The sequence below is a fragment of the Pseudobacillus sp. FSL P4-0506 genome (assembly GCF_038003025.1).
Taxonomy (GTDB): domain Bacteria; phylum Bacillota; class Bacilli; order Bacillales; family Domibacillaceae; genus Pseudobacillus.
In genome coordinates this window covers 2207399-2263754 of record NZ_JBBOOI010000001.1, presented here as the reverse complement: position 1 = coordinate 2263754, position 56356 = coordinate 2207399, and the positions used below count along the sequence as shown (strand labels likewise).

63 protein-coding genes, 1 pseudogene and 2 riboswitches (2 of these 66 cut by a window edge) are annotated in these 56356 nt (G+C 39.3%); of the genes and pseudogenes, 21 read left to right on the top strand and 43 right to left on the bottom strand.

Annotated elements, in window-relative coordinates; genetic code table 11:
- From MKZ02_RS11245 to MKZ02_RS11170, 16 genes are all read right to left on the bottom strand, one after another.
- On the bottom strand, positions 1-237 hold the beginning of the coding sequence (locus MKZ02_RS11245) for an aromatic-ring-hydroxylating dioxygenase subunit beta (protein WP_120032309.1). 273 nt of this gene lie to the left of the window's left edge; 237 of the gene's 510 nt are visible here — the first part of the coding sequence; its start codon is at positions 235-237; its stop codon lies off the left edge, out of view.
- A gap of 64 nt (positions 238-301) precedes the next feature.
- Positions 302-1606, bottom strand: a complete 1305-nt coding sequence (locus tag MKZ02_RS11240) for an aromatic ring-hydroxylating oxygenase subunit alpha (RefSeq protein ID WP_340853601.1) — start codon at positions 1604-1606, stop codon at positions 302-304.
- A gap of 116 nt (positions 1607-1722) precedes the next feature.
- Complete coding sequence (gene nadX / locus MKZ02_RS11235) at positions 1723-2505, bottom strand: aspartate dehydrogenase (RefSeq protein WP_120032313.1); 783 nt, start codon at positions 2503-2505, stop codon at positions 1723-1725.
- A 15-nt stretch (positions 2506-2520) separates the two neighbouring features.
- The gene (locus tag MKZ02_RS11230) at positions 2521-3966 is read right to left on the bottom strand and encodes an aldehyde dehydrogenase family protein (protein ID WP_340853599.1); all 1446 of its coding nucleotides are present in this window, start codon (positions 3964-3966) and stop codon (positions 2521-2523) included.
- Between the two features lie 12 nt (positions 3967-3978).
- Positions 3979-5703 (bottom strand): thiamine pyrophosphate-binding protein, encoded by a 1725-nt coding sequence (locus MKZ02_RS11225; RefSeq protein ID WP_340853597.1) that lies wholly within the window; start codon positions 5701-5703, stop codon positions 3979-3981.
- A gap of 25 nt (positions 5704-5728) precedes the next feature.
- Positions 5729-6520: an SDR family oxidoreductase gene (locus MKZ02_RS11220; RefSeq protein WP_340853595.1), complete on the bottom strand. Its 792-nt coding sequence runs from the start codon at positions 6518-6520 to the stop codon at positions 5729-5731.
- A gap of 25 nt (positions 6521-6545) precedes the next feature.
- Positions 6546-7460, bottom strand: coding sequence for a VOC family protein (locus MKZ02_RS11215; protein ID WP_340853593.1), 915 nt, complete (start codon positions 7458-7460; stop codon positions 6546-6548).
- A gap of 138 nt (positions 7461-7598) precedes the next feature.
- Positions 7599-8135 carry a cupin domain-containing protein gene (locus MKZ02_RS11210; RefSeq protein ID WP_120032319.1) on the bottom strand — a complete coding sequence of 179 codons (537 nt, stop codon included), beginning with the start codon at positions 8133-8135 and terminating at the stop codon, positions 7599-7601.
- Positions 8136-8396: 261 nt separating this feature from the next.
- Entirely contained in the window at positions 8397-9677 is a 1281-nt protein-coding gene (locus tag MKZ02_RS11205; RefSeq protein ID WP_340853590.1) for an MFS transporter, read from the bottom strand.
- Between the two features lie 278 nt (positions 9678-9955).
- On the bottom strand, positions 9956-10744 hold the full coding sequence (locus tag MKZ02_RS11200; RefSeq protein ID WP_120032322.1) for an IclR family transcriptional regulator: 789 nt from the start codon (positions 10742-10744) through the stop codon (positions 9956-9958).
- Between the two features lie 116 nt (positions 10745-10860).
- Positions 10861-11682, bottom strand: coding sequence for an alpha/beta fold hydrolase (locus MKZ02_RS11195; protein WP_340853587.1), 822 nt, complete (start codon positions 11680-11682; stop codon positions 10861-10863).
- 398 nt (positions 11683-12080) lie between these two features.
- Complete coding sequence (locus MKZ02_RS11190; protein WP_120032326.1) at positions 12081-12533, bottom strand: GNAT family N-acetyltransferase; 453 nt, start codon at positions 12531-12533, stop codon at positions 12081-12083.
- A gap of 124 nt (positions 12534-12657) precedes the next feature.
- Complete coding sequence (locus MKZ02_RS11185; protein ID WP_340853584.1) at positions 12658-13260, bottom strand: DedA family protein; 603 nt, start codon at positions 13258-13260, stop codon at positions 12658-12660.
- Between the two features lie 292 nt (positions 13261-13552).
- Positions 13553-13888, bottom strand: coding sequence for an ArsR/SmtB family transcription factor (locus MKZ02_RS11180; RefSeq protein ID WP_120032330.1), 336 nt, complete (start codon positions 13886-13888; stop codon positions 13553-13555).
- 1 nt (position 13889) lies between these two features.
- A complete protein-coding gene (locus tag MKZ02_RS11175; RefSeq protein ID WP_340853582.1) occupies positions 13890-14315 on the bottom strand; it encodes an SRPBCC family protein in 426 nt (141 codons plus the stop codon).
- A 256-nt stretch (positions 14316-14571) separates the two neighbouring features.
- Positions 14572-14784 (bottom strand): cysteine-rich CWC family protein, encoded by a 213-nt coding sequence (locus MKZ02_RS11170; RefSeq protein ID WP_340853580.1) that lies wholly within the window; start codon positions 14782-14784, stop codon positions 14572-14574.
- 520 nt (positions 14785-15304) lie between these two features.
- On the opposite strand from MKZ02_RS11170, the gene MKZ02_RS11165 reads away from it, so the two are divergent.
- Positions 15305-15466 (top strand): hypothetical protein, encoded by a 162-nt coding sequence (locus MKZ02_RS11165; protein ID WP_182916965.1) that lies wholly within the window; start codon positions 15305-15307, stop codon positions 15464-15466.
- A 404-nt stretch (positions 15467-15870) separates the two neighbouring features.
- On the opposite strand, the gene MKZ02_RS11160 is transcribed toward MKZ02_RS11165, so the two are convergent.
- Positions 15871-16998 carry an S-layer homology domain-containing protein gene (locus tag MKZ02_RS11160; RefSeq protein ID WP_340853577.1) on the bottom strand — a complete coding sequence of 376 codons (1128 nt, stop codon included), beginning with the start codon at positions 16996-16998 and terminating at the stop codon, positions 15871-15873.
- 618 nt (positions 16999-17616) lie between these two features.
- On the opposite strand from MKZ02_RS11160, the gene MKZ02_RS11155 reads away from it, so the two are divergent.
- Positions 17617-18189: a DUF6434 domain-containing protein gene (locus MKZ02_RS11155; protein ID WP_340853575.1), complete on the top strand. Its 573-nt coding sequence runs from the start codon at positions 17617-17619 to the stop codon at positions 18187-18189.
- 119 nt (positions 18190-18308) lie between these two features.
- Here the strand turns inward: MKZ02_RS11155 and MKZ02_RS11150 are convergent, their stop codons facing one another.
- The 3 genes from MKZ02_RS11150 to MKZ02_RS11140 form a co-directional block, all read right to left on the bottom strand.
- The gene (locus tag MKZ02_RS11150) at positions 18309-18620 is read right to left on the bottom strand and encodes a hypothetical protein (RefSeq protein WP_340853573.1); all 312 of its coding nucleotides are present in this window, start codon (positions 18618-18620) and stop codon (positions 18309-18311) included.
- Between the two features lie 49 nt (positions 18621-18669).
- A riboswitch (cyclic di-GMP riboswitch) is annotated at positions 18670-18753 on the bottom strand.
- A 284-nt stretch (positions 18754-19037) separates the two neighbouring features.
- Positions 19038-19586 (bottom strand): DUF402 domain-containing protein, encoded by a 549-nt coding sequence (locus MKZ02_RS11145; protein ID WP_340853571.1) that lies wholly within the window; start codon positions 19584-19586, stop codon positions 19038-19040.
- A gap of 687 nt (positions 19587-20273) precedes the next feature.
- Positions 20274-20411: a hypothetical protein gene (locus MKZ02_RS11140; RefSeq protein ID WP_340853569.1), complete on the bottom strand. Its 138-nt coding sequence runs from the start codon at positions 20409-20411 to the stop codon at positions 20274-20276.
- A gap of 433 nt (positions 20412-20844) precedes the next feature.
- Here MKZ02_RS11140 and MKZ02_RS11135 point away from each other — a divergent pair, with 433 nt between their 5' ends.
- The 3 genes from MKZ02_RS11135 (at position 20845) to MKZ02_RS11125 (ending at position 22782) form a co-directional block, all read left to right on the top strand.
- Positions 20845-21090 (top strand): DUF2164 domain-containing protein, encoded by a 246-nt coding sequence (locus MKZ02_RS11135; RefSeq protein WP_340853566.1) that lies wholly within the window; start codon positions 20845-20847, stop codon positions 21088-21090.
- A gap of 193 nt (positions 21091-21283) precedes the next feature.
- On the top strand, positions 21284-21568 hold the full coding sequence (locus MKZ02_RS11130) for a hypothetical protein (RefSeq protein WP_120032346.1): 285 nt from the start codon (positions 21284-21286) through the stop codon (positions 21566-21568).
- A 356-nt stretch (positions 21569-21924) separates the two neighbouring features.
- Positions 21925-22782 carry a pentapeptide repeat-containing protein gene (locus tag MKZ02_RS11125; protein ID WP_259455571.1) on the top strand — a complete coding sequence of 286 codons (858 nt, stop codon included), beginning with the start codon at positions 21925-21927 and terminating at the stop codon, positions 22780-22782.
- Between the two features lie 72 nt (positions 22783-22854).
- Here MKZ02_RS11125 and MKZ02_RS11120 read toward each other — a convergent pair whose 3' ends face one another.
- The 9 genes from MKZ02_RS11120 to MKZ02_RS11080 form a co-directional block, all read right to left on the bottom strand.
- A complete protein-coding gene (locus tag MKZ02_RS11120; RefSeq protein ID WP_340853564.1) occupies positions 22855-23595 on the bottom strand; it encodes an IS3 family transposase in 741 nt (246 codons plus the stop codon).
- Positions 23596-23738: 143 nt separating this feature from the next.
- Positions 23739-24359, bottom strand: a complete 621-nt coding sequence (locus MKZ02_RS11115) for an SAM-dependent methyltransferase (RefSeq protein WP_120032351.1) — start codon at positions 24357-24359, stop codon at positions 23739-23741.
- Positions 24360-24695: 336 nt separating this feature from the next.
- Entirely contained in the window at positions 24696-25976 is a 1281-nt protein-coding gene (locus tag MKZ02_RS11110) for a TRAP transporter large permease (RefSeq protein WP_340853562.1), read from the bottom strand.
- Between the two features lie 18 nt (positions 25977-25994).
- Positions 25995-26567: a TRAP transporter small permease gene (locus MKZ02_RS11105; protein ID WP_340853561.1), complete on the bottom strand. Its 573-nt coding sequence runs from the start codon at positions 26565-26567 to the stop codon at positions 25995-25997.
- Between the two features lie 12 nt (positions 26568-26579).
- Positions 26580-27575 carry a TRAP transporter substrate-binding protein gene (locus MKZ02_RS11100; protein WP_340853559.1) on the bottom strand — a complete coding sequence of 332 codons (996 nt, stop codon included), beginning with the start codon at positions 27573-27575 and terminating at the stop codon, positions 26580-26582.
- Between the two features lie 351 nt (positions 27576-27926).
- On the bottom strand, positions 27927-28997 hold the full coding sequence (locus MKZ02_RS11095; protein ID WP_340853558.1) for an Ldh family oxidoreductase: 1071 nt from the start codon (positions 28995-28997) through the stop codon (positions 27927-27929).
- A gap of 536 nt (positions 28998-29533) precedes the next feature.
- On the bottom strand, positions 29534-30007 hold the full coding sequence (coaD, locus tag MKZ02_RS11090) for a pantetheine-phosphate adenylyltransferase (protein ID WP_120032359.1): 474 nt from the start codon (positions 30005-30007) through the stop codon (positions 29534-29536).
- Positions 30008-30213: 206 nt separating this feature from the next.
- Entirely contained in the window at positions 30214-30561 is a 348-nt protein-coding gene (locus MKZ02_RS11085) for a hypothetical protein (RefSeq protein ID WP_340853557.1), read from the bottom strand.
- Between the two features lie 65 nt (positions 30562-30626).
- Positions 30627-31016, bottom strand: coding sequence for a hypothetical protein (locus MKZ02_RS11080; protein WP_340853556.1), 390 nt, complete (start codon positions 31014-31016; stop codon positions 30627-30629).
- A gap of 168 nt (positions 31017-31184) precedes the next feature.
- Between MKZ02_RS11080 and MKZ02_RS11075 the strand changes: the two genes are divergently transcribed.
- The 3 genes from MKZ02_RS11075 to MKZ02_RS11065 all read left to right on the top strand — a co-directional run bounded on the left by MKZ02_RS11075 (position 31185) and on the right by MKZ02_RS11065 (position 33407).
- Positions 31185-32042 carry a manganese catalase family protein gene (locus MKZ02_RS11075; RefSeq protein ID WP_340853555.1) on the top strand — a complete coding sequence of 286 codons (858 nt, stop codon included), beginning with the start codon at positions 31185-31187 and terminating at the stop codon, positions 32040-32042.
- Positions 32043-32432: 390 nt separating this feature from the next.
- A riboswitch (cyclic di-GMP riboswitch) is annotated at positions 32433-32520 on the top strand.
- 75 nt (positions 32521-32595) lie between these two features.
- The gene (locus tag MKZ02_RS11070; RefSeq protein ID WP_340853553.1) at positions 32596-32949 is read left to right on the top strand and encodes a response regulator; all 354 of its coding nucleotides are present in this window, start codon (positions 32596-32598) and stop codon (positions 32947-32949) included.
- Positions 32950-33221: 272 nt separating this feature from the next.
- Positions 33222-33407 carry an aspartyl-phosphate phosphatase Spo0E family protein gene (locus tag MKZ02_RS11065; RefSeq protein WP_120032367.1) on the top strand — a complete coding sequence of 62 codons (186 nt, stop codon included), beginning with the start codon at positions 33222-33224 and terminating at the stop codon, positions 33405-33407.
- A gap of 452 nt (positions 33408-33859) precedes the next feature.
- Here MKZ02_RS11065 and MKZ02_RS11060 read toward each other — a convergent pair whose 3' ends face one another.
- From MKZ02_RS11060 to MKZ02_RS11045, 4 genes are all read right to left on the bottom strand, one after another.
- The gene (locus MKZ02_RS11060) at positions 33860-34615 is read right to left on the bottom strand and encodes an amino acid ABC transporter ATP-binding protein (RefSeq protein WP_340853552.1); all 756 of its coding nucleotides are present in this window, start codon (positions 34613-34615) and stop codon (positions 33860-33862) included.
- A gap of 39 nt (positions 34616-34654) precedes the next feature.
- Positions 34655-35311, bottom strand: coding sequence for an amino acid ABC transporter permease (locus MKZ02_RS11055; RefSeq protein ID WP_120037803.1), 657 nt, complete (start codon positions 35309-35311; stop codon positions 34655-34657).
- A 62-nt stretch (positions 35312-35373) separates the two neighbouring features.
- Positions 35374-36528, bottom strand: a complete 1155-nt coding sequence (locus tag MKZ02_RS11050) for a saccharopine dehydrogenase family protein (RefSeq protein WP_340853551.1) — start codon at positions 36526-36528, stop codon at positions 35374-35376.
- Between the two features lie 83 nt (positions 36529-36611).
- Positions 36612-37415 (bottom strand): transporter substrate-binding domain-containing protein, encoded by an 804-nt coding sequence (locus MKZ02_RS11045; protein ID WP_120032371.1) that lies wholly within the window; start codon positions 37413-37415, stop codon positions 36612-36614.
- Between the two features lie 242 nt (positions 37416-37657).
- Between MKZ02_RS11045 and MKZ02_RS11040 the strand changes: the two genes are divergently transcribed.
- A complete protein-coding gene (locus tag MKZ02_RS11040) occupies positions 37658-38332 on the top strand; it encodes a GntR family transcriptional regulator (protein WP_120032373.1) in 675 nt (224 codons plus the stop codon).
- Between the two features lie 389 nt (positions 38333-38721).
- On the opposite strand, the gene MKZ02_RS11035 is transcribed toward MKZ02_RS11040, so the two are convergent.
- Positions 38722-39000 carry a hypothetical protein gene (locus MKZ02_RS11035; protein WP_120032376.1) on the bottom strand — a complete coding sequence of 93 codons (279 nt, stop codon included), beginning with the start codon at positions 38998-39000 and terminating at the stop codon, positions 38722-38724.
- 138 nt (positions 39001-39138) lie between these two features.
- On the opposite strand from MKZ02_RS11035, the gene MKZ02_RS11030 reads away from it, so the two are divergent.
- From MKZ02_RS11030 to MKZ02_RS11005, 6 genes are all read left to right on the top strand, one after another.
- A complete protein-coding gene (locus MKZ02_RS11030; protein WP_340853550.1) occupies positions 39139-40053 on the top strand; it encodes a DMT family transporter in 915 nt (304 codons plus the stop codon).
- A gap of 103 nt (positions 40054-40156) precedes the next feature.
- On the top strand, positions 40157-40459 hold the full coding sequence (locus MKZ02_RS11025) for a DUF2642 domain-containing protein (protein WP_120032378.1): 303 nt from the start codon (positions 40157-40159) through the stop codon (positions 40457-40459).
- A gap of 177 nt (positions 40460-40636) precedes the next feature.
- Positions 40637-40855: a hypothetical protein gene (locus MKZ02_RS11020; RefSeq protein ID WP_340853549.1), complete on the top strand. Its 219-nt coding sequence runs from the start codon at positions 40637-40639 to the stop codon at positions 40853-40855.
- Positions 40856-41011: 156 nt separating this feature from the next.
- Positions 41012-41149, top strand: coding sequence for a hypothetical protein (locus MKZ02_RS11015; protein WP_182916967.1), 138 nt, complete (start codon positions 41012-41014; stop codon positions 41147-41149).
- A gap of 503 nt (positions 41150-41652) precedes the next feature.
- Positions 41653-41775 carry a YjcZ family sporulation protein gene (locus tag MKZ02_RS11010; RefSeq protein WP_120032385.1) on the top strand — a complete coding sequence of 41 codons (123 nt, stop codon included), beginning with the start codon at positions 41653-41655 and terminating at the stop codon, positions 41773-41775.
- A gap of 434 nt (positions 41776-42209) precedes the next feature.
- The gene (locus MKZ02_RS11005; protein ID WP_120032388.1) at positions 42210-42383 is read left to right on the top strand and encodes an asparagine synthase; all 174 of its coding nucleotides are present in this window, start codon (positions 42210-42212) and stop codon (positions 42381-42383) included.
- 118 nt (positions 42384-42501) lie between these two features.
- Here MKZ02_RS11005 and MKZ02_RS11000 read toward each other — a convergent pair whose 3' ends face one another.
- Positions 42502-42726, bottom strand: coding sequence for a hypothetical protein (locus MKZ02_RS11000; RefSeq protein WP_120032390.1), 225 nt, complete (start codon positions 42724-42726; stop codon positions 42502-42504).
- Between the two features lie 248 nt (positions 42727-42974).
- Here MKZ02_RS11000 and MKZ02_RS10995 point away from each other — a divergent pair, with 248 nt between their 5' ends.
- On the top strand, positions 42975-43151 hold the full coding sequence (locus MKZ02_RS10995) for an aspartyl-phosphate phosphatase Spo0E family protein (RefSeq protein ID WP_120032392.1): 177 nt from the start codon (positions 42975-42977) through the stop codon (positions 43149-43151).
- A gap of 111 nt (positions 43152-43262) precedes the next feature.
- Positions 43263-43469: a cold-shock protein gene (locus MKZ02_RS10990; protein ID WP_120032394.1), complete on the top strand. Its 207-nt coding sequence runs from the start codon at positions 43263-43265 to the stop codon at positions 43467-43469.
- Here MKZ02_RS10990 and MKZ02_RS10985 read toward each other — a convergent pair.
- From MKZ02_RS10985 to MKZ02_RS10975, 3 genes are all read right to left on the bottom strand, one after another.
- Positions 43423-43614, bottom strand: a complete 192-nt coding sequence (locus MKZ02_RS10985; protein ID WP_340856475.1) for a hypothetical protein — start codon at positions 43612-43614, stop codon at positions 43423-43425. The genes MKZ02_RS10990 and MKZ02_RS10985 overlap by 47 nt on opposite strands.
- Before the next feature lie 8 nt (positions 43615-43622).
- Positions 43623-44300, bottom strand: coding sequence for a DUF421 domain-containing protein (locus MKZ02_RS10980; protein ID WP_340853546.1), 678 nt, complete (start codon positions 44298-44300; stop codon positions 43623-43625).
- A gap of 239 nt (positions 44301-44539) precedes the next feature.
- A complete protein-coding gene (locus MKZ02_RS10975; protein WP_340853545.1) occupies positions 44540-45418 on the bottom strand; it encodes a patatin-like phospholipase family protein in 879 nt (292 codons plus the stop codon).
- 332 nt (positions 45419-45750) lie between these two features.
- On the opposite strand from MKZ02_RS10975, the gene MKZ02_RS10970 reads away from it, so the two are divergent.
- Both MKZ02_RS10970 and MKZ02_RS10965 read left to right on the top strand, forming a co-directional pair.
- Positions 45751-46308 (top strand): GNAT family N-acetyltransferase, encoded by a 558-nt coding sequence (locus MKZ02_RS10970; RefSeq protein ID WP_120032400.1) that lies wholly within the window; start codon positions 45751-45753, stop codon positions 46306-46308.
- Between the two features lie 158 nt (positions 46309-46466).
- Positions 46467-47843, top strand: a complete 1377-nt coding sequence (locus MKZ02_RS10965) for an MATE family efflux transporter (protein ID WP_340853543.1) — start codon at positions 46467-46469, stop codon at positions 47841-47843.
- Between the two features lie 334 nt (positions 47844-48177).
- Here the strand turns inward: MKZ02_RS10965 and MKZ02_RS10960 are convergent, their stop codons facing one another.
- Together MKZ02_RS10960 and MKZ02_RS10955 are read right to left on the bottom strand one after the other, a co-directional pair.
- Positions 48178-49581 (bottom strand): M28 family peptidase, encoded by a 1404-nt coding sequence (locus tag MKZ02_RS10960; RefSeq protein ID WP_340853541.1) that lies wholly within the window; start codon positions 49579-49581, stop codon positions 48178-48180.
- Positions 49582-50037: 456 nt separating this feature from the next.
- Positions 50038-50649 carry a LysE family translocator gene (locus MKZ02_RS10955; RefSeq protein ID WP_340853540.1) on the bottom strand — a complete coding sequence of 204 codons (612 nt, stop codon included), beginning with the start codon at positions 50647-50649 and terminating at the stop codon, positions 50038-50040.
- Positions 50650-50758: 109 nt separating this feature from the next.
- Here MKZ02_RS10955 and MKZ02_RS10950 point away from each other — a divergent pair.
- Positions 50759-51333, top strand: a pseudogene (locus MKZ02_RS10950) (XRE family transcriptional regulator).
- A gap of 252 nt (positions 51334-51585) precedes the next feature.
- Here MKZ02_RS10950 and MKZ02_RS10945 read toward each other — a convergent pair.
- Positions 51586-52377, bottom strand: a complete 792-nt coding sequence (locus MKZ02_RS10945) for an SDR family oxidoreductase (RefSeq protein WP_340853538.1) — start codon at positions 52375-52377, stop codon at positions 51586-51588.
- Between the two features lie 110 nt (positions 52378-52487).
- On the bottom strand, positions 52488-53204 hold the full coding sequence (locus MKZ02_RS10940; protein WP_340853537.1) for a CAP domain-containing protein: 717 nt from the start codon (positions 53202-53204) through the stop codon (positions 52488-52490).
- Between the two features lie 460 nt (positions 53205-53664).
- Here MKZ02_RS10940 and MKZ02_RS10935 point away from each other — a divergent pair, with 460 nt between their 5' ends.
- Positions 53665-54969 carry a GGDEF domain-containing protein gene (locus tag MKZ02_RS10935; RefSeq protein ID WP_340853536.1) on the top strand — a complete coding sequence of 435 codons (1305 nt, stop codon included), beginning with the start codon at positions 53665-53667 and terminating at the stop codon, positions 54967-54969.
- 447 nt (positions 54970-55416) lie between these two features.
- Here MKZ02_RS10935 and MKZ02_RS10930 read toward each other — a convergent pair whose 3' ends face one another.
- Positions 55417-56356, bottom strand: the 3' portion of a protein-coding gene (locus tag MKZ02_RS10930; protein ID WP_120032416.1) for a lmo1851 family serine protease. 536 nt of this gene lie beyond the right edge of the window; only the last 940 of its 1476 coding nucleotides appear in the window; its start codon lies off the right edge, out of view — the gene reads right to left on this strand; the stop codon is at positions 55417-55419.

Here is a 56356-nt window from a genome sequence, read left to right as displayed (position 1 = left end):
TTTTAGACGATCTACACGAATTTTCAATAATTCAATATCATCATTAAAAGCAAACATATCCATTGAATAATCCGGCCGCTCAATGCCTTCTTTATTGACACGAACCGGCATTTGGTATAACAAATCAGGGTGCATCAAGTTAAACCAGCCGTCAAAATCAATGTCATCAAGCAATTTTGCTTCCCGATACAGCCATTGCTCAAATTCGTAGTTTGCTGCCATCCTTTCTAAATTCATTGCGTGTTCCCCCCATACTTACTTGATTGTCACTCAGAAAACGAGTCTCATAGTTTTAGTCACCTTAATTACTCATTAAATCCAGCCAGTAGCGATAAAAATTTCGTTGATTGGCCTCAGAAAATTTATCATCGTAAACAACTCCAGGCCCTGCAAACTCAGTAATCGGATCGCGATGCATACCCATTGTGTAATTATAAGTAAGCTCTTTCAACATCGGCATTGGCCCAGATGCAGCTGCGGTGATATCAGTAAAGACCTCTGTATCATCCTGTTCAAAGATCCCAGAAGGACTGAACGTGAGAACAAATGATTCTCTGGAACGTCTTTTCCAATCTTCGGGAGCATTTTTTTCAACTAAAAACCATGTAATGACTTCCATTTTGTCCACATCAATCGGGCGCCAAAGACGAACAGACGTGTTAGAGATCAGCTGTCCTTTCACTTTTGTATGAGAAATTAAAAACGAGAGGTTAGGGAAAATGTTACCGATCATATTTTTAAGGTTAGACATGATATCAAACTGTTCTTCAGACAAATTTGATTGATACTCTTCTTTTAGTTCTTCCGGAAAGGCAAAATCCGGATTTGGAGTACCTAAATTTAAGCCATGTCCATTTTCCGTATAAATTTGATAGCCTTTTCTTGAGTAGGTAGCAGTAGGTACCATCCCTAATTTAGCAATCGATCCGTGAGTAACCATTGTATGATAGGAATCACCAACGAAGTTATCTGCACCAATTTTCCAGTTAGAGTGCACGATAAACCTTTGTGGGGCCCCTAGTACCTCCATTTCTGCTCGGCCGACTAAAATATCAAGATACCATTTGAAGTCACCTAAAAATTCTGATAAAGATTCCGCTTCTTCATTCCAAGTACCAAATAAAAGACCTTTGTACGATTCAATCCGAATCTTGTTCAACCCCATTTTGGATTTATCGAGACGGCCTCCATAAATATCCTTTTGCAGCGGAGCACCAATCAGATCGCCATTGTTTTTGAAATTAAACCCATGATAAGGACAAGTAAATGAAGCTTTATTCCCTTTATCTGCCCGGCAAAGCTTCATGCCACGGTGAGTACACATGTTATAGAATCCTCTGATTGTGTCATCAGATCCTCTAGTAATGATCACTGAATATCCAGCTAGATCTCGTGTCATAAAATCATTTTTATTCGGTATCTCAGACTCGTGACCAATAAACAACCATGTTTTTAAAAATACTTGTTTATGCTCAAGCTCATAAACCGACGGATCCCCCAATACATAAACAGGAATGCTGCCTTCCTCGGGACGTACGGTCTCATTTAAATAATCAATCGTTTCTTGTTGAGTCATCTCTTCTAAACTCTTTTTTGTTTTGATCATCTGCAAATTCCCCCTCGTTTCTGAATTGATGCGGACTCATTTAGGCAGGAGAATTTACCAAAACATCTTTCGGGTTTCCCCTGCATGTATCTTTAAATACTGAAGTCTTTCAGTTATTAGCCCACTTGAATAAGCGCATCTTTACTTTTCAAAACGGCTAATACACTTAACGCTGCCAAATAGCTCGTTTTCGGATTATTGGGCATCGGATCATTTTCTACTTGAAGCGTCAATTTTCCAAAGGACCCCATCGCTTCTATTTGATGATTGTTTTTCTTTGCCGCCGGGTCAGAAATAATTTTCACACCGGTTTTATCCGAACCTAGCCCTGCCAGAGACAAAATAATAGAAACATTTATGTTTTTGGGAAATAACTCAATAGCTTCTGCGGCCGATCCATCAAATAACAACTGCTCTTTATCTAAAGGGGCGCCTGGCAAGGCATGTGGGGGCTTTCTGGTAATGATAGAAACAGATTGCAACTCCCCAATCGATTTCGCTGCCTTCAACACATCTAGTCCGCCGATGGCTCCTGATGGCAGATGAATCCTCGTCCCTTTTTCTTGGCAAATCTGTTCTAATTCTTTGTAAAAAGTCAGACTTGCCAAAGCTCCAACGCTACTTAGTACTAAATCTTTTCCGCTTTTCAGAATAGCTGCTGCATAATCTTTCACTACTTGAACGTTAGCCGCTTCGATAACTACATCTGCATCCGACCGCAGAAGGGATTCCATATCAGCAAAAGATTCTGTTTTAAATTCAGAAGCCAGGCTCTTGGCTGATTGTTCATTCCGTGTATAAAGACCAACGATTCTCGTCCCAGGAAGGGTTTCTTCAATATTAATACTTTGAAGAAGAAATGTACCGATATTTCCCCCGCCAATTAATGCTAATTTCATCTCGCATCCCCTCTCTTAATTGGCTAAACCGTATGAATCTGCAAAGAGCTCTAATCCGCAATGTCTCGTTTCACGAGATAATCCACTTTCTTTTAAACCAGGAAAATCCAAATGAAGATCTTGGAAAACGGTATGATTATTATGAAATACCGCTCCAGCTTCTAATTGGTCAGCTATTTCGATCGCCAGTGATTCGTTCTCTGTCCAAACAGATGCTCTTAAACCGAATTCGCTATCATTTGCCAATTGAATAACTTCTTCTATATTCGAAAATGTGAGCACAGGGATAACAGGGCCAAACTGCTCTGCCTGAACGATCTCGCTTGTTTGATCAACTCCAGTCACAATGGAAGGTAAAATAAAGTATCCCTGGTCCCAGGTTTCCGGATCGAGCTGCTGGCCCGCTGTAATAACTTTCGCTCCTGAATTTTGAGCTCGTTCGATGAGCCCTTTCACGTAATCGTATTGAGACTTATTATTGAGAGGGCCCATATCCACATCAGGCTGAATCCCGTTACCTACTCTGATTCTTTGAAACTCTTTCTTTAGCTTTTCAATTAATTCTTCATATCTTGACTCATGAACATATACTCGTTTAATAGCGGAACACACTTGACCAGCTGCCCGAAGAATGCCAAAGCGAAGGCGTGTGATGGCTGCTTCATTTAATTCTGCATCAGGGAGAATGATTGCTGCATCATTGCCGCCGAGCTCCATATAAAGTTTTTTTACTGTTCCCGAGGCAGCGCGCATAATATTTTTTCCAGTTTCTGTGCTGCCAACGAAAGCCACTGTTCGCACGCGAGGATCCGTACAAATAGCGTCACCTATGACACTGCCGGAACCAGTGACTATGTTAACGACTCCTGCCGGGAAATGAGAAGCTACTACGTTTAAGAACGTCATAATTGTTAACGGACAATTTGTCGCTGGCTTTACTACGACAGTATTGCCTGTCAGAATGGCCGGAATGACCCGTTTAAATGTCAAAATCATCGGAGAATTCCAAGGAGAAATCACGGCTGTTACTCCTCTTGATCGCTTGCGGATTAGCACTTTTTGACTTCCTGGCCATGATAAAGGCTTCCACCAGTTAAGCAATTCATCCGCCGCTTCATTCATAATATCTACACAGCGAAGCAAATCTTTTTTTGCTTCTATTAATGCCTTGCCATTCTCACGTACGAATAAAGTAACATTTTCTTCAACTATATGTTCCAGTTCTTTCGCTGCTTCATGCATGCGCTTTGCCCGGTCTTCTACTTCACTTTTTGACCAGCTCTTGTATGCTCTTTCTGCTGTTTCAATCGCTTCATCTACTTGTGTTTGGGAACATAAAGCAACTTCGCCTATAACCTCGTTTAGATTAGCTGGATTAATAACATCCGCTGTCTTTTCGGCTTGAATCCATTCTCCGCCAATTAAATATTTACCTGAAACAAATGGATATGTTGAAATCATTATCATCCCTCCTTATAATTTTTTAGGTTTGAATGCTTCTGCTGCACCGGGAGGCCCACCAAATGGTTTCGCCATCGGTCCTACCGCTTCCATATCTACAACGATCATCGTTGGTTTTTGTCTATTCATTGCTTTTTTCAAAGCAACTTCAAATTCATCACCGGAACCAATTCGGGAGGCATCAAATCCCATCGATTGCGCCAACTGTACAAAATCAGGACTTAATAGATCAACAGCAACTTGACGCCCGTAAGCAGCCTCCTGGATATTCCGGAGTACTCCGTACCCAGCATCATCAAACAAAATGACAATAATCGGGAGATTTTCTTGGGCGGCGGTTACCATTTCACCTACATTTACCATGAACCCGCCGTCACCTGCCATTAAGACAACCGGACGATCTTTACAGCCCATTTGTGCCCCAATCGCTGTTGGCAGTCCCTGGCCAATTCCGCCACCGGATGCATGAATGGATGTCCTCGGTTCATAAATTTCAAATAAGCGGCTCCCCCATACATTTGCTTGTACAGTGACATCTCGAACTAAAATTGTGTCACGCGGAAGCACCTTGCGCATTCCATCCAAAAATTGTTCATAAGGACCAAGTGTTGCTCTCAACTGAGCGCGAAGTTCATTACGCACTAACTCTACCTCAGCCAAATAAGCTGAATCAGGAACGATTGCGGCTTGAGATAAATCGTCAATAACCTTTTTCAAAATTAGTTTGGCATCTCCTACAAGTCCATAGGAAGCCTCATAGTTGCGGTTCATTGCCTGCCAGTCAGCATCAATAGATATATGTTCTTTTGGAACGGAAATTTTCCAATTGGATGTTTCGTTCCCACGGAATCTGACACCGACGCTAATGACTAAGTCTGACTCTTCTATTAGCTTTTTTGTTAGCGGATTTGCAGCAAAATGTCCGATACATTGAGGGTGATCCTCAGGAATGCTGCCTTTTCCGGACTGGCTCGTCACCACAGCCGCCCCCATCATTTCTGCTAACTTTTGCACTTCCTTGGAAGCACCGGAGTTAATAACGCCTCCTCCTGCCCAAATCACTGGCCGGCGAGATTGACTGATTTTTGCCAACACCTCTTCGGGAAAATATGGAATTTTATTATTTTCTGGAGTTAATATTCTAACTTCTTCAATAGAATGATTAGGTATAATCGCAGATTGAAAATCAATGGGGATTTCAAGTGTTACTGGTCCTGATGGAGCAGCCAAAGCCTCGTAAATCGCTTGTCTGGCAATAGCAGACGCTTGCTCTGGCTTTCTTAACCGGAGCGCTTTTTTGGAGACCCCTTCCATCATGGACAGCTGATCTTTACATTCATGAATATAGCCTCTGCCTGTGCCTAAATAAGGGGAGGCAACTTCACCTGTTAAATGAAGAACAGGCACGCCAGCAGCCCATGCTTCAATTAAAGAGCCCGCTGCATTTCCAGCTCCTGTTCCCGTGCTAGTAATGACAACGCCTAATTTGCCAGTTGCTCTCGCATATCCATCTGCCATATTCGCGGCTCCGCTTTCCCCGCGCGAACAAACCAGGCGAATGCTTCCTTCACGAAGAATGGCATCATATATTGGCATATTATGAATGCTGACAATCCCGAATGCTGTATCCACACCTGCACGAACAAGTTCCTGCACTACGGCATCTGCCGCAGTAAATTCCGGCTGATCTTGCTGATATTCTGCCGTCTCTATTCCCAATTGCTCTCGTTGGCTCATAATCGACTCCTGCCTTTACCTTTAATTAAAGCGCTTTCCCGAGCGCTCCCGCCGTTTCAATTGTTGATCCCGATACATAACTTGCCTGTCTCGAAGCCAAAAATAAAATGACACTTGCTACTTCTTCTGCTTCTCCTACGCGTCCCAATGGAATATTTCGTTTTTTGGCTAAGTCAGCATAATAATCTTCTGCTTTCATATCAGGAGCATTCAGTTTTCTTCTTCTCTCCCACTGATCTGTGCGGATTAGCCCTAAGCTTACGGAATTGACTAAAATGTTGTCCGAAGCAAGTTCTTGCGACAAAGTCTTGCTTAAGTTTAACAATCCAGCCCTCGTTGCTGCTGTCGCAATCATATGTTTTTCCGGCTCCTTCGCTAACGTTGCATTAATATTTATAATCCTTCCTCCCCCTCGCTTGACGAGGTATGGATGAACCGCCCGAACTGCATAAATAATAGCGAAATATTTTAATTGAATTTGCTGCTGCCACTGCTCATCGGTAATGTCGAAGAAGTGACCCATAACACTTTGCCCCGCTGCATTTACGAGAATATCAATGCCTCTAAAATAAGCAGCTGTATTATCAATAAACCCAGTAACCTCTTCTTTATCTGTCACATCACATGTTGCAGCATAAATCGAATCTGATGGACCGTATTTTAAGAGATGATTATACGCTTTTTCTTTCCTCTCCTGATTCCTTCCGCAGATTGCTACTTTAGCTCCTTCCTGAAGGAACATTTCTGCCGTTTTTAAACCGACACCAGATGTCCCTCCCATAATGACAGCGACTTTTCCATTCAAACCCAAATCCATGATACTCCCCCTTTCACTATCCTATTTACCGGAGTGACTTTGCATTTACCCATCCTTGGTCTGGCTCTCCACCCATGGCTGCCCGGGCTTCCGGTTTCGGTGGACCGGCAATCCCCCATTGGTCCATTAAATGAGGAACACGTTTCCACACTCGTGCCTTCCACTCATTTTCATCTTCAATCGTTTCTAAATAACAGGTATACTCCATAACAAACTTCGCTGGGTCCTGGAAATAACAGAAAATGTTGTCACCCGGTCCGTGGCGTCCTGGCCCCCACAATTCTTGGTAGCCCGCTTTTCTTACGTTGCTGATTCCTCTCATCACTTCATCTACGCTATCTACTTCATAGGCAATATGATTCACAGAAGCATGCTTATCTTGATTAAATGCAATGGAATGATGTTTGCGATTGCAGCGCAGGAACGACATTTGATGTTCGCTCCAGTCTGTCACTTTAAAACCCAGCACTTCTGTGTAAAAGTCAGTAATCATATCAAGGTCTGCCGTATTCATAACGACGTGGTTCAGCTTGACTGGATCGACATTTTTCTTATTCCAAATGGATGTGTGAACTTCCACCCATGCGGACAATTCAATGCAGCGATTTTCCGGATCGACAAAGCGTAGGCCGTATCCTTTTCCCTCTTCATCTAAATAGCCAGGAGGTGAAACAATGGTTACGCCTTTCTTAGTCAATATCTCAGCTGCATGGTCAACTGCGTGTTTATCGACCATTCCAAAAGCAATATGATGAAGCCCTCTTTTTTCACCGGCATGTAAACTCAAAATGTGATGCTCGGGACCGGCTCCTCTAAAATAGGCTGACTGATCATCTTGAGTTACCTTATCCAATCCCCAAATATTCTCGTAAAAATCAGACTGCTCTTTCAGCACTGGAGTAATTAAACTGATGTGCCGCAAGTGAGTAATTCCTAGCATAATGACACCCCCGTTATTCCTTTTAAATGAACCAACAAGGATGATCAAAAGGTAGCTATAAAGATCATCCTTGTCAAAAAATTGATAAAACTTTAAATGCACAGGCATTTCTTTTCTTAAAGCAGTTTTCCGTTCCGCTTATTTTCCGTTAATAATGGCTTCTCTTTCTTTTGCGCGTTGTTTACGTAATTCCTCCAACGCACTTCCTTCCGGGTAAGTCGGTAAGTTTGGCTTAACCGCTCCAAGCATGACTAGCATTAAAGCTTCTTCATCCCCATCGTTACGAATGCCGCGGTATACCCCAGGAGGACTGCTGATACAGTCTCTTTCTTTCAAAGGAATTTCATGTACTTCACTATTGCTGTCTGTTTGAATAAGCGCTTTCACATTTCCTTTTAAAATGAAGAATACTTCTTCAACGTCGTCGTGCAGATGTAACGGACCGACACAGCCAGGAGGTAGAACCATTGTGCTCAAAGTGAAATGTTCTGCAGCAATGACATTTGCATCGTTATTCGCTGTCGCTCCGCGGCCAATATATCTCATCTGTGCTCTTCTATAAGATGGATCAATCTCTTCCTGGAACTTCAATACATTCCAATCCAGCGTTCGATCTTCCAATCTTGCGACATATTTTCTTTCAAACTCTTCTAAAGAAAATTTTTCGTTTGTCATAAAAAAACACTCCTTTTAATGTATTTGTTTTATATACAAAACTATGTTTTGCTATAAAACAATCGTAACCCGCATTAAAGTGATTGTCAATAAAAAATATTGAGAATATTTCGTATATGAAACAATGTTTTATATTAAGTATTACTAAATCATAAAGAAAAGGAGTTTTATCTCGAAAAGTAGAATGATCAAACTCCTGATAAGCCTGTATAGGAAAATAGTTATTTAGAATATTTTGTTGTTAAATAAGATTTCTGATGATCAAATTACGACTCCATTGGGAGGCGTATTTTCGGCACGAACTTCTTCTGCCTCTTTCCTTAATGTAAATAAGTAAGCAATGAATCCAAGAGAAGCAGAAACAATTAACATGACGATTGAAGGCCCAAAGTCGCCTCCAGATGCATCACGCATCCACCCCATAATATAACTCGAAAATCCCCCAAGAATGTTAGTAAAGCCCATCAATCCAGCAGCTCGTCCAGCGGTTTCAGGTGTAGAGAATTTCACGATAAATAAATTACTTAAATGAAAGACGCCTCCTTGAGTTCCCATCGCCAATCCCATGCATACACCAGCGATGACTGGATTAGAAGCGAATATTGCTGCTGTTAAAAATATTGCCGTCATGCTAAATAAAATTGTAGCAAGCAAGCTCGGTCGTTTTGTTTTATCAGCCAAAAATCCATTGATCAATACAAATCCAAGAGCAAATAGCCACGATAAAGAAGTAATACCTGTCATTGCTTCCCTTGAAAAGCTTTTTGCTTCAACTAAATACGTAGGAAGCCAAATGCTAATTCCAAAAAATAAAAATGAAGACATCAGCATGCCAAACCAAACGATCCAATAGCGGTAGTCTTGGACAAAACTTTGTTTTGGCTTAGCTGCTTCATTTCCGCTCTTCTGACGAATATACGACAATTCGCTTTTTTCAAGTCGCGGGTGTTCTTCTGGAGTATCTCTCGTTAGGAACACAAACATTGGAATAACAATGAGTAGATTAAAGGCTGCTAATGTGAAAAAGGCTGCTTGCCAATGAAAAGAAGCAATAACTAAAGTTAAGATGACTGCCCCACACGCAGGTCCTAAATAGTTACCTGCAAGCCAGGAGGATTGGGCACGGCCAAGCTCGCGCTCATTAAACCAGCTCGAGATAAACTTCCCGCATACAGGAATCATCATTCCTTCCCCTAAACCAAGAACAATACGGCTAGCGATGAACATTTCATAAGTGGTGGCTAATCCTGCAAATACCATTGTAAGGGTCCAAATAAAAAGCCCCATTATAGCTGTTTTCCTGGCTCCTAGCTTATCAATGATCACTCCCCAAAATAAATTCGACACGGCGTAAGCGATGGTAAAAATAAAAGTGATAAACCCAATCTTCGCATTCTTATCGGGACCGTTCATACCAAGATCGTTTAAAAAGTCTGGATCTGTTTGTATGATAGAGATTCCCAACTTATCAATCTGACCAAAAAACCAAAAGAAAAAGATAGGTACCGCAATATAAAGCCACCTTTTATTCCCTTTTAACATGTAGCAACCTCCTTAAAGTTTGTTTTCAGTGAATACGCTTACAATTCGTTTTATGACTACTTCCTCTTACATCCGCCTCGCTATTCTGCCACCTTCCCTTAATTTTAAAAATTCATTGTTTTATATACAAAACAACGTTTCTTTATAATTTAATATTAATTTTTTTCGAAAATTGTGTCAATAAGTTTTTTAACTTTTGTTTTATTTCAGAAAATATGTTTTATATAATAAACAAAATAAAAAAGCTCGAAACGGGCAAGCTTTTTTATTTTAACTATTTAATTTTTGAAAGGATATCCCATGAAGCCGGATAGCGTTCTGGAAATCTCCAAAACTTTCGGAAGGGCCACTTTCTCAATAAACTCATCATGAAACTTTACATCTGTTGCTACTACGTTCATCGCAGCCATTACTTTCCCACCGCGTTCAAAAATAGGCGCAGCTACTGATTGAATGCCTTGATGAAGTTCTCCTTTAGTAATTGAATAGCCTTGTTTACGGATCATTTCTAATTCCTGCTGCAAACCGATAAGATCTGTTTGTGTTCGCTCCGTATATGGTTTTAGTTGAGAGCCATATAACATTTGATTTAATTTGTCTTGCGGTTGATAAGCAAGCAACAATTTTCCGTTTGCCGTTGCATGAGCAGGAAGCCTCAATCCGATATTCACATTAATAGCAGACACTCCTCGTACAGGTGCACTCCCTACATAGACAACTTCATCGCCATCCAATATAGACAAATGGCAAGAAGCCCCTGTTTCATCTCTTAAGCTTTCCAAATAAGGCTGTGCAATTTCTGGAAGCTTTAAACTATTTAAATAAGCAAAACCCAGCTCTAAAACCTTCGGTGTCAAACTGTACCGTTTGGTATTTTCGTCTTGATAAAGATATCCAAGTGATTGAAGGGTATATAATAATCGATAAGGGACCGTACGACTAACTTCAAGTTCCCGTGCAATCTCTACTAAAGACAATGTAGGATGATCTTCATTAAACAACTTTAGAATTTCCAACCCTCTTACTAATGCGTTTGCATTGTAACGTTCCTTTTCACTTTTTGCCAAACTCACTCACCTCCTCTAAAACCTACTAATTCTATTTATTATTAAAAATGGTCAGTCCAATTATCACCATTATTTTCATAAATTTCAACTAGAAAAGCGAATTACTCATAAAGCAATTACTGCTTGAGAACATTTTCTTTACTCTCTTTCAAACTGTCAAGAAATTGAAGAACAGCAGCATTAAAACTCTCTGGATCTTCCTGATAGCATAGATGCCCTGTCTCAGGAATAATAGTAAAGCTTGAGTTTGGAAGGTGATCATAAAAAAATTGTGATTCACTTACCGGTGTTACCTTATCTAATTCTCCGCAAATAATAGATGTAGGCACAGAAATGGATGAAAGGAACTCCAGGTCATTCAAATGATAAAGTGAATAGGCCACTGAACGATACCCCATCGGCCTGACTTGTGACATAATTCTTTCTGCTTCTTTCTGTACTTCTGGTTTGGGATGAGGTGCAAGCAACACTTTTACTCTTTGCCTCGCAATTTCCTTTGGATCTAACTTCTCAATATTGTTTATACGATTGGCTAATTTCTTTTCGTTTTCTTCTTCCGATCCACCGACCGATCCTCTGGTTGCATCAGCAATAATCAGGGCATCGACCATATGCGGAAAACGATGGCAGAAATTAAGAGCAATAGCCGAACCCATCGAATGCCCCAACAGCGTAACAGATTCATAATTTAAACTTTCAATGAACCCCTTCAACACATCAGCAAATTCACTAAATTCCTTCAGTTCTTCTTCTGGATCATCACTCTTTCCATACCCTGGTGCATCCCACGCAATGACGGTGTATTGTTTACTTAACCCCTCTAACTGCTTTTTCCACGACTGTGAGTTATTCCCCATTCCATGGAGAATAATCAAAGGGTTTCCTTCTCCTTTCACTTCATAATGGATCGCTAAATCATTAACTTGTACAAATGGCATATGTCTCTCCCACCTTACATTTGTTTTATAAGTAAAACATTGTTTCATAACTTAATAATAAATGATCTCCCTTATAAGTCAACAGAACTTTCTGACTTTTATCGGCTTTTTATAGAAAAATAATAACGTTGTTTATTTTGCTTCCTACTTATATTTGATTGTAGAAAAGCTATTTAACGTTCTATGTACATGATTCAATTTATTTAGAAATAAATTATTTAATTCAGCTGACGAATGAGGGACTTTCTTTTCGCTGTTCCATATTAGCCATTCATCCACTTTCAGAGCAGCTTATTAACATGTCATGCTCTCTCATCCTCCCCTCACTGTGTGGTTAGAGATAATCAACCGAATAAGCGAGAGAATAAGAAAGCATAACGTTGGGGAGAGACCATTTTTTATAAATCTTGAGATAAGCGGATCATATCCCTGCACTGTATCCCATTTTCAAAAATTTCCTCTGAATAATGTCGAATAAAAAAATCTTTATCCACTCCGACAATCCTAAACCCGCATTTTTGATAAAGAGCTAATTGGCCGATACTTGAATTTCCAGTGCCAATTTCGATTGTTTTAAATCGTCTCTTCTTAGCAAGTTCAATCGCATGCCTAACTAGTTGTTTCCCTATCCCTTTGCCGTGCTGCTCCTCGACAACTGCCACATTCACTAGCTCTATCGTGTGCGGTCTTGTAGGCAATAGCACATATACGCCAATTACTTGTTTATTATCTTCAGCAACAAAACATTCTCCTCTTTCCATGTATTCCTCCACGTTTTCTTGAGAAGGGTCTGCTAGCAATAATAAATCCATAGGAGGTCTTTCATCTTGATTCAATTTTCTAACTTTCATCTTCTTCTCCTCTCATAAAACTAGTCTCTTCTTTTACTCTACCAATTCTTGCTCATCAACTGTCTTCTGTAAAATAAAAAAGGCAACATTTTTTGTTGACTTTTTTATTTTGGATATTAGGTGGTTATCTTTTTCTTTTTATAACAATGAATAAGCAAAAAACAAGGAGCAAAAACAACAAAACATAGATGACTTTAGAATAAATTCCGATATTCTGTACGATGACTTCCCAGGAAGCCCCGACGGACGCTCCCAAGTTTACAAGAACCGTATTCCAAATCAGTGTCCCTAGGGTAGTAAAGAGAAGAAATAATCCAATATTCATGTTTGACATGCCAGCAGGAATAGAAATCAAACTGCGAATCAACGGAACAAAGCGGCAAAAGAAAACCGTCCATGCTCCATACTTGTCAAACCAGGCATCTGCTCTATGTACGTCTTTAGTCGTAACTCTAAGGATATGACCCCATTTATTAACGATTTTCTCCAATCTTGGGACATTAAGCTGCAAGCCAATAAAATACAGAACTAGGGCCCCGATAACTGAACCTACCGTTGAGGAAATGATCACACCCGTAATGCTTAGCTCAGAAGTAGTCGTCATAAAGCCTCCAAACGTTAAGATGACTTCTGACGGTATGGGAGGAAAGATATTTTCAAGAGCAATTAAAAGAACAATTCCCATATAACCATATTCATTCATGATTCCAATCAACCAATTTTCCATGCTGTTCTCCTCTGGATATCCTCTATTCTCTCGCTAATTTGCATAGTTAGTTTATCAAGAATCTTTCCATCAATAAAATAATTCACCTCTATAATTTAATAAAATCCTATAGAAAGAAGCTGAAAGATCACCTCTCCATTTCTTGCTAAAGTATTATGTTAGCTCCCTGCCTCTCCGCTAATTACTTAGATCACTGTATACATCATACTTAAAGCAATGCCCTTCTGATTTCTCTAATTCTGACTGAACGAAAGATGAACATAGAACACATTAACTTATATATCCTATCTTTTTACCACGTTTGATCATTATGTTCCTCTACATATCTTTTCAGAGCGTGCAGCTTTTCATCCCAATACTGTTCAAAAAAGGCAAGCCAGTCTTTTAACTCAACCAACGGTTCTGCTTCAAGCTTATAACGCTTTTCCCGTCCGACCTTTCGACTGCTGACAAGCCTGGCTTCAAAAAGCACCTGCAGATGTTTATTAACAGCTGTGCGGCTTATAGGGAAGCATTCTGTAATCGCTGCAATAGACATTTCTTTATTTGCCAGTAATTTTAACAGATTACGGCGAGTTGGATCTGCAATCGCTTGAAATATATCATGCTTAGGTTCAGGAGAATACATTTTAAGCCTCAATATAGGAAGGAAGCTTTTCGTTTACGATTTTTTCCCAGCCATCATCCATAACCGCACGAATCACTGAATGCGGCTGTCCGAACTCTGTCACTTGTTCGGCATTCCATCCAGAGTGAATTAACGTAAACTCTGTTTTTCCTCCTTCTGCCTCTTTTAATTCAAAAGCAAGATGCCAGTCTTTCCCCCAATCAAATCCAACACGATGAGGGGGATCAAGTTCAGTTACTTTACAGGGCGAGTCGCCAAATTGGCCGGCATACAGGACGAATTCGCGTCCTAAAATAGGTTCAAAATTACTTGGCATCCACCATGAGGCCATGCCTTCCGACGTAGAAACGGCCTTCCAAACTGTTTCAATTGAAGCATTGAGGACGATAGTTTTTCTGATTTCCGGTAATGATTCTTGAGCTTTCATTATGGCACCTCCATTTTTATAACACCTAATAGTGTCATAAAAATCTTAACACTATTAGGTGTTATTTCAACTGTTTTTTATGAAATATTTTAATGACCTACAGAAGAATCGTTGATCAACTGTTCGTATTTTTCCTTCAGCCGCTAATGAAATCGAAGGAGATATTAAAGTCGCCACTAAGCCAAACAAGCCTTGAAAGCCAACTTATCCCACAGTAAATGGAGGGAAAAACAGCACATATGATCAATGCCCTCTTCTAAAGCAAACCTTCCTCTTTAAAACGGTCCAAACATTTTTTACAAATACATGTTTTTCTTAATTGTTCGACAGGCACCAGGTCAAAGATTTCTTTTGGAAAAGACTCCTCACTGCACCAGCATTCCCCTAAAGATTTATCCATCGAATGACAACAGTTATTGTCCCTGCTACAAATGGGACAGCACTCGCCTGCAATCACTTTCTCAGCCATATTTATCCCTCCCGTATTTATGTTCCGTCTTATAGATAGTTTATCAAAAAAACGCTTGCAAACTCGAGAAACTACTACAGATCAGTTTAGCCCCAGATGACCGGCCGTTCTGTTCACACTCTGAAACCAATTAATTGTCTTTATTCTGGCTCTGGCGTTGCTATTTGAAGAGACATTGGCCTGTTGTAAGAATCGATTCAATCTCTTGCAACCTTAATAGCCGGACAACAACATAAAAATAGAGAAAAGGATAAAGCGGTTGATTGACGATCTGGTTCAATAAATGCTATGAACCAAGGGATATGCTTCATGACAAGTATAAAATGATGCAACCAGATTACCGAAGACTACGATGTCAAGAACAAAGAAAGAATTAACCGTTTACCTTCCTAGTGCTCTTTTTCTTAACCAGCCCCCTTCTTACTTCAAATAGGTCTACTTACACTCTTTAACTTGTCTTCCTCCTAAAACAAATGGTAATATAGACGCAGTTATAATGTCGCTTAAAGGAGGTTTTTGCATGCTTTCTGATTCAGAATTGGTAATATTTATCAAAGAACTAGGCAAATTAATAGATGAGTATTACGATTGCCCAAAAGAAGCTATCCGAAAAGAGATTCATCAAGATATTCTATTGCTATGTTCTGTTATTAATTATGAAAATACTGATTATTATTCTTAAGTTCCTTTCCCCGTTCTTCTGCACAAAAGGTTTTGTTACTTTTTATTTTTTTCAACTTATATAAACACCCTTAATTCTTACTACCTCTTATGGCAGTTCCCCACCTTTATAACCTTTCATAGACGCACTCTATGATTATTCTTTAGCACTCCCTTATGCACTACAGATAAATGAAGGGTATTCTTGCCAAGAAAAGAGTCGATTGATGCTCTTTCTTCTTCAGTGTAAAGTCCAATTCTTCATATAATCTCATCTACCGTACAATTGATCTTTTCTCTACTGACATGAAATAGTATGATTTAATTGATTCATTCGCATTCTTTATGAAATATGCTAAATAAAAAAAGCAAACGGGTGTTAATGACCCATTTGCTTTTTTATTTTATCTACTTTAACAAGTATAATTAGGAAGCATTGGCTGCTGCGGAAATCTCCGCTTCCCAATCATCTTGAATGTCTTCATTATCTAGCACAAGATTATAAATCTTCCATTTTCCGTCCATGCCTTTTTTCAAATAAGCCGTTCCTGAAGCATCCACGTTCATACTGAAAGATAAATCTGGTGACGAGAATGATACTTTATACTTTAGATTATCCATCCGAACTTTTGCAAAGCGTTTATTGACAGTTACAGGATTGATCTCATGAGTGCCAATTTGCTCAATAGTAAAAGTGCCTCCCATATCCTCTATGTCACCCGGTAATTCTACCGTGTCAAGCGATTCCGATAAATAATAGCCTGTCGCTGTATCCTGATAAAGAGCTTTAAGCCCGGCTGTATTTTGCTCTTTCATTAATCGCATTTCTTCTTGAACGTTGCGATTCACAACTGTCTTGATTGCTGTTTGATCGGCCTCGCTCCCCGCTTCTTGATGAAGCGCCCGGTCAATCATAGCAATCGCTTGGCCTCGGGTAGCTAAATCATGGGGCTTAAATGTATCACCGTATCCTTGAATAATCCCGTTTGCAGCAGATTTTACAATCGCCTCATAAGCAAAGTTTGTAGGCGGGACATCTTTAAATGTCTTCGTTGGTGCTTTAAAAGCCACTGTATTGCTGAATGCCCGGTAAATCATTGCTGCCATTTGGTCACGCGTAATATGCGCATCCGGGTTAAACTTTCCATTAGATCCACCAGCAACGATCCCATGGCTACTTGCGATACGCACCGGCTCATAATACCATTTAGAAGCTTTCACATCAGGGAATTCTTTTACATTCGTTCCAGTCTTCAAAGATAAAGCACTTACTAAAATCTTTGTGAACTGTGCGCGGTTAATTTTTTCCTCTGGACGAATACTTATGTACGAGTAATCGTATATTTCGCCATCTTCTTCAATTGTTTCGGACTCGACGTATCCATCAACAATATCAGAGTAAACAAACCGTTCAATTGAATCATAAAACCGATGGTTTGGACCGACGTCCGAAATATCATAGCGCTCTACAGGCTTTATAGCCGCTGAAGCACTTGAAGAAAACAATAATCCAAATGACAATCCTAAAATTGGTAAAATCTTAAATGACTTCAAATTTTTATCCTCGCTTCTAATAGTTTCTGTGATTGAGACTTATATTATAGCTTTCTAACAAAAATTACAATATAATTTTTTACTTTTATTGAAAAATATTTATTTCCACAAAAAGGATATAATTCAATAAAAAAACCACCTTATGGGTAGTAGGAAATACCTAGTTGTTCTTCAGCTCATATAATCAATAGCTAGGCTGTCTTTTTTGTTAGTTATCTAGCTAATCAAAGTGATCCGCCGCTTACAAAAAATGGTGAAATTATCCTTTCATATCTCAAATTCCCTCTGTGCGCCTTTATAGAAGAACCGTATGAAAACATGATTTACCTTTGTTCAAATGAATATGGCACTCACTTCATGTGGCTTTCTTATAGTAATGATCAACCTGAAAGTCTATCCTAGCAGTCGGTGTTTTTTATTTTTGCACACTTTCTGCCCAATAAATGATCTCTTCATCAGAATGACTTTTCTTTTACATCATCGTGCGGTGGTTTAAAAAACATGTTGATACCTAGCGGTTTTGCTAATGTTTGTTAGTCATTCACATTTTTATCCATAATTGGATTGATAAAAAAGAACGTTTGTTCTAAACTGGAATAAGTATACGGAGGTGTAATGATGAGGCCTGGTCTTACAAGATATATAACTAGTCAAGATTTTAAAAATTTTTATTGGCTGAAGGAAGAATTGCGATTATGCTGCAGAGAGAATGGGATAAGCGCATCCGGTTCGAAAATAGAACTTTCAGCTAGAATTGAAATGTTTCTTGAGACGGGGAAAGTAGAGAAGCCGCTCAGAAAACTAACGGTTCGCTCAAACCCCAACAAACAAAGATCGTTAAGTTTGGATACGGTCATTACCGAAAACCATCGCTGCAGCCAAGACGTTAGAGCTTTTTTCAAGTCAGCGATTAGTCCGAAGTTCCGTTTTTCTACATATATTCAACATTACTTTAAAAATAATATAGGAAAAACATATCGTGATGTGGTAAAGGCTTGGCACGAGGAAGAAGAGTGCAAGAAAGACTCACCATATAAGAAACAAATTGCCCCCCAATTTGAATATAACCAATTTATCCGCGACTTCTTCGCTGATCCAAAAAATAAAACAAAAAGTCATAAAGACGCGGTTAACGCTTGGAATGATATTAAAAAGCTTCCCGGGAGTAATAAGTATATTTCTAACCGTTAAACGTTGGGACGCTTACGGCTAATAAGCGCATCATAGTCTGCTTGTCTTTTCTTGAGACACGTCGGTTCCACAGTATCTTTATCGCATAAAAAAAACCAGCAAGAATGCTGGCGGTTGAACTAGACAGGTTTATTCTTTAACAAATCTTGCAGCTTTTTCTCTGCTTTTTCAAAATCCATGGATAACGCAGTTAAAAACTCAAGGATATCATTTCGCTTTGACATTTCTCTTAAAGAAAAAAATACAGCTGGTTTGTTAACTTTAAGAACCGTCATTATCTCTGTTGTCGGCAAAGGCAACGGAGATTTTATCCGTAGAAAAGATCGTAAAAAAACAATAAAATCAAATGCTGAATCAGGAGTATCCGAATAACTTTCCATCAGGCTGTAAAATCTTTTAATGCTCGTTCTTAACTCTTCATTTTGCATCATTAGTCCCTACCTTTAATTGGATTCACCAAATAGGACCATCATTTTCCCCTTTGGCAGCCCGGCTATCATAATTAAAAATCTTAGACCCGCGGCTTTGCGTCCTTACCTTTCGATAAGTTTGCCTTTATCATTAGGAATCACTTTATCAAACTACCAATAAAGCGATCACAATATCATAAGAAGAATATAGGAAATTATACCCTGAGTCAATATACCTTATGGCGCAATTAATTACCATTTTATTGCTCTGATATAAATTTACCTTCTCTCGATATAATTTATTTTTCAAAAGGAAATTTATGTATACTTTATTGCTTATAAACGACTCCTCTTTCTTTCTCTTGCTGATGAAAAAAAGCATCTGATTAGTTAATCAAATGCTTTTTCTTATTGCTCTGTTTAACTGATAACGGTTGCTTAATCCTTTAACCAATAAAAAAGTTCCTCATGTTTGTATACCTGTTCTGTTTCTAAAATAATTTCAGGCAATAAGACGTCCAGAGTATTCATTAATGAGTGTAGAGCCTGCTGAACCGTACCTTTCTCGAATTGATCCAGCGGCTCAGACAACTCATCCTCATCTAGAACGAAACAGCTTCCATTTGGAAGAGCCAGGACATCAATGATCAAGTCTTCAAAAGAGAGGATTTGACCGGTTATCTGTGTGTTCTTGACAATGTTAAAGTAAGAACCTAAGTAATTTCCCTCGCCATCCCTCCAAACATACGCATTGTACGGTCGATCTTTCCAATAGTAAGCAATCGTATAGCTGCCCTTAGGAATCGTTAATGATGTTTTCTCTGCCGTCATTGTAAACGACTCCTTTATTTTATGAAAAAGGACGATTTTTTGATCTTGCGCCTTCAATAGTTTGCAAACATGTTCAACAATGGTGAAATCATATCGTATCTTTCTTTCTATTATTTTATTAGCATATTGATTAATGGATGTATTTAGATGAATCATCGTTTAGTTTCTCCTTCTATCTCATGCTCTTGATCAGACCTATGTTCTGGTCCATTGTATCATCAAAAAGCAGCAATTTTTATCCATTTCGCTTCAGATTTACAAAGACCGAAGAACAACGAGGAAGAGAATGAGCAGTAAGAAATTAAGAAGAATGAAAAGCCTAAAGCCTTCCTTATTTCCTTTAGAAGGCTTTAGGCTTTATTGTGAAACCATGTTAACTGACGCTTTCCAATCAAACGGACCCGCGATTTTAAATTGAACGACTCCTTCCGTGTAGAGAGTTGTACTTTCTAAAGGGACGAATAAAAAAGAAATGATCTTCTGCTCATACTTTCTTGTAAGTATCTAATCGCAGAAATACATTGGAAGTGTTCGAAAGAGAGGATAGAAAACTGAATGAATGGCATGATTACTTTTAAATTAAAGCGTAAAGCAGCGAATGCGTCAGCGAACGAGGAAATGTTTCAAATTTGCACAGAAAATAATTGATGATTAAAACAGACCCATCCATCGGAAAACCCAAAGAAGAAAGACTCACACAGACTGATTCACACCGAAGACTTTTACAGAAAGCTTTTCTCTCTTTTCAACTTTTCCAATGTGACATGATCGATCAAGCAATTTTTCATGAAGCACTCAGCTATGATAGACAAAAGAGACGTCAAACGAATGAAAGCTTCGTCGTCATTCTTTTATTTTGCCTTTGAATGCCTGTGGAACATCGTTATAAAATTTATGAAACAGGTAGACAAGATAAGCGTTTAAATCAAATTGGTCTTTATGAACAAAATTAGACAGTGTTAAATTATTTTTTCTCATCATTGTTCTCCCTCCTCTTTATAGCATTCTTCACCCATAATAAATTCATTGTCATATGCCCACCAAGCTGCATACAAAACTTCTTCTAATTTCACTATAATGGAAAGCGCTTACAAAGTGAAGGGGGTATTACAAAAAAAATTTCGACGAATTTCTTCAAATAGAAAAAAGAGAAGATACAAATGGCTGCATGTCTTTCGTGTGTGGTTTCTATCCGCTGACAGTAGTGAATACATAGATAGCAGCAGAGAGAAATCAATTGTTGTGAAGCTTATAAGCACCCTCCGTAAAACATGTATCATTGACTATTCTTTAGAAAATGATTTGCTCGCCAGACAATCCATTCTGTACATAATTGGCCATAAAAATATAGACTGTAATTTCTTAGGCTTCACCTGTATAGTTACAGTAACATGCCTTCAAAGGAGTGATTGATTTGTTTATGAAAATTACAAAAGAACAAAAGGAATTAATGATTGCTGACATTCAAGATTTCTTTCTACAGGAAAGAGATGAGGAGATATCTGAGTTCGCCGCAGAAAGGGTGTTGGATTTCGTTAAGGAATTGTTGGCTCCGCATTTCTATAATGCCGCCATCTCCGATGCAAAGCATATCATTGAGCAACAATTTTCTTCATTGGAAGATGAAATCTTAACGTTAGAGCGGCCCATAAAACGCTGAAAGCTAGTCACTCTGAGAGTGAATTTACTACAATTCACTCTTTTATTGTATTCTTTGCACTTGTATCCTTAAACCAGTTACGGCTTTCGATTCTTCATGACTCCTATATAGAAGCGGCTAGGTTTGCCTGGCTTTGTTCGGATAAATAACAGAAAAGCCAGCCATACTACTACTGGAAGGTGGTGTATTGGTTATCGTTTTCCCTACCGTGCATACAAACTTTTGGGATGCTGTCATCGCAGTGCCTGTAGTCATGATCCTAACACAGCTAATAAAAATGTTCTTTCACACACCTAAGTCACTCGTTCCGCTTATAGCCCTTTTTAATGGTTTGCTTATATCTATCTTTATCAGCCACAATGGCCATCTCACCGCAGGATTATTTATGGGTTGGTTCTATGGTTATGCAGCAATAGGTTCTTACGCTTCTTTAAAAACGAGCGTTCTTTCCTATCTAAAAAAAGTTAGACGTGAGTAATGCGCCTTTTGCTGTCGTTTATTTGTTAAGCTTGAGAAAGTGACTCTCCTGATTGTCACTTTCCTTGAACTCCTTCCTCCCCCTCTCACTATCCGACTTCTATTTTCTTTCATGCTATTCTTAAGAACCCTCTTCATTTAATCAAGAGAATGACTCCAATTGATTAGAGGAACGTTGTTAAACACACTGGCCAGACCTACTCTAGCAAACCGATTTACTATAAACTCCCCCTATTCTCGCAATTAGCAATTGACCATGAAAACCGGCAATGATAGGATTAGAGAATTAAAGGAATAAAATAACAATCCCATCTTCAATACTTGACAGTAATGTGGATTTAAAGGAAGTGCCCTATTGTGTCAAATCAACAAGATTTAGTACGCGATACCAGCCAGGACCGTCTTCATGCTGATTGCGGAAGCTGTTTTGGCTTGTGCTGCGTTGCTTTACCTTTTGCCGCTTCAGCAGACTTTGCCTTGAATAAAGATGGAGGGGCTCCTTGTTCGAATTTACAAACGAATTTTCGCTGCAGTATTCATAAAGACCTGAGACAAAAAGGGTTTCGAGGCTGCACGGTTTATGAATGCTTTGGCGCGGGACAAAAAGTTTCCCAAATTATTTTTAAAGGAAAAGATTGGCGAAGCGCCCCCGAAACGGCCAAGCAAATGTTTGATGTATTCCCTATTGTACAGCAGCTTCACGAGATGCTTTGGTATTTAACCGAAGCTCTGACATTAGAAGCTGCCACCCTCATCCATAACGAACTTCGCTCGGCTCTAGAGAAAACAGAACAGCTTACCCATCTCAGTCCTGAGGCTATTGCTGAACTGGATCTACCGGCGCATAGATCTGATATCAACCTTCTGCTTTTGCGTACTAGCGAGCTCGTACGTGCGGGGGTATCCCCGAAACAAAGAGGGGCTAAGAAACGCCAAAAGCCTATCGGCAGAGGAGCCGACCTAATCGGGGCCAACCTTAAAGGCGCTAATCTAAGGGGAGCAGATTTAAGAGGGGCTCTCCTTATAGCTGCTGATCTCCGGGAAGCGGACTTAAGAGTAACTGATCTGATCGGCGCCGATTTTCGGGATGCGGACCTTAGCGGAGCTGATCTTACAGGATGTATTTTTCTTACGCAAGCCCAAGTGAATGCAGCGAAAGGAAACACCAAAACCAAGCTCCCTTCCGCGCTAACTCCTCCAGCACATTGGTCATAACAACGAGTCAAAAAACCCTTCTTACTTGGGACGGGACTGACCCCTATTTTTGAGACAGGGATCAAAACACCTTTAAGCAGCCAGCTGCCGATATTTGACCGGTGGCTGATTGTTTAGTTTCGCTTGAATACGGGTATGGTTATAATAGTGAATATAGCTTTCGACAGTTTGCTCTACGGTAGCCGTCGTAGTGCTTGTCAACTCGTCGAGATAGAATGTTTCAGACTTTAGCGAGGAATGAAACGATTCGATGGAGGCATTATCAGAGGGTGTCCCTTTCCGGGACATACTCATGGTAATGCCTTTTTCTTTGACTGCCTGCTGATAAGCATAAGATGTGTACACAGATCCCTGATCGCTGTGCAGAATGCATCCCTCTGGGAGGGGTGGCAGCTGGGCCAGCGTATGTAGCACAAAATCTGTATTCTGGCAGCTTCCTAAAGAATAGGCAATGATTTCGCCGTTAAATAAATCCTGAATACTTGAAAGATACAGCTGTTTCTGGGACCACTTCCTCTCCAATTCTTTGTACTTTTTTAGTACTTCAATCTGCTGTTTCAAATACCGATTTTCTGCCTTCAGTTTCTCTGTTTCACTTTCATACTCAGCCCCTTTTCCGAAGGAATACTGCTTGCCCACTGGCTGTTCAAATCGATGAAACTCGCCTGCTTTGTACCATTTCATCCATGTTTTAAGCTGTGTCTTATTTCGAATGTTTAATTCCTTTAAGACTTCTTTGACCGGCACCCCAGCTAATCTCATTTTTACAGCCTTCATTTTTACTTCCGCTGGATAACTGACTCTTGTCCCCATAGAAAAACACCTCCAAGTTATTTTCGAGTATCCCATACTCGTTTTCAACTTAAAGGTGTTTTTTATTTGTCTCACTTTATGGGGTCAGTCCCCCTTAAACAAGAAGGGCTTTTTAGTTCCTTGTTATATATACGTCTTATCAACTAATTTTTTTCGCTGTGCTTGCTTTCTGGCTTTTGAGCGACAATTTGAATGACATGGGACAAACCATTATGCATTTCTCCTTCGTGCCGGACTACTTCCCCCATAAAAAAATGAATGATACGCCAATCGGAAAATACTTCTAAAAACTCTTCCGGCGCATATAAAAGATCAATGTCTTGCGGCCCTCCGCTTTTATAAGGAATTTGGTAAAGAGAATAAACCTCTGTCACAAAATACCCTTCCGGCTTCACCGCTTCCTTAATATTACGAAGCGTTTTTTGCCGTAATTTTGTTGGAAAATGCCCGAAAATACAAACGACCTCATCCCATCGGTCTCTCTCCCATTGTGCCTCGTTCAAATCGACCAGCTCTGTTTGAACAACTGTTCCTCTTGAAGCAGCAAGTTTTTTCGTTTTCTCTAATCCAGACTCAGCATAATCCCAAGCAGTGACCTTCATTCCCTGTTCCGCTAAAAAAACTGCATTGCGTCCTTCTCCCTCTGCAATGGCTAATGCGTCACCTGATAACTGCAGTTTCTTTTGGACCTCTTCTAAAAAAACGTTGGGGTGCGTTCCATATACATACTTTTCATTTTGAAATCGGTTATTCCACCTATTCATCTGTCTCTCTCCTTTCATGCCAATCATTCTGTCCATCTTTTTTGCAAAATGGATTATGATTCATCTTCTTGCACTTATACGTGTGTACAACCTTTCTCTTCGGGCCTACACAGCTAAAAGTCTGTCCAAGAAGTCCTCAGCCCTAACAGAATTTAAAAAATTAGAAACCATTTACAAGCAAGGTCGCTCCGCATTTTAGATGTACTTACTCATAATAGTATTATAAAATACACATAGGGGTATATCAACATTTATGTGACTGCTTAGCAAAACACTTGTTTACACAGTAAAAGCGATCAACTCTATTGGATGAAAAGTTGATCACTTTACTTTTTATTATAGTGTAGTTAAAAACATAGAAATTTGTGGAACATACGTAATGATTAACAAGTCGACAATCATGATAAGAATAAATGGGACGACTGCACGAATGAGCCTGTCGTATGACACGTCTGCAATCCCCTTAACGACAAACAAATCTAAACCAACAGGTGGAGTAATAAGTCCTATCGATAAATTCACCACCATGACAAGCCCAAAGAAAACTGGATCTATCCCGACTCCTATAGCAATCGGTAACAGCAAAGGCGTTAAAATAGTGATGGCTGCCGAAGCATTCAAAAAGCATCCGGCAATAAAGAAAATAACATTAAATAAGAATAGAATTATATACTGGTTGCTGGAAAGGTGCATGACGAGAGAAGCAAGTTGTTGAGGAATCTGTTCAGCCGTCAGAAGCCAGCCAAAAAGATTGGCCCCAGCTATAATGAATACTACCATTGCTGTCATCTTCGCTGCATTTAGGAAAGCGGCAGGCATATCACTCCATTTCATATCTTTATAAATAAATTTACTTACAACAAATGCATAAGCGGCTGCTACAGCTCCGGCTTCTGTCGGCGTAAAAATCCCACCGCGAATCCCAAAAATAATAATCAATGGCAGAACTAGCGCCAAAACTCCTTCCATCAGTGCTTTTTTGAAAGAAACAAACTCAAATTTTCCTTTTTCCTCCAAATAATTCCTTTTCTTAGTCATCCAGTAATTGACGAACATAATCGATAATCCGATTAAAATGCCAGGAATAATGCCGGCAGTGAACAAATCTCCAATAGACACCCCTGCAGTCACTCCGTACACAATCATGGGAATCGAAGGAGGAATGACGATAGCAATTGTGCCAGCACTCGCCACAGTAGCAGCCGCAAAACCTTTATCATAGCCTTTTTTCTCCATCATCGGAATCATCATTTTTCCAACCGCAGCTGTATCCGCAGCGCCTGAGCCCGATACACCAGCAAAAAACATAGCTGTTAGCGTGGAAACTTGGGCAAGCCCCGACCTAATCCATCCGACTGTTGCAAAAGCAAAACCGGCAATCCGTTGTCCCATGCTGCCTGCCATCATGAATTCCCCGGCCAGCATAAAAAATGGAATGGCGAGCAAAGGAAAGGAATCTACTGAAGTCAGCAGCCTCTGCGGCACTACCTCCAAAGGGACGTAATAAATGCTAGTAACAAAACCGGCTATCGAGGCCCAAATAAGCGAAATAGCAATAGGGACACCGAGGGTCATAAGTAAAAAGAGAAGGGCAATTACGACAATTGCAATCGTCATCTACTTCACCTTCCTTTTTTATAGTTGGATGTCTGTTCCTGCTTTCCTCCCAGACGATCCGCTGCTCTCTACTTCTTTTGTTTTTAGCAGTGACAGATGGGCAATAGCATGAATGAGACATATAACGGAACTGACTACAACTGCTCCGTAAATCCAGATCATATTAAGCCCGAGGGATGGGGAAATTTGCTGGCTCGTGAATTTTAAAATACGTAAGCCATAGATGATCAAAAATACAAACAGCGCTGAATTTATCACTTCAATGAATCCCGCCATTCCCATTTTCCACTTTTCAGGCAAGCGATTAATGAATACTTCCACTCGTGCATGGCCTTTATTTTTATATACAGTTCCGATTCCAAGAAAAACCACCCAAACAAACAAATAACGTATCAGCTCTTCTATCCATGTAAGGTTAAATACACTGAAGTCTATCATCGGAAGAGCTTCCTTTATTATAGAGCTTTGAAGAATAAACCGGGAAACCACCTGATAGACGGTTCCAATAAAAGCTGCTGAAAATAAAAAAATAATTATGACACGGCTCGCCTGGTCAATCCTGAAGCTAAGTTTAGGGAAAAATCCTCTCATTTTTTTCACCCTTTATTTTAAGTTTTCCACTTCTTGGATCAGGTCCTTGCCAATTGATTCTTCAAACTCTTTATATACGGGCTCTGCCGTTCTCTTAAATGAGGCCAGGTCAGGTGCCTCCTCAATCTGTATATCACTTTCTCTCAATCGTTCTAACAGCTTTTTTTCCTCTTGTACAGCAAGTTTTCTTTCATATTGAATGGCTTCTTTAGCGGATTTTTTTATCACTTTTTGAAGGTCGGAGGGCAACGTATCGAAGGTCGTCTTGCTCATCAAAAAAATGGCAGCATCATAATTATGTGCAGTTAAGGTGAGGTACTTTTGAACCTCATGCAGTTTATTTAAGTAAATTTGGGCCAGAGGGTTTTCCTGTCCATCGACCACTTTCTGTTCTAAAGCGGTATATAATTCCCCAAAGGGAATAGGCACCGGAGCAGATCCTAAAGCTTTGACGAAAGAAATATAAGGAGGAGACTCTTGAACGCGAAGCTTTAAACCGGAGGCATCATCACTTGTTTTAATCGGCTTTTTATTATTGGTCAGGTGCCTCCATCCATTTTCCATATATCCTAAGTTAAGCAATCCTTTACTTTCCAAACCGCTTGCGATCTCTTGGCCAATGTCTCCGTCTAAGACCCGAAAAGCGTGTTCCCTGCTTTCAAATAAGTAAGGCAAATTAAGCAGATTGAACTTTGGGGCAAAATTTGTTACTGGAGCAACAGAGCCAATGTGAAAATGAATGGAGCCAATTTGAGCACCTTCTATTTGATCACGGCCATTGCCTAATTGACTGCTTGGAAAAATATCAATTCGGACTTTCCCATTAGATCTTTTCTCAACTAATTCTTTGAATTTTAATGCCCCTTTTTGATAGGGATGTGTCTCGGTCTGCAAATGCCCCAGCCGCAACACATACTCTGCCTCAGCTTTGCCTTTTGTAGTTGCATGGGAGCACCCGCTCAGGATGAATAAAAGGATGATCAGCAGATAGGATAAGTAAAGTTTCACTCAATAATCCCTCCTTTTCTGAGGTAAGCATTTATAAAACTTCTTATAGACCGAGATACTGTCGTTCTATCCAATCACTAAAGAGAGCTTATAAAATGCTTCTCCTATTAATGATATTTATAAGGAAAGCGTTCAAGTACATTAAAAAAAGAAGGGAATGTCTGCAGAAACTTTTTCTCGCCCCTGAGCAATGATTAATTATAAGTATCCCTCAAAACCTTCATATTTTGTTCCTTCTCACTTCTGTATTCTCAATAAATATATCATTCAACAAGCAAATGGCCATCAACCGTTCCGCTGTACGCTTTATGCAGCTAAACCATGTTTTCTATCAGCCAGCCACAGTACCTCTTAAGTTTCCATACTTTGAGTAACAGTTCGAGCCGGAAATTTTATATTGAATTGTTCACCTATTTCCATTAATTCTTTCTCCAGAGGAGCAGCTAGCTGAATGCCAGTTTCCTTGCGCTTTTGTTCCTCCCGCTTTCTTCTTTCTCCCGGATAACGGATTTCCTTTATGCCCGGTACTTTGGAAACCTTTTTCATTTCCTCTAGCAGGTTTTGTATGGAAGGAAAGAATGTCTCTAAATCCATAAACTTTTCCGTATCTATTAAAATGAAAAAGTGTCCCACATTTGCTTTATCCTCCTCTTCCTCGTTATATATATTTTTAACATAAGGTCCAAAAGCCGCTCCTGAAAGCACTCCTGCCAAGAGTTCCACTGCCAGTGCCAGCGCCGAACCTTTAGGCCCTCCCATAGGCAGGACAGAGCCTTTTAACGCCTCCTTAGGATTGTTAGTGGGCTCCCCCTTTTGATCGATTGCCCAGCCATCAGGTATAGAATCTCCTTGCTGATCAGCAACCATAATTTTCCCTCTTGCAACTACGCTCGTTGATAAATCAATAATCACGGGTGTATCGTTTCCTGTAGGAAATCCGAAAGCAATCGGATTCGTGCCAAAAAAAGCCTGCTTTCCTCCCCAAGGCGCTATTCCAGAAGGAGAATTAGTAAAACCTATACAAATGATATTCCGCTTGCACACTAGCTGACAAAAGTACGAGGCAGCTCCAAAGTGGTTGCTGTTTTTAATAGCAATAGCGACTATTCCCGATTGCTTCACCATTTCCATGCCTTTAACCAAAGCATGATAACTGACTACATGGCCAAGTCCATTATGGCCATCCACTACAAGCACCGAATTATTTGCTTTTAGCTGAATATCAGGAGTCGCATTAATACGTCCCTCCAGCAGCCTTTTAACATATATAGGCAGACGACTGATTCCATGGCTATCGATTCCCTCCAAATTTGCCTGGATTAAAGAGGCCGCTACAATCTTCGAGTCGTCCTTTGCCATTCCACTCTTTACGAGCACCGTCTCACAAAAACCCTTTAAGTCCATCGCTGTATAACTGTACACTCCATGCTCTCTCCTTTATACTTGCATAAAATTGAATGATCATAGATTCAAGGAACTTTTTATGGACTGAACAACAGGGCGCCTCCCCTTTCGACTGGTCGTTTTAATATTATGAATATGAAAAAAGCTATCCATCCTCTACTCTTTTATATTAAGATGACGAAAACTCTATACTTTATAGCAGTCATCTACTATGCACTAGAACGGAGAGCTTCCTTGCCTGGTTGTTCGTTTAAAAATTCTAAAAGCTATTTATAAAAACGCGCCTGCTAGCAGGCGCGTCAATTAGAAACGGTATGTAAGTGTTGGCCATGTTTAAAAAACCTTTTTCCATGCTTTGAGCAATGAAATAGGTACTGGTAGTCATAATAAAACAGCAGAACTACTTATAAAAATAAAATACTTTTCACTGCTCCTTCCTTTTGCTTCCCATTTAAGTTTTCTTATCATCCACTCTCTGGACAAATCCTGTCATAATCACCAAATAAAAATAAGGAAGCCTCCTTCCTTAAAAATGGGCTTCCTTGCTGAAGGCATTATTTTAATTTTTCCTGCAGGGCTTTCTCTACATGACTTGGTATGTATTCAGATACGCTGCCATTATGAGAGTAAATTTCCTTTACGATACTCGAACTAAGAAAGGAATATTTTTCACTTGAATGGATGAAAAATGTTTCCGCTCCTCTGTATAAGCTTTTATTCACCATGGCCATTTGTGCTTCATACGCATAATCCGTTACTGTTCTTAAGCCTTTAACAATGGCCCTTATATCGTTTTTCTTCATATAATCGACAAGCAAGCCTTGAAATGCCGTTACTTTTATTTTTTCGTTGCCAACGAACGCTCTTTCAATCATCCCCTTCCTCTCTTCAATAGAAAAGAGAGGACTTTTCTTCGAATTCACCATGACAGCTACTATTAGCTCATCGAAAAAATCACTTGCTCTATTGATAATATCAATATGTCCATTTGTAACCGGATCAAAGCTTCCTGGGTATATAGCTTTCATTTCATTCTCCTGGTTTTTTGTTAGTAATAACATTTGCCTCGGTGTGATTGGAATAGTTTTATCTTTTCCATGTTAATTTATCCAATACTCTTTTACTCCATTGCGGCCTGGCAAGGTCTTCTTTTTATTCCTTGGACAGCTTAAGATGCTACTTGAATTCCAGATTTCCCTTCCATTCATATATGTAAATCGGAGAGAGAGCGATATTATTCATACCGGTCATCTTTCCGTATAGTTGGATGGAAGAGCTTAACTTTGGATGCACCTCTATCCTTGCTTTCTGCTCGGTCTTTTTCATCTTTCTTTAACAATCCATCTAATATTTTTAAAGCGTCCTCAAACTCTTTATAATTAATTTGCTTAGTCGCCAATAAAGAGCAAAGCATCGCATAAGCAACCGGTTTAGTATCCATCTCTACTATGACATGAATATCAACATCAGAATTTCCGCTATTTTCAACTTCCGCTTGTCTGAATTCATTGTCATCCATTCTTCTTTCCCAAAATGGTCGGCTATTTCTATAGCCAAATGGAAATCTTTGTGGCTCAGCCATTTTATTTTCTCCTTTCCATTCATTTTTAGGTGGAAAGAACAGCTGACTCTTCCCACCCTATAACATTAAATATCAAATCGTTGATTCTGTTCTTGATCTTGGTCTTGGTCCTGGTCTTGGTCTTGATCTTGATTTGAATTTGCTCTTGAGCGTACCCTTGCAGTAGAATCTGAATCAACACGAATATCGAAACGGACACTCGTATTACCGCTGTTAGAAACTCTTGCAATGTTTGTATTACGGTCAATGTTTTTCAAGTCATTGTCATTATCATTGTCATTTCGTAAATCAATTTCATCTCTATTTTGCAAATTGCTTCTTACGTCAATATCATCTTCAATGTCCACATTTGTTCTTACGCGGTTTTCTGAATTAGATCTTGAATTTCCGTTGTTGCCATTGTTGCCTCGGTTTCTATTGCCTCGGTTGTTGCCTGGGAACCATATTTCACTCATGCTTTATCCCCCCTTTCTGTTTCTTACTATAATTTATTCCTCAGGAATGTTTTTGAATGGACAAACTTCTCAGGTTATTAGCTTGTTTTTGTGAGAAAGAATAATATGAGAACGTTTGTCACAAGATATATGTTGATTGGACTCTATATTAGAAATGAGGATAAGTCGATGTACTACTATAAAGAGGAATTAATCAATATTATTAATCCTGATCAGCCCGATCCTGAAGCCGCAAAAGTCCTGCAGGAGATCTTGGGTGGTCATTTTGGTGAAATGCGAACCATGATGCAATTTTTCTTTCAGAGCTCTAATTTTAGAGGAAAAGACACCCAATATCGCGATTTGCTCCGCGGCATATTCTTAGAAGAAATTGCCCATGTAGAGCTTGTTCAAAATACGATTAATCAATTGCTGAACGGCTCGGGAGAATCTGCTGTTCCGGGAAATGCTGGGGTGGACGGGGCTCCTCTTGATGATGCGGTTAGGCATGCCAATCCCCACCATTATATTATTGGCGCCCAGGCCTCCCTTCCCGTAGACGCGAGCGGAAATCCATGGAATGGATCGTGGGTATACAGCCACGGGAACCTCATTGGGGACCTGCTTGATAACTTAGTTCTTGAATCTACTGGAGTTTTGCAAAAAACACGCATTTATGAAATGAGCTCCAACCAAACATTCCGTGAAACACTCGCTTTTTTAATCGTCAGGGATAACGCCCACCAAAATGCTTTTGCAAAGGCACTCGAGACACTGGGCGTTGATTGGGGTAAGCTATTCCCTGTTCCTAATTATGATATCAATAAATATCCTGAATGCAGAAAGTATGTGGAAATGGGGTATCACAATGCCCAATTTAACTTTAGATTGGATCCAACAAGAATCGGTGAGATTTTCCAAGGACCATCACCGAGCCGGAACAAGGGAGACCTGTCGGTTATAGATCCGCCGAAAGGTTTTCCTGTTCCAGCCTTACCAGAGATGCCTAACGAACATAGCCCTGGAACAAGGGATTTAAATTTCTAAAAGTAGGTTTAGACAAAAATCCTACTAGTTGACAGCAAAACGGATTTTTAGCTTCTTTTTGTCCCGGCTATACTTTAGTCAAACCTATAAAATAGGCTGTCCTCTTCCAATTAGACTAACATGGAGGGCAGCCTTCCTTTCGTTTCTATATTTTTTCATCTAAAATTTTCAAGTGACATATTTCGACTATTTTTTGCATTTTTTTCATTATTCCGGTTGCCCTTCTGCTAAATAAATAGTAATATAGTCGTGGACTCTTAGTCTAATATATGCCAAGCGTTTTATCCATTGAAGAACAAGCAATTGAACAGTAACTTTCACATGCTTTGTCTCTTTTACGTCGCTTTATTATAGGCACTCCACTGTTCATCTATTGAACGATTGCTATAATTCATTGAAGGGCAAACTCCATGAAAATGGGGGACGCAAAGCCACGGGCCTACAACAGTGATTCTGTCATGGCAGCCGGGTTGCCAAGTTGAATATCTTTCAACTTGCTTATACAGCATTGCCTTCTCTGAATGTACTGTAAATTTTAGTGAAGGTGTGAAATATGGAGAAATCAGTATTAGTCGTTGACGATTCACTTTTTATGAGAACTTGGCTAAAAAGCATTTTAAAGGACAATGGTTATGAAGTATTAGAAGCAGCCGATGGTTTAGAGGCGATAGATTCCTATGCTCTTTATAAGCCGAATCTAGTTTTAATGGACATTACGATGAATAAATTAAATGGTATAGAAGCTTTAAAGGAGATTATGTCATTGGATCTTTCTGCGAAAGTAGTCATGTGTTCTTCTCTGGGCCAAAAACAGCTTATAATGGAAGCTCTAAAAATAGGAGCTAAAGATTTTATTGTGAAACCTTACTTTGATCGATTAATTCCAGTGCTGAATAATGTAAATTAATTTCTGACAGACTAAAGCAGTAGCTGTTCTTGAGATTATTTTAACTTTTCCTATCTTTATAGCATTCTGTTTTATTCTTATCCTTAGCTTCTCTCTTCCTTTTAAAGGGGGTGTCGCAAGCTATGAAGGACTTCTATTTTTCTTTTCATCAAATGATGTAACTTTTTTGAATCTTCTGTCGAAACACTTTTTCTTCATTTTTTCTGGTTGTATAATATATCCAAACGCGTACGAACGTGAATTTTCAGATATATGATTAGGAGAGATAAAAGGTGGTTATACAGGAAACACTTGAAGAGTTAAGTATTCGAATCAATCAGGTGCGTCATTTAATGATTTCAACTGGCCTGCGCAAAGGGCTCGATGATGATGAGACTTTAAAATATAGCGAAGAATTGGACGAGCTTATTAATAAATATCAACTGGTTACCTGGCCTTGCCTATCAAAAACTAACTGAGCAGACTATTGGTTTTTAATCTAACTGCCTTCTATCGTTTGCTTTTCTATTAATAGATTAGAAATTCCCCCAGTTTTCTTTGCATATCTCGCTCATTTCTGGGTAAATTACTTGCAATCAGGGTTACGGCATCCACCTTCACACGCCAATACCAACGAGAAAAACCTTGATTAGCCGGGCCAATGTCCGGCTTTTTCGTTATTTTCTTACTCCATTAAAAAGGAGAGAATCACCCTATTTAATCATTCTAATGAATATGACGAACAGACTCTTCCTGCTATAAGGTTAGAATATCATACCACTAATCGCCCTCTAGCGCTGTTTCTGTTTTTCTAGCAGTTAAACAATAAAAAGTCCTGGCCTGTCGTTTGATTATCTTATTTATCAAACGACAGGCCAGGCTGCTTAACAATGATTTATGGAAGGATGGCTATAAAAGGATGAATCACTCTCTATTCTTCCTTTACGCGCATTAAAAATCGTTTCGTCCGTTCTTCCTTAGGGCGACTAAATATTTCTTCAGAGGTGCCTTCCTCTACGATAACTCCTCCATCCATAAAAATAACACGATCAGCGACCTCTCTCGCAAAGTTCATCTCATGTGTTACTACGACCATGGTCATCCCTTCTTGTGCTAAATCTTTCATAACCTGGAGTACTTCCCTCACTAACTCTGGGTCTAATGCAGAAGTAGGTTCGTCATAGAGCATGACCATCGGCTTCATGGAAAGCGCGCGTGCGATGGCTACCCTCTGCTGTTGTCCTCCTGAAAGCTGAGAAGGATAGTGATCACATCGTTCACCGAGCCCGACTTTTTCAAGTAATGTTCTTGCCAACGTTCTTGCTTCCTCGGGTTTCACTCCTTGAACAACTACGGGCCCTTCCATTACATTTTCAATAGCCGTTTTATGTGGAAACAAATTAAATTGTTGAAAAACAAATCCTGTGCTTTTTCGTAACTCTCTGATTTCCGATTTTCGCTTTCTATTGGATACTCCGTCTGCTAAAACTTCATGCTTTCCGATTTGGATGACCCCTTCTGTCGGTTCTTCTAAAAAGGTTAAACAGCGAAGCAAGGTAGATTTACCAGAGCCGCTTGGACCCATTAACACTACTACTTCACTTTTATTGACCGTTAAATCAATGCCTCGAAGAACTTCGTTCGTGCCAAATCTCTTTTTAAGATTAGTTAATTGAATAATACTCATAGACCTCTCCCTTTACATCGATATTGAGAAGCTGTATTTTCAAAGCGCAATATGCTGGGAAGTACGTTTTTCTAATTTGTCGAGCATGATAGAAAAAACCGTAATAATAATCCAATAAATAGCAGCTGCTAATAAATAAATCGTTAACGGCTCAAATGTTTTAGCGATAAGAAGAGATGACATTTGCAAGAGCTCTGTAACGGTAATAACGGATATAAGGGAGGTATCTTTAATCAGAACAATAAATGTGTTGGACATAGTTGGAATAGCAATACGAAGACTTTGAGGAAGAATAATTCTTCTTAAAGCCTGCCAATACGTCATCCCCAAAGATACAGAAGCCTCCATTTGGCCTTTATCAACAGATAAGATGGAAGCACGAAAGGATTCTGACAAATAAGCTCCGGCATTCAAGCTCAACGCAAGAATACCTGAAGGGATAGGATCTAACTCAATGTTCACTTGAGGTAAGCCATAATAAATCACAAAAACTTGCACCAATAACGGCGTTCCCCGAAACATAGACACGTAAGCCGACGACACAACCTCTAGTAATTTGATTTTTGATATCCTTGCTAAGGCTGTTAAAAAACCAAGAACAAGAGCTATTAAAATGGATACTACCGCCAGAAAGATCGTCATTAAGGTGGCATTTAATAATGTTGGCAAAGACTCAATGATTATTGATAAATCCATGAAGCTTCCTCCAATCTCACTATCTTGCAATTCAAAGAATATGCTGAAAGGGAAAATCCCCGTCAAACTAACGCTTCTTCTTTAAAGAATATCTCAATCCCTAACTTGCTTAACTCTTCTATAAAAGGGTTGAATTTTTCCTTAATGATGACATTTTCAATAGGCACCACTCCCGCATCTGTTACCTTTTTCAATGCGATCCAATTAGTGATTAACATGGCTGGGAGAGCAGTCGTTTTTGCCATGGATGTAATGTTCCTCTCGTGATCGTATAGATCAATCATTTCCCATGTATATTTTGTCTGTCGTCCATCCTTTATGCCACTTACTTCCACCCTTACAACGGTAATGTCTTCCTTAGAGCCTCCTTGCATTTTTGGGGCCAATACTTTTTCTGAATAAGCGCGAGGGCTAATTTGATACCCATTAATCTCTATAGGCTGTTCATCTAAAAACCCTAACTGTCTCAGAGTATCCATCTTCTCCCAATGACCTTCATAGCGCACAGTTTTCTCATATAGCTTTTTCACTTTGTCTTTGAGCGTATAGGCCGTGCTATGTGCATCTGTAATGACTGCTTCACAATGACCTACAGGATCAGGGAACGTTAACTTTTCCAATCCCGACAATGGAGGCAGTTCGACCAGCTCGCCGTTTTCGGCCGCCAGCGCAGGCCTTGTGTAAAGTCCTAATACGCTTTCTAATCGAAATACTACTTGGTACCATAATGGAGGCACCGGATATCTTGGAATCCCTCCACAAATCATTACTGCCTCGTCTGCTTCATCTAGCAATTCGATCCCTTGAGCAGCGAGAAAGTTCGTTATCCCCGGGGCTACACCACAGCCTGGCATGATAATCACGCCTGCTTCTTTTGCCTGTTTATCTAATTTCATTTTTTCCTCGAAGTTTGATCCGACGAGATCTACCAAGTGACACTTGGCTGATATAGCCGCTTTGATAGCTGGTAAGCTTAGGGAATGCGGCAAGCATGCCACCGCAATATCTACATTTTTCAACACCTCTTCGATGGCTTGCTCCGTCTGAAGAGAAGCTTCTTTTCCAATTGCTTTTGGGTTATTAGCAACTTCTAAGCATTTCTTTACACTAGTTGAATTTCCATCGATTGCAAGAACGGATTCAATATTAGAAAACTTCACAAGTTCACTTACTACGGTTGTACCAATCATTCCAGTTCCTAAAACAGCTACACGCATATCAACAACCCCCTTATTAGTCTTAAAAGAGCAGGGGTATCTTGAAGAGTCAGATACCCCCCTTTCATTTTGATCTGAACAGTTTATTTATTCAGCGGTTCAGTCCCAAACCACTTTTTGTAAATTTCATTGTACGTACCATCTTCTTTCATTTCAGCTAAAGATTTATTTACCTCTTCTAAAAAATCTTCATTGCCTTTTTTAACGGCCATCCCAATCTCATCTTTATTTAAAATATCGCTTGAAATCTGAAGAGGAAGATTGTTCTCTTTGATGTTATAACTCATTAATAATTGGTCATTGATAATCACATCTAGTCTTTTATTCACCAGATCCTGTACATAATCATTTACAGCTTTGTATAATTTCACGTTTGCTCCATCAACGCTTTTAGCAACTTCTTCAAAGGTAGTTCCGCCTCCTACCCCAACTTCTTTGCCTTTTATATCTTCCAGCTTTTTGATGTTGCTGGTATCTTTTCTAGTAATTAAAACCGATCCGGTAACAACATAAGGATCTGTAAAGTCTACACTCTTTTTTCGCTCTTCAGTTACTGTCATCTGCCCAATGATAATATCAAATTTATCCGCCTTCAGTCCTCCGATCAGACTATCCCACTTTGTTGCCACAAATTCGGTCTTTGCCCCTAAACGCTTAGCTATTTCATTTGAAATATCTACATCAAATCCTTTGTATTTTTGGTTATCATCCAAATAATTAAATGGCGGGTATGTCCCCTCAAAACCTACTTTTAAAGTCTTTGAGTGTTTAACTCTATCCGTTACTTTTTGCTTCTCGTTCCCGCTAACCGCTTTTTCTCCACCGCATCCCGCCATCATGCTAATGAGCAACAACACAACAATTGATAGACCAAGTCTTTTCTTCATCCCTATAACCCCCTTTTTTAATAATCATTTTGGTAGCGTTTTCATTTGGTGATTCCTTGCTTTTCTTTTGAAAATTAGCCTCTAACATGATTGAAATATGTAGATCAAAATTGTAGACCAAGATTGTACTACAATTTATTTTAGTGTATACTAAAGAAAATATAGTTGTCAATATTTTTAGAAAATTATAAACAATATAACTTTTTCTCTTTTACTTCAAACAGGAGCAGGTGAGTATTTCTATGAAAAATCATTCAATGGAACACTATGTATATGACCATATTAAAACGGCTATCTTATCCCGTAAGTTAGCACCCGGAAAACAGCTAGTTGAAAATAAAATTTCTAATACACTGCAAGTAAGTAGAACTCCAATTAGAAATGCTATAAAGAAGTTAGCTTTAGAAGGGCTCGTTGATATTATTCCGAATAAAGGTGCCTTCGTAACGAGTCCAACGAAAGAAGAAATTATTCAAGCTTATGAATTAAGAGCTACCTTGGAATTTTTAGCAGCCAGCCAAGCGATGAAAATAATGACTGAAGCAGACTTTGAAGAAATAAAAGAAAATATTAAAGAAGAAAATAGAGTGTTATTAGATAAAGACTCTGAGGCCTATGTTAAGTCTAATAAATCTTTCCATGTAGCGATTACCAAAAAATGTAATAACAAATTTTTAAATGACTTTATTGATCGGCTTATTAATCAGACGAATATCTATCTGCTTCTCTATGACGAATTTTTCGATAACCCAGAGCAGGAGCCTTATAGCCCCGAAGAACATATGTATATTCTAAAGTTGATGGAACAGCAAAATGAAGATGAACTAAAAATAGCTTTGGAAAATCACTATAAGCGAGCTCTTAAGAGCCTTTCCATTCATTACACCGAATATAAAGAACTAGATGAAATTTTTTAACCTTTTACAAAGAAACGACTCGTATAAACAGCAAATAAAAAAATGACCAACGATATTCAGCTAAGCAGCTGAATATCGTTGGTCATTCATTTTTTATCTTTAGCCTGCAAATTTAAGTAAAAGAGAAGGATTCTATTTTCAGGAACACGTATTTCCTGTAAATTCAAGCTGTGAACAGCGAACAGATAATTATTCCAAACGCGGAAATTCAGACATCGAAAACGAGTGCACTTTGATACGAAAATTTTGATAAAAGATTGACCTCTGCTATAAGAGCTATACTATTTTCGATCATTCAAGCTATTTACACTACTACCTTCTTCCCTTTTTTCTAAGGCTTTGTCGTGTAGGTCTCGCTAAAGAACACGATGCACTCGATTTCTCACCATTCATTTGCTTTCTTCCATAGAGCCATCCGTTAGCGAATGAAACCAGCTTTTGTCTTCTGAATCCAATGCCATGTTAATATGCAAATGTGTCAAAGCCTTTGCATCTTCCGACAGAAGCTCGCTGTCGGCTCTATCCAATTGATGATGACTAAACCGTTTTTCACCCTCTGCTTTTCCGTTTTTGATCACACAGACAAGCGCTCCGTAGTCATCCGATTCAAGAACATATCCCTTTGCGTTGTGATGTTTTATCTCTACCCAGCTTCCTTCTTTATACATGATTGCCGCCTCCTTTTTATCAGACTTTCCACTTTTTTCTTATTTTAATCGTTGAAAAAGGCGGTGCCGCCAAGTTGTATTCAAAGGATTAAATCTTTGCTAGTATATAAAGTGTAAAAGCAACGGAAGGAGAATACGATGGATCATAAAGTAGCCTTACTATTTATTGGCGTCGCTGCCTCTTTATGGGGAATCATTGGCGCATTTGTTACCTATCTATATGAAATAGGATTTACGCCGGCACAAGTAGTTGCCTTACGCTCTTTATCCGCCGCTTTGTTTTTAGTCCTATATGTTTTTACTAAGAACCGCCAACTTTTAAAAATTAAAGTGTCGGATAGCAAATACTTTGTGGGAACTGGCATTATCAGCATTGTCTTTTTTAACTGGTGCCTTTTCAGTGCCATTGAAGAAACATCTATTTCTGTTGCCTCCATCCTTCTTTATACAGCACCCGCTTTCGTCGTTATTTTTTCGAGGCTGTTATTTAAAGAGGCACTAACCGCACGAAAGATATCAGCTCTTGTTGTTACATTTGTCGGCTGTTCATTTGTGATTGGCATCTTGCCTAGTATGAATGAAGCCATCTCCTTATACGGTTTCATCTTAGGCCTTGGCTCAGGTCTTTTTTATGCTCTTTACAGCATATTCGGAAAGTTCGCTCTCCAAAAATATGACTCTTTAACTGTTACTGTGTATACATTTTTGTTTGCAGCTGTCGCTATTACCCCTTTTAGCGGCGTCTGGTTGGCCGGCCCTTTACTGTTGAACATAAAAGCCTGGATATGTATCATTGGCTTAGGCTTTTTCTCGACCGCCCTGCCATTTATTCTTTATACAAAGGGCCTAAGCAAGATAGAGTCTAGTCAGGCATCTATTATAGCTACTATCGAACCCGTCGTCGCCTCTCTTGTAGGACTTTTAATTTTTCATGAAAGATTAAATGCCTGGCAATACTTTGGCATTGTGATGGTTATTTTAGCTGTGGTGATTGTGCAAGAATCCAAACAAAAGGCGAACAAGCAAACGCTTATTTCGAAAAAATCTTCTTAAACACAAAGCATTGCTTGTTTGCAATGAGAAAACCTTCCCTTGCCAGTGTGTCATCAGCAGATACAACAGCATATGCTATGAAATAAGGAGGCGATTCACTTTTATGAAAAGGTATCCCTACAATCATGCGAAAGCCAATTCCTTATTTCCGCCTGGCCAATACTCCTATTCAGATACATTCTCGTCTATAATGAAAAGCTTATCCCCTTCTTATACGATCAAGGCAGAACCTGTGTTTCTCGATCACTTGCTTATACATGTAGGTGAGGACATCCGTGTAGTTATGGGAACGGATTCTCTCGAGGGTACGTTAACTGGGGTGGCCATTGACCATCTTCAGTTAACTATAGATGGAATAAGCTATCATATTCGTTATCCCCATATTACCTACTTCAGAAAAATCTAATCTCTCTTCACCAATATTCCTGCGTCCTAAGACGCTTTTTTTATTGATTGAGCTCTTTTCAAATATCAAATTGTTTAAATATTCTGTAAAGTATGTTATGGTTAATTCTACAAAGAAAAGGCCTATATGGTAATTTTGCTTAGTCCCTTTCCATGATCTTAAGAAAGGAGTGCTAGGATGTCTTTAGACAAGCTGAAGGAAATGTTAGAAATGCTACGCTATTATAATACCGTAGAAATTACTCATACATTCAGCAATGGCGGGCAGCCATTATTATCAGTTTGTTGTTTAAAAAACACGACAATTATCCAAGTAACAATGATTGAGAACCAACTGGTTCAATCCTATGACTGTGTAGAAGAAGCCGCCGCTATTATAGATGAATGGATCAATTAACTTTCTCCTATGAAACTTCCACATATGTAGACGGCTTATCTTTCTATATTTTTTATTTCTCTATTGTTGGGTTTACGTTCTTTTTCAGTTGGGTAAACATAAAATCTATATTTATGGATATACTTTCTTAACACTTTAAGGAAAGGAGAGTTGAATATGGCACCCATTGATTATTTTGCCTGGGCCATCTCCATGCTCTTAGGCATTGTCTTTATTAGCTCTTTAATCATCTTATCCCGAAAACCAAGGTTTTTCTCTGAAAATGAAAAGAAATCTTCTCAGTCAAATAAGTAAACATTCTCCAGATGTACTTCCAGCAACCGGCCATCATACTCTTTGCTCAATCGATTGCTCCCTTTTTATTTAAATTCCAACTATAATCAAAAAGAAGACTGATTATCCAGTCTTCTTTTTTGCTTTACACGAACCAAACGCTAAAGCTCTGTAACTAAACAAGATGAAAAACTAATCAAAGTTTTTCATCCCTGCTGCTCTTCTTGTACTGAATCATTAGTAGATCTTTGCTGAATGACTACATGTTGGGGCCTTCTTGGGTAATTTGCCTTTTCTGAATCATCGGGGCCTGTGAGGGTTCCTCTTTGGTCTAAGTTTCCGTATTCCACCTGTGTTCTATATTCCTTTTGATTTCCTCTTTCCATGATAATCCCCTTCCTCAAATTATTGTCATAAGCAAAGGATTTGTCTTTCCATTATTTTTCTAATTTGTACGTCCGTCCAATCGCTGATTATGTTTCTTCATATAATGTAGTAATTCCGTTACAAAGGAGGTAAAATCTATGGGTTACGGCTACGCTGGTGGCGGCGGTGGCGGCTACGGCAGCGGCTTCGCGTTAATTGTTGTGTTGTTCATTCTCCTAATTATCATTGGCGCAACTTTCATGGGAGGCTACGGATACTAATTTGTACACTTTAAAGAATGGCTACAAGTGATTGTCCCCTTCTCACTGTATCCTTTCTCTCGTTGCTTACAAACCAGACAGAGATCACTGTCTGGTTTTTTATTTTTTGTATTAGGCTGCATTTTATACATATCACTGTATTCTTCGTTTGTTTACGAATATCCTTTGTATCCAGGACTTTCTTGGATATATTTTTTTATTTAAGTTACATTAATAATGTTGGCAGTGATATTAAAAGATCCACCTCTGCCTTACGCCTACATGTTATTGAGACTGCATGAGCAGAAGAAATGAACAAAACAATCAAAAATGTAACAAAAAGCTAAGTTTTCCCCATCTAAGCCTTAAGTTCTCCGTTGACAATGATGCCTAGTTTCTTGAAAGCAAGAATAACCAGTATAAAATTATGCGGGATGCGATAGGAGGAAATCTGCATGGAAATTCGTGAAGGCTTAATTCCAACAGCTTTAGGTACAGCAGTTACAGCTGCGGGATATGCTCTAAAGCAAAAACGCGACTCAAACAAAATGATTGCCAACACTGTTTTTGGATTTGGTCTAGCGCACATTGTCTTGGGCTCTATTGATTTACTCCAGCATCGCCAATAACGCAAACAGGCAGGCCAAATTTTGCCCCTGCCTGTTTCTTATATTCTTCGCAACAATAAAAACCCCTCTCCTCAAAAAGGAGAAGGGTTTTTCAAGCCATCTATTTATTTCCAAGCATTTAACTAGTTACTTTTACAAATTCCCATAGATTTTCAATTGGGCAGATTCCATAACGCGGTGCATGTGTAAATTCATAACAGGCATAATTCTTCCAGCCGTGAAGATTTACTTTGATTTCCCTCTGTTCGTCTTCCAGCCAAACAAACTTCCAATCTCCATTTAATAGATTGAGCAACTGATCACTGGTTTTTACATTTTCAAACGAACTGAATAGATCCGCCATTCTTCCGCCTCCTTATTCACTTACTATACAAATTCTTTACTTTTATGTAAATTCCTCTAAAAAGTTTCTTTTCCTCTTTCATCCTCCCTTCTCTCTTCATTGTATGTAAGAAGAAGACGTAAAAGAATGATTAATCATGTAACATTATTAGAAGTTTTGTCGAATACCTTTCTAAACTTAAAGGAAGCGGCCATAATATGTAATGTTGTGTCTTCTTCGCAAATATATTTGTCCGGGAGAGTTAGAAAATGGAGAGATATGAAATGTTCAATGATCTAATTGAAGAAATCAATTCTAAACGAAAATTAATGATTAAAGTCGGAACAACTAAGGGACTTCATCACTTTGAAACCATTCAATACAGCGAAGAGCTAGATAAACTGATCTACAAATATCAAAGGTTAACTAAGCTTTCCAACAACTAATTTTTGGGTATTTACTGCTGTCCATGACTTAGCTAAAAAGAATCTTAAGAAAAAAGCAAAGGAGTGTGAGATAATAGAAGGGGATTAAAATAAAAATTAGGAAGTGACAAGATGGCTTATTATAATAACAGACGTGAAGAGCCTTTGCCAAGTGAAGATATTAGCACCTGGGAGTGCACCTCAGAAAATTGCAACGGTTGGATGCGCAAGGCATTTTCTTCTGTTGAAACACCTGTCTGTCCATTTTGCGGCAGTTCAATGGAAAGCGGCACTAGGCATACTCATCCTTTGAAAAATAACACTGTACATAAAGAGTAGAAGCGAAAAAGTCCGTTAAGATATAGACATGGTCTATTCTAAAACTATCAGGCTGATTGAAAACGTTTGGCTTCCAAGCTCCATCCTGATGAGAAGCAAACAATGAGCGTTCAAGAAAGCGAGCGTTATCAGCAGCCTGATTCACTTTCTTTTTTACTCTTTATAAGGTATAAGGTAAAAACCATTATTTTCTGACCATTCTCCGTAAAAGACCTCCGTTATATCTTCTACTCCTTCTCTCTTTAATTCATACCTCAGCCACTCTTTGTCTTTGCCAACTTTCTTTAACTCTCTTTCGTCTATTGTCCCTTCATCCACAAGCAAATAAGTTGCCTCGTTCTCCTTAGGCTTAATATTCATCATAGCAGGCGTGATAGCAGATTCTTTTGCTTTTGGCAGCACGCTTAATGTTCCACTCGTTTCCAATGTAGCATGTTCTACTTCAGCCAGTGAAAAATACCCCTGACTTCGAAGCAAAGTTCGTAATTGCTCCATTTCTATATGGTTCTTCTTTAATTCCTTTACATTGATTTTTCCTTTGACAATAATGTCAGATGATTCTCCCTTTAACAGCTTTCTAAACCAATTTGACTTCATCACTAACTTTTCAATTAGGTAAATGAGCGTTCCCCAAAGCAAAATAGCATAAACCACTTGAAAAATAGAGATTTTTTCATCAAAAATTCCTTCTTCTAAAAAGCTTCCAAGCAAAATTAAATAGACAAAATCAAATGGAGTAATTTGGGACAGTTCTTTCTTTCCGAGCAGCCGAATGACTATTAGCAAGCTCACTAATCCAACAATAATCTTTAGTGTAATATCTAAATACATGAATTTACCTCCTGTGGCAGGCGCGGTTGTATCCTTACCATCCCTTTCCCTATTTCATTCCCCATGAACCTTCCAATTTATCTCTTAAACCTACCGCCCTACATCCTAGCAGAAGTTTCTTCCCTTCCACTCCCACTTCCTTTAATTCTTTAGCTGCTGAAATTCCTAAACGGAAAAAGAGCGAACCTGTTATTTGAATAAACAGGTTCGCTCTTTAACTTATCGCTCTTGAATGATTGCTATTTTAAAGGCTTTGCTGCTTTCTCTTCACCAAGCCAATCAGTCAGCTCGTTAAATATATCCGCCGCATTTTGCCAGCCCAAATCGTACAACTTTGTCAATTTGCGCGGGTTGCGTTCGATGCGGCCGACTTCAAGCGGCTGCGTTGGACGAATAACAAAGGCTTTGTTCTCTTTTTGAAGCTGGTCAATATACTCAACTGTCCGATTATAATGTCTCCATCTTTCTTCGAGCGTTCTTACTACTCCTGGATAGGCGGCATACTTACGTCTTATCATAAAATTCAGGCGGGAAGGTTTTTTCATATAACCTTCATGCTGGGTAAGAATAATAACATTGCGGCTGCAGCCATCCTCTTCCGCTTTCCTGACCGGAATAGGGTCGCTCATTCCCCCATCAAGCAGCTCATACCCTTGGAAAGAAACAATGGGAGCAGCAAATGGTAACGAACTTGATGCCCTAATTGGCATTAATAACTCTTCTTTATATTCTTTTCTGCTAAAGTACACCGGCTCACCTGTATGACAATCCGTTGTACCAATAACAAATTCTGTTTCACTACGATTAAATTCATCGTAGTCAAACGGCACGATTTGGTTAGGAATAATATCAAAAACATAATCCATACCAAATAGTTCACCTTTCCTAAAGTAATTCCGCAGCGAAATATACTTTGGATCACGGATAAAACCAATATTTACCCGCTTATTTCGGCCCCACTGTTTAGAGATGTAGGACGCGGCATTACAGGCTCCAGCTGAAACCCCAATCACATAGGGAAACTCTATTTTATTCTCAAGAAAAAAGTCGAGCACACCGGCTGTATATACTCCTCGCATGCCGCCGCCTTCTAGAACGAGACCTGTCTTTGTGTGCATGTTCACCCACTCCTTTTCATACTATATTGTATCAGACTCTCTCCACTGACACGCTTGATTTGCTTAAGGAAAAGCGGATATTTTATAAGAAAAATTTTTTACGAAAACAGGTGAAAAATCTATTTTCAAATAGAAAAAATTTTTGTATGATAGATTTAGCTTTGAAACAATTTGATGAGTATTAGGGAAGGCAAATGGTGCGCCACCAGCTTCTTTAGCTGGTTCTAGTGGGTTCGATTCCCACCCCGAAATTTTTTGTGAATGCTATGAAAAATTTCGAGGGTGGATTCGGACACAACAGGACCGGAGTGCCCTCATTTGGAGGGATTAACATGTTAAAGAAGCGCGATGTACATGACAGTCATGTACTATTTGACTTAATGACGCACCCGGAAGTCTTCCCTTTTGTGCGCCAAAAAGCCCACTCCTATGAGGAATTTGTGTTTGTTACAAAGCAAACAATTGAAGCAGAGGAGAGAGGAGAATTAGTCTCCCGTACCATTACCGACGAATGGGGCAATCCGATCGGTACAATTAATTTATATGATATTCAGGATGGGTGTGGTTTTCTCGGCACATGGCTCGGCAAACCATTTCACGGAAAAGGATACAACGCTCCGGCAAAGGAAGCCTTCTTTCACGAATTATTCTTTGAACTGGATATGGAAGCCATCTTTATGCGGATTCGTAAAACAAATACCCGGTCACGCAAAGCAGCAGAAAAACTTCCTTACGCTATCCTCGCTAATGAAACTCGATCCGCGGTCTATTCCCGCATTAATGAACATGATGAAGTATTTGATCTGTTTGAAGTATCCAGGGATTTGTTTACTTTTTATACTCTGCGCCAGCAAAGCGAAGCGGCAGAAGAACAAGCGTTGGAAGCTTGATCTGTGCTGTCCCCTATCTTTCTAACTATCAGCTCCATCTTCCCTTTCCCCCACCAGCGTCCGCTGGTGGGGTTTTCATATGTGTCAGGCGGTACGATCACTTTTATGGTATAATTCTCTCATTCTATCTATAGTTGCCAAATGAAGGAGAACAAAAAATGGAACAAACGTTTACCCTTAAACAAAGAATCAAGAGGCTCATGTACATTTTAATTCCTATATTTATCACCCAATTAGGAATGTTCTCTATGAACTTCTTTGATATTATGATGTCCAGCCGATACTCTGCTGATGACTTGGCTGGCGTAGCCATTGGCTCTTCCTTATGGGTGCCTGTATACACTGGATTAAGCGGCATTCTGCTCGCCATCACGCCAATTGTCGCCCAACTGACCGGTGCTAAAAAGACCAAAGAAGTACCCTTCACAGTAATGCAAGGCATCTATGCCTCTGTTGTGCTGGCGGTCTTTGTTTTTGTGATTGGCAGCATAGCCCTGGACCCTGTTTTAAACAGGATGAGCCTTGAAGGAACTGTAAGAGAAATAGCCAAGAATTATATCATTGCTTTATCATTCGGTCTTATCCCTGTTTTTGTTTATGCAGTCCTCCGTTGTTTCATCGATGCGCTTGGCATGACAAGAACCTCCATGATCATTACGCTTGTGTCCTTGCCATTAAATGTATTTTTCAATTATGCTCTTATTTTTGGGAAGTGGGGATTGCCTGCTTTGGGAGGTGTTGGAGCTGGCTATGCATCAGCCATTACTTATTGGTTAATTATGATGATTGCTATCTTTATTATTCACCGGAAGCAGCCATTTAATCAGTTTCAAATTTTTCATTCTTTCCCTGCCATATCATTAACTAAATGGAAAGAAATTTTATTTATGGGCGTGCCGATTGGGCTATCTATCTTTTTTGAAACAAGCATCTTTTCTGCTGTTACTTTGTTGATGAGCGAATATAGCACGACAGTAATTGCCGCTCATCAAGTAGCGATCAATTTTGCCTCCCTTCTCTACATGCTTCCTCTCAGCATTTCTATGAGCCTAACAATTATTGTCGGCTATGAAGTTGGGGCTTCCAGATTGAGAAACGCCAAAATCTTCAGTTGGCTTGGAGTAGGAACGGCCGTCTGCTTCTCGCTATTATGCATCCTTTTACTTATGTTATTCCGTGAGCAGATTGCGTCTTTCTACACCAAAGACGAAGAAGTACTGAGCCTAACGATCCACTTTTTGCTATTTGCGGCTCTGTTTCAGCTATCAGATGCCATTCAAGCTCCTGTTCAGGGAGCCCTCCGTGGCTATAAAGATGTAAATACCACCTTCGTTATGACAATGATCAGTTACTGGGTGATTGGTCTGCCGCTAGGATATTATCTTGCCAATACGACCGAGCTCGAAGCATACGGCTACTGGATTGGTTTAATTTCCGGCTTGACGGCCGGCGCTTTAACACTCTCTACACGCCTGCTTATTATTCAGAGGAAGCACTCTCAAGCCGATAGCTCAATCAGTAATCTTCATGGCTGATTAAATAAAAAAAAGCGTCTGTTTTGACTTTTCTATAACGAGAAACCTCTTCTTTCCGGAGGTTTCTCGTTCGCTTGCAGCCCTAAGCTTCGCTAAAAAATTTTATTACATCCTCTGCTCTCCACCTTCCTCATCTGCTGCAAAAATCCGTTTACTCATAGGCTTAACAGCACCTCAGCTGGAGAAGTTCTTTTGGCTAAGCTTTATTATAAACCATTTTAGACTGCATTCTTCCCTCGCCATTCTTCTTTGATTTAAACGAAAAAGCGCTCTTCCTAAACTGAATCATTTCAGCGGAAGAAGCGCTCTTTTTTAAAAGGCATTCATTGTTTTATTAGGCACCTGGGGGACGATTTTCGAAATCGTAATCGACAGGCTTAGGAGCAACCCGCGAGTGCTCGAGAGCTGGTGTATCGGGTCTGGCAATTTGGTAGACAGATGCTCCAATAATTTCAGCGGTTTCCTGCAGCTTATTTTTGTCAATTTTGTCAATCGTATCTGCCGGTGTATGGTACCATGGCTCCAGCGGGGAATGAATAAATAAGGCCGCTGGAATGCCAAGTTCATGGAATGGCTGATGGTCGCTGCGCCCCAATTGTCCGTATGGCACCGATTCTCCTAAAGCCGTTCTTGACCCTGCAGCTGAAGCAAGATCTGTCACTAAGTTTTTCTTGCCATCAATCGTATACATGATTAAACCGTTAGCTTTGTTGTCACCGCCGGCATCCTTGCTTCCGATCATGTCCATTTGGAAATGCCCTACAATTCGGTCTGCTTCTTGATCACTTAAAGTACCTGCATAATGATAAGATCCTAACAATCCTTTTTCCTCCGCACCAAATGTAACGAATCGTAATTCGGTATCAATCGGCATATTGGCCATTACTCTGGCAAGCTCTAATACAGCCGATACGCCGGAGGCATCATCGTTGGCACCAGGACCGCCTGGAACAGAATCATGATGTGCACCAATCATTACAACCTGTCCGGTATCCTTGTTTTTATGCGGCTTCATTTTAGCAATCACATTGTAAGAAGTTTTCTCCTCCATGCCGGAGCCTGCTACTTTAAGATATGCGGTTTTCGAGCCTGCTTTTAATTGTTCTGCCAACTCTAAGCCTTGTGCTCTGGTAATAGAAACAACCGGAATATTCTGTCCATAATCCGCCTGACCAAATGCATTAGATGTGCCAGAATTGTTATAAAAGATTACCCCAACGGCCCCTTTTTCCAAAACATTTTGAATCTTTTCGACGAAAGCGATATCCCCGCGCTCAATGAGGGCAATTTTTCCTTTTACCGTATTCGGTACAGTGCCCGCTAGCGCTTTGCCCACATGAATCATTTCGGCCGTTACCTCGTCACTGTAAGAACCCGAAACCACGTACGGCTTTAAATTTTGCCCGCCAACTTCTAGAATTCCGCTTGCATTATTTCTGACTGCCTCATAGAATTTAAAAGGCTGCAATTCTGTCTCATAGCCATATTTTTCAAATTGGCTTTTTATGTAGTTTGCCCCTTTTAACTCTCCATCAGTACCCGCCGCCCGAGGCTGTTCCGACAATAAAGCGATCGTGTTATACATATTGTCAGCATTAATTTTTTTTATAATCTTGTTGTCAAACGCTGAAGCAGCATTTGAATTTGGTGCGTTTTTAGGAGCCTGGGCATAAGCTCCTTGAACACTTAGTGCTAATCCTGCTGTTAACAGAATAGACATCACTTTTTTCTTACTCATTGAACCCCTCCTATTTTGAAGATAGACATGCTTCCAGTAAATTATCAATGATTTTACTTAGTTAGTAAACAGTTACCATTCTACAAATAAACAGAAAAATCGTAATTTTTAATTACTTTCCTCCTGTAAAAATAGATGCTGATTGATAAATAATGTTGTAAAAGCAAGAAATCCTAAGAATAGACAGGTGCTTCTTCCTAGATAGATAAACCTAAATTAATTAATAAGGACCATCGCTTTCTACTCTTAACAAACTGTCTATACAAGAAAATTTTGTTTATAAAAAGTCTTGTGTTTCGTCTACACACACTTAAAATTTGTGAAAAAGCTCTTCTTTTATATTTTTTTCAAAAAACATGAGCCGATCCAATCTATAGTATCAACTCACTTTTCCAGCACCATCCATGCAAATATAACCAATGCTCTGCTCTTTATCCAGTTCAAAATTATACACATTCAGGAGACATCCGCTTTCACAAATAAAAGCCTAACCCCAAACCCTACCAACACTATCCCTGTGGTTTTCTCAATCCAATTCTGTACGGAAGGCGCTAATAACCACTCACGAATAAAGTGGAGACAAATAACATACACAATAAACCAAATGATTGATAGCAGGGCATAGGTAGAGCCCATTAGTAACAGATCAAACGTTATACGATCAGCATTTGTTACAAACTGAGGCAGAAAAGTTAAAAAGAAAACAGCTACTTTCGGATTTAGCAAATTTGAAAAAAGCCCTTCCTGAAAAGCTGATTTATGTTTTTTTATGAGCTGCTTTTCTTGTATGTGGGTGCTTTTTTTAGGTAAAAACGCGACAATCCCTAAGTAAATCAGATAAATAGCACCGACCCATTTAACGAGATTAAATGCTATGGCAGATTGCAGTAAAAGAGCAGACAATCCTAAAGTAGCAGCAAGTGTATGAGCAAGTGAACCAGCTGCAATACCAAATGCCATTTGGAAGCCAGCATTTCTTCCCTCTGCTATGGTTCGTTTCGTAATTAAAGCCGTATCAATCCCGGGGCTTATAACAACGAATAGTGTCATAATTATAAAAGTAATCATTGTTTCCCCTCCTATTTGTCCGTCTTTACAAAGCATATTTAATTTGATTTATTCAATGAACTTTATTATTTCATTCAATAGAATAAAACAAAAGGTGCTACATGAACCAATTATTTATTGGCCAAAAAGTCAGAGCGTCGTGAAAAAAGACGGTCTTTCATTAAGGAAGTTAACAAAGCGCACAGAAAGTCCCCCTTCTATGTTAAGCCCAATTGAAAAAGCAACGCTAATCCTTCTATTTAAACAATAAAATCATTGTCCAAAGTGCAAGACGTCCCTCTGTTTACATTTTAAATGGACGAAGTCAACACAAAAGAACTAATTGCAAAGATAGGGAAGTAAAGGAAAATAATTATCGTTGGCCTTCACTACGAACTACTTTCTCCCGACTTTACAAGCCAGCTGGCTACTGCGATTGTGCGCTTATCACCAGAGAACAGCTCTTCAGAACAGTCGCTTACACATAAAGAGGAAGAAGTTGCCTATGTATTAGTGGGTCCTCTTCAATTAACATTGTCAGGAGACGAATATGAATGGCAAACTGGAGATAGTGTGGAAGTTCCAGCTCATACAGAACACCAGTGGTTGAATCAAACAAATAAAGAAACCAGTATCTTGTTTTCTGTGACACCACCCTCTTTAAAAAAAGCTGTCTTAGAAAATAAAAAAGCAAATCCACTATAAAGAGCCTCTCCATATGGATTACAGAAAGGCTCTTCTCCTTTGATCACAAGATTACAAGGCTGGTGATCGTTCTGTATTTTATTCAACCGATTATTTCCTTTATCGACCTCTATTCTGAAATAATAAGTTCTACTAAATCATTTAATAAAGGATTCACTCACTACCCTTGAAAGCAATTCAAAATAATTTTTTCTCTTTTTATGAAACCATACATGCACATGGCTTGTTCTAGTGACTTAATGAGAGAGTCTCTTATACATGGCTATCATAATTTGCGTGATAAATTTTCCCAAGAACATCTTGTCCGCCAGTAACCGGTATCATGCTGCCGGTAATAAAATCGGCATCATCAGAGACGAGAAAAGAAACCACTCTGGCGAGATCTTCTCCTGTTCCTGGCCGGCCAACCGGAACAATAGAGCTGCTTTCACGCTTTGCGTTTGCAATTGTCTCTTCTTTCCAACGATCGGCAATATCGCCAGGACAAATCATATTAGCAGTGATTCCATTTTTTGCTTCTTCTATGGAGATTGTTCTTGTAAGAGATGCAAGGCCGGCTTTTGCCGCGGCAAAGGCTGAACGATAAATCCATCCTGGCGCCGTTTCCACCCGGTCATACCCGAATGTAATGACCCTTCCCCACGTTTTGGCACGCATGTAGGGCATCGTTAGCTTTGTTAAATAAAAGACACTGTTTAAATTCCCATTGATCATGTATTGCCATTCGTCCCAATCGTATTCATCCATCGTTTTTCGCAGAGAGACATAGGGGCCTGCATTATGTATCAAGATATCTATCCCGCCGAAAAATTCGACAGAGTGGCCAATCAATCGTTCACAGTCCTCTTTTTTTGAAACATCTCCCTGTACCACGATAGCCTGGATATCAAACTTTTCTGATAAATCAACTGCCAATTTTTCTGCGGCTTCCTTGCTTGAACGGTAATTAATGATTATATTGCATCCGCATTCAGCAAGAATAGTTGCTGTCCACTTGCCAATTCCTCTTGAACCGCCTGTAATCAGTGCCGTTTTCCTCCCCATAACATCCTCTCCAAAAAAGTAATATATATAAATTATACTAATCATCCCCTTTGAAATATGCAAATATAACCATAAAAAAAGCACCGTGATATCACGGTGCTCCTGCTCATTTATTTTCCAATAAACATTTGTGTCCAGATGTTTCCGTTCTCTACATAGCCAACACCAATATGCGTATAATCTTTATTCAAAATATTCGCACGGTGGCCAGGGCTTTCCATCCAAGCTTTAACTACCTCTGCAGGTGTGCGTTGTCCTTTAGCAATATTTTCTCCTGCTGTGCGGTAAGTAATACCAAATTTCTTCATCATATCAAATGGAGAGCCGTATGTTGGACTAGTGTGTGAGAAATAATTTTTTGCCAGCATATCTTCTGATTTCTTTCTAGCTACTGAGCTTAACTCACTATCAGCTTTTAAAGGCTGCAATCCAGCTTTTTGGCGCTCATTATTTGTAAGATCAATTACTTGCTGTTCGAACGCACTTAATCCAGCTGTTGTTTGTGTTGGTTTTGTTGTTTGTGTTGGTTTTGTTGTTTGTGTTGGTTTTGTTGTTTGTGTTGGTTTTGTTGTTGGTGCCGGCTTTGCTTCTGGTTTTGTTGACGGCACTTGTTGTGCTGTCAGGCCATAGTTTTTCAAAATCCATTGCAAACTGATATTTCCTTGAGCTAATTGTTGATATACTTCTTTAGGAACTACTACTTGTCCAGTCTGGCATTGAACTTTCACTGTTGGCTGTGAAACTTGTGCTGCTTCTGTTTTATTTACAAATGGAGAAGCAAACAATGTTAATGAGGCTGCCAATGAAACAACTACTTTTTTGTTCATGTAAACTTCACTCCTACTTTTTCTTTTTTTGACAGTAAAATCGTAACATGATTGTTTTGTAATAAGAGAGGCAATTCATAGCAAAAAAGCCAGCTCCTTTTAAAAAAAGAAAGCGGCTTCTTCTATTTATCTATTAGAAAGGCTCATCCCTGAAATACCAACGTTTGTCATTGTTTTCATGGGGAAGAATTTCTCGGAATGTTTTCCATGGTGGAGGGTCCTTTTCATGAAATTGGCACGTTTTATTTTTTTAAAAAAGGGGAAAAAACAAACCTTTTTTTCAAAAAAGACATTCTCATGACAACTCCGACATTTCTTTTTCACAGAATAAAGACCACAGCAGTGATTATTTCCTTCCTCTGCTCTCCGGAAAATCTAGTAATTTTTTTCTTTGTTTACAATATTTATAAATGATTTATTATTAGAATAGATAAGTTTGTTAATTTGAGGGATGCTAAACATGGAAAATTTCGAGAATGATTTACTGTTTTCTAATGCTTTTCATCATTCCGGCATAGGAATGGCTCTTGTGGGTCTTGATGGAAAATGGTTGAAGGTTAATCATGCGATGTGTAAATTAACAGGGTACGATGAGGAGGAATTACTCCAAATTACCTTTAAAGATATTACTCATCCGGATGATTTACAAATTGATTTGACACATGTTAATGAACTGATTCGCGGAGAGAGCCGTTCTTACCAAATGGTGAAACGATATTTTCACAAGAACGGACAGGTTATTACGGTTTTATTAACTTCTTCTATCGTTTGTGATCAGGAGAATAAGCCGCTCTTCTTTATTTCTCAAATCCAAGATATTACCGAACAGAAAAAAAGTGAGACTGAACTAAAGCTGTTTGCAAAAGTATTGGAAGCGACACAGCAGGGGGTTGCTATTACAGATGCAGACGAGAAAATTATCTATGTTAACGAAGGGTTTACCAAAATTACCGGCTACAGCTTTGACGAAGTGAAAGGTCGGAGCCCCAGTATGCTCCAATCCGGGAAACACGAGAATCCCTTCTACCGTGAAATGTGGATGAATCTGCTGACAAACGGTTATTGGCAAGGTGAGATTTGCAACAAAGACAAATCCGGCCACACTTATACTGAATGGCTAAATATAAGCAACTTAACAGATGGGAAGGGAAAAACCACCCACTATGTCGCTGTCTTCTCAGATATTTCCCCATTGAAGGAAGCAGAAAATCAATTAAAAGAGATGAACAAACAATTAAATCGTCTTTCTACTTTGGACGGTTTAACAGGCATCCCAAACCGCCGAGCATTTGATGATAGATTGTCATCTGAGCGAGAAAAAGCGCTCCAATGGAATAAGCCGCTGTCCATTATCTTGCTAGATATTGATTTTTTTAAATTATATAACGACACATATGGCCATTTAAGCGGGGATGACTGCTTAAAAAAAGCGGCTGCTGCCATGGAGCGAAAAGCTGTAGAGTTTTCTGGCTTTATAGCCCGATATGGAGGAGAAGAATTTGTCGTCATCCTTACAGATACGACACTTGAAGAAAGTGACATAGCTGCAGAAGAAATCAGAAAAAGTGTGGAAAACTTGAAAATCCCACACCTTCGCTCGCAAATCAGTGAGTATGTGACTATTAGTGCAGGCCTGGCCACCCTTCTCCCGAACAACCAAGGTTACACAGAGGAAGATTTAATTGATCTAGCCGATAGCGCCCTATATGAAGCAAAAAAAGCCGGTAGAAATCAATTAAAAATATCAACCACCATCTCTATTTGATTGTATGAGCAGGTGAATACAACACGGCCTAAATAAAAATGAGCAATAAATCTTTACAGCAAAAAAAGGACCTCTCGTATTGAAGTTCTTTTTTGCTTTTTCTCTTCTTAAGTGAATGAACTTTTTTATAGTGTGAATTTAGCACTATATGTTTTAAGTTATTAATCTTCAATTAAACTCCATCGTTTATCATTGAGCCTTTCAACTAATTCGCTTTTCTTCTTTGAAATATGAAGAACCACACTCCGCTTAGATTTTTTCCTTGTTGTTCCATCCAATTAATACTACCGGGCCTGCATGCTCTTCGCCTATTGAAAAGCACCTCTGTCATTTTTATGATCCATCGATTTTTTCATTACTTCAGGCATTCCAATCGCATCAAAAAAAAGCCGGGCGCTCTCTTCATGATAGATGAAAAGAACGCCCGGTGCTTATTGAAAAGTATTTTTAGGAAGCAGCATTGGTCTGCTGCTTTTTGAGCATTTCTATCGCTTTTTCTTCCTGTGTGTCATGCTGTTGAATTTTTTCTCTTAAATCATTCATCAACTGCACAGTCGTATCACCTGATAGCACGCCCGTTTGCTTGATGTCTGCTTTTTTCTGGAATTCCTTCACTGCCTCTGCTGTTTCTTCATCGAAAAAGCCGTCAACCTTACCAGGATGATATCCAAGCGCTTCAAGCATTTTCTCAGCGTTCTTTACTTCTTCTGACAGGCTGTCAAGTTTCAGTTCATTGTCAGGACTGAGATAAGATAAGTTAGCATAATCAGGAAGTTTAACTAGAACATCAGGCTTAATTCCTTTTTTGTGAATCCAATTGCCATTCGGTGTCAGCCACTTGGCTGTTGTAAACTTCATATTTGAACCATCTTTGAAATCTTCTGCTGTTTGTACAGTCCCTTTTCCAAATGTCTTTTCCCCAATCAGAGGAACGCCAGCAGATTCTTTCATAGCCGCTGCGAAGATTTCCGAAGCACTGGCACTGCCGCTATCGACTAGAACCACTACAGGCACAGACTCTTTCTTACTATTGTCAGAAATCATTTTTTCTCGTTTACCTTGATTATCTTCTACTTGGAAAAGAACTTTTCCTTCAGGTACAAACATATTGGTCATCTCAATAGCTTGATCAAGCAGCCCACCCGGATTTTGCCGCACATCAAGAATCATGGATTTCATGCCCTTCGCTTCCATTTTCTTAATAGCATCCTTCAATTCAGCGGCTGTGTGTTCAGAAAAACTCGTGATTTGAATATGAGCAATTTTATCATCCTTCATCTCTGCATAGACCGTTTCAATCGGAATGTCATCACGTACAATGGTAATTTCCATCGGCTCTTTTGTTCCAGCACGCTGTACTTTCAATTTTACCTTTGTTCCTTTTTCA

Excerpts from the sequence above, each read along its gene's own strand:
- MKZ02_RS11120 (WP_340853564.1), bottom strand. The coding sequence starts at position 23,595 with ATGGGGACAAGAGTCAGTTATCCAGCGGAAGTAAAAATGAAGGCTGTA.
- MKZ02_RS11105 (WP_340853561.1), bottom strand. The coding sequence starts at position 26,567 with ATGAGAGGATTTTTCCCTAAACTTAGCTTCAGGATTGACCAGGCGAGC.
- MKZ02_RS11050 (WP_340853551.1), bottom strand. The coding sequence starts at position 36,528 with ATGCGTGTAGCTGTTTTAGGAACTGGAATGATTGGTACAACCGTAGTA.
- MKZ02_RS10960 (WP_340853541.1), bottom strand. The coding sequence starts at position 49,581 with ATGAGTAAGAAAAAAGTGATGTCTATTCTGTTAACAGCAGGATTAGCA.
- MKZ02_RS11175 (WP_340853582.1), bottom strand. The coding sequence starts at position 14,315 with ATGAAAGCTCAAGAATCATTACCGGAAATCAGAAAAACTATCGTCCTC.
- MKZ02_RS11080 (WP_340853556.1), bottom strand. The coding sequence starts at position 31,016 with ATGAGTGAAATATGGTTCCCAGGCAACAACCGAGGCAATAGAAACCGA.
- MKZ02_RS11170 (WP_340853580.1), bottom strand. The coding sequence starts at position 14,784 with ATGGCTGAGAAAGTGATTGCAGGCGAGTGCTGTCCCATTTGTAGCAGG.
- MKZ02_RS11165 (WP_182916965.1), top strand. The coding sequence starts at position 15,305 with ATGCTTTCTGATTCAGAATTGGTAATATTTATCAAAGAACTAGGCAAA.
- MKZ02_RS11190 (WP_120032326.1), bottom strand. The coding sequence starts at position 12,533 with ATGAAAGTTAGAAAATTGAATCAAGATGAAAGACCTCCTATGGATTTA.
- MKZ02_RS11055 (WP_120037803.1), bottom strand. The coding sequence starts at position 35,311 with ATGGATTTATCAATAATCATTGAGTCTTTGCCAACATTATTAAATGCC.
- MKZ02_RS11115 (WP_120032351.1), bottom strand. The coding sequence starts at position 24,359 with ATGAATAGGTGGAATAACCGATTTCAAAATGAAAAGTATGTATATGGA.
- MKZ02_RS11085 (WP_340853557.1), bottom strand. The coding sequence starts at position 30,561 with ATGGCTGAGCCACAAAGATTTCCATTTGGCTATAGAAATAGCCGACCA.
- MKZ02_RS11035 (WP_120032376.1), bottom strand. The coding sequence starts at position 39,000 with ATGTATAAAGAAGGAAGCTGGGTAGAGATAAAACATCACAACGCAAAG.
- MKZ02_RS10970 (WP_120032400.1), top strand. The coding sequence starts at position 45,751 with ATGTTAAAGAAGCGCGATGTACATGACAGTCATGTACTATTTGACTTA.
- MKZ02_RS10945 (WP_340853538.1), bottom strand. The coding sequence starts at position 52,377 with ATGGGGAGGAAAACGGCACTGATTACAGGCGGTTCAAGAGGAATTGGC.
- MKZ02_RS10940 (WP_340853537.1), bottom strand. The coding sequence starts at position 53,204 with ATGAACAAAAAAGTAGTTGTTTCATTGGCAGCCTCATTAACATTGTTT.
- MKZ02_RS11240 (WP_340853601.1), bottom strand. The coding sequence starts at position 1,606 with ATGATCAAAACAAAAAAGAGTTTAGAAGAGATGACTCAACAAGAAACG.
- MKZ02_RS11070 (WP_340853553.1), top strand. The coding sequence starts at position 32,596 with ATGGAGAAATCAGTATTAGTCGTTGACGATTCACTTTTTATGAGAACT.
- MKZ02_RS11140 (WP_340853569.1), bottom strand. The coding sequence starts at position 20,411 with ATGATGAGAAAAAATAATTTAACACTGTCTAATTTTGTTCATAAAGAC.
- MKZ02_RS11015 (WP_182916967.1), top strand. The coding sequence starts at position 41,012 with ATGGCACCCATTGATTATTTTGCCTGGGCCATCTCCATGCTCTTAGGC.
- MKZ02_RS10935 (WP_340853536.1), top strand. The coding sequence starts at position 53,665 with ATGGAAAATTTCGAGAATGATTTACTGTTTTCTAATGCTTTTCATCAT.
- MKZ02_RS11155 (WP_340853575.1), top strand. The coding sequence starts at position 17,617 with ATGAGGCCTGGTCTTACAAGATATATAACTAGTCAAGATTTTAAAAAT.
- MKZ02_RS11040 (WP_120032373.1), top strand. The coding sequence starts at position 37,658 with ATGAAAAATCATTCAATGGAACACTATGTATATGACCATATTAAAACG.
- MKZ02_RS11000 (WP_120032390.1), bottom strand. The coding sequence starts at position 42,726 with ATGGCGGATCTATTCAGTTCGTTTGAAAATGTAAAAACCAGTGATCAG.
- MKZ02_RS11225 (WP_340853597.1), bottom strand. The coding sequence starts at position 5,703 with ATGAGCCAACGAGAGCAATTGGGAATAGAGACGGCAGAATATCAGCAA.
- MKZ02_RS11230 (WP_340853599.1), bottom strand. The coding sequence starts at position 3,966 with ATGATTTCAACATATCCATTTGTTTCAGGTAAATATTTAATTGGCGGA.
- MKZ02_RS11205 (WP_340853590.1), bottom strand. The coding sequence starts at position 9,677 with ATGTTAAAAGGGAATAAAAGGTGGCTTTATATTGCGGTACCTATCTTT.
- MKZ02_RS11180 (WP_120032330.1), bottom strand. The coding sequence starts at position 13,888 with ATGTATTCTCCTGAACCTAAGCATGATATATTTCAAGCGATTGCAGAT.
- MKZ02_RS10980 (WP_340853546.1), bottom strand. The coding sequence starts at position 44,300 with ATGTATTTAGATATTACACTAAAGATTATTGTTGGATTAGTGAGCTTG.
- MKZ02_RS10955 (WP_340853540.1), bottom strand. The coding sequence starts at position 50,649 with ATGATTACTTTTATAATTATGACACTATTCGTTGTTATAAGCCCCGGG.
- MKZ02_RS11005 (WP_120032388.1), top strand. The coding sequence starts at position 42,210 with ATGGAAATTCGTGAAGGCTTAATTCCAACAGCTTTAGGTACAGCAGTT.
- nadX (WP_120032313.1), bottom strand. The coding sequence starts at position 2,505 with ATGAAATTAGCATTAATTGGCGGGGGAAATATCGGTACATTTCTTCTT.
- MKZ02_RS11030 (WP_340853550.1), top strand. The coding sequence starts at position 39,139 with ATGGATCATAAAGTAGCCTTACTATTTATTGGCGTCGCTGCCTCTTTA.
- MKZ02_RS10995 (WP_120032392.1), top strand. The coding sequence starts at position 42,975 with ATGGAGAGATATGAAATGTTCAATGATCTAATTGAAGAAATCAATTCT.
- MKZ02_RS11010 (WP_120032385.1), top strand. The coding sequence starts at position 41,653 with ATGGGTTACGGCTACGCTGGTGGCGGCGGTGGCGGCTACGGCAGCGGC.
- MKZ02_RS11110 (WP_340853562.1), bottom strand. The coding sequence starts at position 25,976 with ATGACGATTGCAATTGTCGTAATTGCCCTTCTCTTTTTACTTATGACC.
- MKZ02_RS11045 (WP_120032371.1), bottom strand. The coding sequence starts at position 37,415 with ATGAAGAAAAGACTTGGTCTATCAATTGTTGTGTTGTTGCTCATTAGC.
- MKZ02_RS11195 (WP_340853587.1), bottom strand. The coding sequence starts at position 11,682 with ATGCCATTTGTACAAGTTAATGATTTAGCGATCCATTATGAAGTGAAA.
- MKZ02_RS11220 (WP_340853595.1), bottom strand. The coding sequence starts at position 6,520 with ATGGATTTGGGTTTGAATGGAAAAGTCGCTGTCATTATGGGAGGGACA.
- MKZ02_RS10990 (WP_120032394.1), top strand. The coding sequence starts at position 43,263 with ATGGCTTATTATAATAACAGACGTGAAGAGCCTTTGCCAAGTGAAGAT.
- MKZ02_RS11185 (WP_340853584.1), bottom strand. The coding sequence starts at position 13,260 with ATGGAAAATTGGTTGATTGGAATCATGAATGAATATGGTTATATGGGA.
- MKZ02_RS11150 (WP_340853573.1), bottom strand. The coding sequence starts at position 18,620 with ATGATGCAAAATGAAGAGTTAAGAACGAGCATTAAAAGATTTTACAGC.
- MKZ02_RS11060 (WP_340853552.1), bottom strand. The coding sequence starts at position 34,615 with ATGAGTATTATTCAATTAACTAATCTTAAAAAGAGATTTGGCACGAAC.
- MKZ02_RS10965 (WP_340853543.1), top strand. The coding sequence starts at position 46,467 with ATGGAACAAACGTTTACCCTTAAACAAAGAATCAAGAGGCTCATGTAC.
- coaD (WP_120032359.1), bottom strand. The coding sequence starts at position 30,007 with ATGAAAGCTATATACCCAGGAAGCTTTGATCCGGTTACAAATGGACAT.
- MKZ02_RS11210 (WP_120032319.1), bottom strand. The coding sequence starts at position 8,135 with ATGACAAACGAAAAATTTTCTTTAGAAGAGTTTGAAAGAAAATATGTC.
- MKZ02_RS11075 (WP_340853555.1), top strand. The coding sequence starts at position 31,185 with ATGTACTACTATAAAGAGGAATTAATCAATATTATTAATCCTGATCAG.
- MKZ02_RS11025 (WP_120032378.1), top strand. The coding sequence starts at position 40,157 with ATGAAAAGGTATCCCTACAATCATGCGAAAGCCAATTCCTTATTTCCG.
- MKZ02_RS11215 (WP_340853593.1), bottom strand. The coding sequence starts at position 7,460 with ATGCTAGGAATTACTCACTTGCGGCACATCAGTTTAATTACTCCAGTG.
- MKZ02_RS10975 (WP_340853545.1), bottom strand. The coding sequence starts at position 45,418 with ATGCACACAAAGACAGGTCTCGTTCTAGAAGGCGGCGGCATGCGAGGA.
- MKZ02_RS11145 (WP_340853571.1), bottom strand. The coding sequence starts at position 19,586 with ATGATTCATCTAAATACATCCATTAATCAATATGCTAATAAAATAATA.
- MKZ02_RS11020 (WP_340853549.1), top strand. The coding sequence starts at position 40,637 with ATGTCTTTAGACAAGCTGAAGGAAATGTTAGAAATGCTACGCTATTAT.